The 57,671-nt window shown below is 41.2% G+C and carries 61 protein-coding genes and 3 pseudogenes (2 of these 64 only partly in view); 48 read left to right on the top strand and 16 right to left on the bottom strand.

What is annotated here, in order from left to right; all coding sequences use genetic code 11:
• Window positions 1-269: the 5' end (the start) of a T7SS effector LXG polymorphic toxin gene (locus NST56_RS14340; RefSeq protein WP_339177331.1), read on the bottom strand. Its footprint begins 1,504 nt before the window's first position; only the first 269 of its 1,773 coding nucleotides appear in the window; it begins with the start codon at window positions 267-269; the stop codon falls past the left edge of the window.
• Between the two features lie 185 nt (window positions 270-454).
• Between NST56_RS14340 and NST56_RS14335 the strand changes: the two genes are divergently transcribed.
• Window positions 455-1,582: a tetratricopeptide repeat protein gene (locus tag NST56_RS14335; RefSeq protein WP_010335040.1), complete on the top strand. Its 1,128-nt coding sequence runs from the start codon at window positions 455-457 to the stop codon at window positions 1,580-1,582.
• Between the two features lie 702 nt (window positions 1,583-2,284).
• On the opposite strand, the gene NST56_RS14330 is transcribed toward NST56_RS14335, so the two are convergent.
• Complete coding sequence (locus NST56_RS14330) at window positions 2,285-2,680, bottom strand: VOC family protein (protein WP_286058284.1); 396 nt, start codon at window positions 2,678-2,680, stop codon at window positions 2,285-2,287.
• A gap of 681 nt (window positions 2,681-3,361) precedes the next feature.
• Here NST56_RS14330 and NST56_RS14325 point away from each other — a divergent pair.
• A complete protein-coding gene (locus tag NST56_RS14325; RefSeq protein WP_010335038.1) occupies window positions 3,362-3,787 on the top strand; it encodes a MarR family winged helix-turn-helix transcriptional regulator in 426 nt (141 codons plus the stop codon).
• Window positions 3,788-3,958: 171 nt separating this feature from the next.
• Window positions 3,959-4,918: a nitronate monooxygenase gene (locus NST56_RS14320; protein ID WP_339177322.1), complete on the top strand. Its 960-nt coding sequence runs from the start codon at window positions 3,959-3,961 to the stop codon at window positions 4,916-4,918.
• Between the two features lie 765 nt (window positions 4,919-5,683).
• Here the strand turns inward: NST56_RS14320 and NST56_RS14315 are convergent.
• Window positions 5,684-6,574, bottom strand: coding sequence for a LysR family transcriptional regulator (locus NST56_RS14315; RefSeq protein ID WP_268506349.1), 891 nt, complete (start codon window positions 6,572-6,574; stop codon window positions 5,684-5,686).
• A 166-nt stretch (window positions 6,575-6,740) separates the two neighbouring features.
• Between NST56_RS14315 and fumC the strand changes: the two genes are divergently transcribed.
• The gene (gene fumC, locus NST56_RS14310; protein ID WP_268506347.1) at window positions 6,741-8,129 is read left to right on the top strand and encodes a class II fumarate hydratase; all 1,389 of its coding nucleotides are present in this window, start codon (window positions 6,741-6,743) and stop codon (window positions 8,127-8,129) included.
• A gap of 24 nt (window positions 8,130-8,153) precedes the next feature.
• Here the strand turns inward: fumC and NST56_RS14305 are convergent.
• Window positions 8,154-8,662: pseudogene (locus NST56_RS14305) on the bottom strand (ImmA/IrrE family metallo-endopeptidase).
• Window positions 8,663-8,828: 166 nt separating this feature from the next.
• Between NST56_RS14305 and NST56_RS14300 the strand changes: the two are divergent.
• The 3 genes and pseudogenes from NST56_RS14300 to NST56_RS14290 all read left to right on the top strand — a co-directional run bounded on the left by NST56_RS14300 (window position 8,829) and on the right by NST56_RS14290 (window position 11,242).
• On the top strand, window positions 8,829-9,320 hold the full coding sequence (locus NST56_RS14300) for a GNAT family N-acetyltransferase (RefSeq protein WP_339177314.1): 492 nt from the start codon (window positions 8,829-8,831) through the stop codon (window positions 9,318-9,320).
• Window positions 9,321-9,847: 527 nt separating this feature from the next.
• Window positions 9,848-10,035: pseudogene (locus NST56_RS14295) on the top strand (peptidoglycan-binding domain-containing protein); the annotation flags it as partial.
• A gap of 322 nt (window positions 10,036-10,357) precedes the next feature.
• The gene (locus NST56_RS14290; protein WP_172850651.1) at window positions 10,358-11,242 is read left to right on the top strand and encodes an EamA family transporter; all 885 of its coding nucleotides are present in this window, start codon (window positions 10,358-10,360) and stop codon (window positions 11,240-11,242) included.
• A gap of 111 nt (window positions 11,243-11,353) precedes the next feature.
• Here NST56_RS14290 and NST56_RS14285 read toward each other — a convergent pair whose 3' ends face one another.
• The 4 genes from NST56_RS14285 to NST56_RS14270 all read right to left on the bottom strand — a co-directional run bounded on the left by NST56_RS14285 (window position 11,354) and on the right by NST56_RS14270 (window position 14,282).
• Window positions 11,354-11,641 carry a hypothetical protein gene (locus NST56_RS14285; RefSeq protein ID WP_010335031.1) on the bottom strand — a complete coding sequence of 96 codons (288 nt, stop codon included), beginning with the start codon at window positions 11,639-11,641 and terminating at the stop codon, window positions 11,354-11,356.
• A 256-nt stretch (window positions 11,642-11,897) separates the two neighbouring features.
• A complete protein-coding gene (locus NST56_RS14280) occupies window positions 11,898-12,035 on the bottom strand; it encodes a bifunctional hydroxymethylpyrimidine kinase/phosphomethylpyrimidine kinase (RefSeq protein ID WP_256203221.1) in 138 nt (45 codons plus the stop codon).
• Window positions 12,036-12,072: 37 nt separating this feature from the next.
• Entirely contained in the window at window positions 12,073-12,501 is a 429-nt protein-coding gene (locus tag NST56_RS14275; RefSeq protein ID WP_339177305.1) for a PfkB family carbohydrate kinase, read from the bottom strand.
• Window positions 12,502-12,806: 305 nt separating this feature from the next.
• Window positions 12,807-14,282 carry a PLP-dependent aminotransferase family protein gene (locus NST56_RS14270; RefSeq protein WP_339182239.1) on the bottom strand — a complete coding sequence of 492 codons (1,476 nt, stop codon included), beginning with the start codon at window positions 14,280-14,282 and terminating at the stop codon, window positions 12,807-12,809.
• Window positions 14,283-14,551: 269 nt separating this feature from the next.
• On the opposite strand from NST56_RS14270, the gene NST56_RS14265 reads away from it, so the two are divergent.
• Entirely contained in the window at window positions 14,552-15,490 is a 939-nt protein-coding gene (locus tag NST56_RS14265) for a DMT family transporter (protein WP_010335028.1), read from the top strand.
• 536 nt (window positions 15,491-16,026) lie between these two features.
• Window positions 16,027-16,304 (top strand): annotated as a pseudogene (locus NST56_RS14260) (recombinase family protein); the annotation flags it as partial.
• Between the two features lie 128 nt (window positions 16,305-16,432).
• Here the strand turns inward: NST56_RS14260 and sigK are convergent.
• Complete coding sequence (gene sigK, locus NST56_RS14255; protein WP_174754429.1) at window positions 16,433-17,161, bottom strand: RNA polymerase sporulation sigma factor SigK; 729 nt, start codon at window positions 17,159-17,161, stop codon at window positions 16,433-16,435.
• A gap of 175 nt (window positions 17,162-17,336) precedes the next feature.
• Here sigK and NST56_RS14250 point away from each other — a divergent pair, with 175 nt between their 5' ends.
• A complete protein-coding gene (locus NST56_RS14250) occupies window positions 17,337-17,762 on the top strand; it encodes a NucA/NucB deoxyribonuclease domain-containing protein (protein ID WP_010335025.1) in 426 nt (141 codons plus the stop codon).
• 33 nt (window positions 17,763-17,795) lie between these two features.
• Here NST56_RS14250 and NST56_RS14245 read toward each other — a convergent pair whose 3' ends face one another.
• Window positions 17,796-18,524 (bottom strand): DUF308 domain-containing protein, encoded by a 729-nt coding sequence (locus NST56_RS14245; RefSeq protein ID WP_339177299.1) that lies wholly within the window; start codon window positions 18,522-18,524, stop codon window positions 17,796-17,798.
• Window positions 18,525-18,825: 301 nt separating this feature from the next.
• On the opposite strand from NST56_RS14245, the gene gnd reads away from it, so the two are divergent.
• Entirely contained in the window at window positions 18,826-19,719 is an 894-nt protein-coding gene (gnd, locus tag NST56_RS14240; protein WP_339177295.1) for a phosphogluconate dehydrogenase (NAD(+)-dependent, decarboxylating), read from the top strand.
• 20 nt (window positions 19,720-19,739) lie between these two features.
• Here gnd and NST56_RS14235 read toward each other — a convergent pair whose 3' ends face one another.
• Window positions 19,740-20,366 carry a TVP38/TMEM64 family protein gene (locus tag NST56_RS14235; RefSeq protein WP_229146777.1) on the bottom strand — a complete coding sequence of 209 codons (627 nt, stop codon included), beginning with the start codon at window positions 20,364-20,366 and terminating at the stop codon, window positions 19,740-19,742.
• Between the two features lie 194 nt (window positions 20,367-20,560).
• Here NST56_RS14235 and NST56_RS14230 point away from each other — a divergent pair, with 194 nt between their 5' ends.
• The 3 genes from NST56_RS14230 (at window position 20,561) to NST56_RS14220 (ending at window position 22,500) form a co-directional block, all read left to right on the top strand.
• Window positions 20,561-21,313: an N-acetylmuramoyl-L-alanine amidase gene (locus NST56_RS14230; protein ID WP_339177292.1), complete on the top strand. Its 753-nt coding sequence runs from the start codon at window positions 20,561-20,563 to the stop codon at window positions 21,311-21,313.
• A 246-nt stretch (window positions 21,314-21,559) separates the two neighbouring features.
• The gene (locus NST56_RS14225) at window positions 21,560-22,288 is read left to right on the top strand and encodes an SGNH/GDSL hydrolase family protein (protein ID WP_010335020.1); all 729 of its coding nucleotides are present in this window, start codon (window positions 21,560-21,562) and stop codon (window positions 22,286-22,288) included.
• 77 nt (window positions 22,289-22,365) lie between these two features.
• Window positions 22,366-22,500 carry a hypothetical protein gene (locus NST56_RS14220; protein WP_268449338.1) on the top strand — a complete coding sequence of 45 codons (135 nt, stop codon included), beginning with the start codon at window positions 22,366-22,368 and terminating at the stop codon, window positions 22,498-22,500.
• 137 nt (window positions 22,501-22,637) lie between these two features.
• On the opposite strand, the gene NST56_RS14215 is transcribed toward NST56_RS14220, so the two are convergent.
• A complete protein-coding gene (locus tag NST56_RS14215) occupies window positions 22,638-22,778 on the bottom strand; it encodes a sporulation histidine kinase inhibitor Sda (protein ID WP_003226124.1) in 141 nt (46 codons plus the stop codon).
• 361 nt (window positions 22,779-23,139) lie between these two features.
• Between NST56_RS14215 and NST56_RS14210 the strand changes: the two genes are divergently transcribed.
• From NST56_RS14210 to NST56_RS14175, 8 genes are read left to right on the top strand one after another with little or no spacing between them, the layout of a single operon-like run.
• A complete protein-coding gene (locus NST56_RS14210; RefSeq protein ID WP_003226126.1) occupies window positions 23,140-23,658 on the top strand; it encodes a YqeG family HAD IIIA-type phosphatase in 519 nt (172 codons plus the stop codon).
• A gap of 2 nt (window positions 23,659-23,660) precedes the next feature.
• Window positions 23,661-24,761, top strand: coding sequence for a ribosome biogenesis GTPase YqeH (yqeH, locus tag NST56_RS14205; RefSeq protein ID WP_339177289.1), 1,101 nt, complete (start codon window positions 23,661-23,663; stop codon window positions 24,759-24,761).
• 18 nt (window positions 24,762-24,779) lie between these two features.
• On the top strand, window positions 24,780-25,616 hold the full coding sequence (gene aroE / locus NST56_RS14200; protein ID WP_339177286.1) for a shikimate dehydrogenase: 837 nt from the start codon (window positions 24,780-24,782) through the stop codon (window positions 25,614-25,616).
• Window positions 25,616-25,906 (top strand): ribosome assembly RNA-binding protein YhbY, encoded by a 291-nt coding sequence (gene yhbY, locus NST56_RS14195; protein WP_326195918.1) that lies wholly within the window; start codon window positions 25,616-25,618, stop codon window positions 25,904-25,906. The genes aroE and yhbY overlap by 1 nt, the downstream gene beginning before the upstream one ends.
• A 10-nt stretch (window positions 25,907-25,916) precedes the next feature.
• On the top strand, window positions 25,917-26,486 hold the full coding sequence (locus NST56_RS14190) for a nicotinate-nucleotide adenylyltransferase (protein WP_339177278.1): 570 nt from the start codon (window positions 25,917-25,919) through the stop codon (window positions 26,484-26,486).
• On the top strand, window positions 26,476-27,036 hold the full coding sequence (gene yqeK / locus NST56_RS14185) for a bis(5'-nucleosyl)-tetraphosphatase (symmetrical) YqeK (RefSeq protein WP_339177275.1): 561 nt from the start codon (window positions 26,476-26,478) through the stop codon (window positions 27,034-27,036). Before NST56_RS14190 ends, yqeK begins: the two co-directional genes overlap by 11 nt.
• 17 nt (window positions 27,037-27,053) lie before the next feature.
• Window positions 27,054-27,410, top strand: a complete 357-nt coding sequence (gene rsfS, locus NST56_RS14180) for a ribosome silencing factor (protein ID WP_010335011.1) — start codon at window positions 27,054-27,056, stop codon at window positions 27,408-27,410.
• Window positions 27,407-28,150, top strand: coding sequence for a class I SAM-dependent methyltransferase (locus tag NST56_RS14175; RefSeq protein WP_229146794.1), 744 nt, complete (start codon window positions 27,407-27,409; stop codon window positions 28,148-28,150). The genes rsfS and NST56_RS14175 overlap by 4 nt, the downstream gene beginning before the upstream one ends.
• A 64-nt stretch (window positions 28,151-28,214) precedes the next feature.
• Here NST56_RS14175 and comER read toward each other — a convergent pair whose 3' ends face one another.
• A complete protein-coding gene (comER, locus tag NST56_RS14170; RefSeq protein WP_339177269.1) occupies window positions 28,215-29,036 on the bottom strand; it encodes a late competence protein ComER in 822 nt (273 codons plus the stop codon).
• Between the two features lie 83 nt (window positions 29,037-29,119).
• On the opposite strand from comER, the gene NST56_RS14165 reads away from it, so the two are divergent.
• From NST56_RS14165 to NST56_RS14155, 3 genes are all read left to right on the top strand, one after another.
• Window positions 29,120-29,737: a helix-hairpin-helix domain-containing protein gene (locus NST56_RS14165; protein WP_326203057.1), complete on the top strand. Its 618-nt coding sequence runs from the start codon at window positions 29,120-29,122 to the stop codon at window positions 29,735-29,737.
• A 66-nt stretch (window positions 29,738-29,803) separates the two neighbouring features.
• Window positions 29,804-30,373 (top strand): ComE operon protein 2, encoded by a 570-nt coding sequence (locus tag NST56_RS14160; protein WP_010335007.1) that lies wholly within the window; start codon window positions 29,804-29,806, stop codon window positions 30,371-30,373.
• A 3-nt stretch (window positions 30,374-30,376) separates the two neighbouring features.
• Window positions 30,377-32,707, top strand: a complete 2,331-nt coding sequence (locus tag NST56_RS14155; RefSeq protein WP_339182235.1) for a DNA internalization-related competence protein ComEC/Rec2 — start codon at window positions 30,377-30,379, stop codon at window positions 32,705-32,707.
• 38 nt (window positions 32,708-32,745) lie between these two features.
• Here the strand turns inward: NST56_RS14155 and NST56_RS14150 are convergent, their stop codons facing one another.
• Window positions 32,746-32,880: a YqzM family protein gene (locus NST56_RS14150; protein WP_010335005.1), complete on the bottom strand. Its 135-nt coding sequence runs from the start codon at window positions 32,878-32,880 to the stop codon at window positions 32,746-32,748.
• Between the two features lie 40 nt (window positions 32,881-32,920).
• On the opposite strand from NST56_RS14150, the gene NST56_RS14145 reads away from it, so the two are divergent.
• Window positions 32,921-33,070, top strand: coding sequence for a hypothetical protein (locus NST56_RS14145; protein WP_003229985.1), 150 nt, complete (start codon window positions 32,921-32,923; stop codon window positions 33,068-33,070).
• 39 nt (window positions 33,071-33,109) lie between these two features.
• Complete coding sequence (holA, locus tag NST56_RS14140; protein ID WP_010335004.1) at window positions 33,110-34,150, top strand: DNA polymerase III subunit delta; 1,041 nt, start codon at window positions 33,110-33,112, stop codon at window positions 34,148-34,150.
• Between the two features lie 17 nt (window positions 34,151-34,167).
• Here holA and rpsT read toward each other — a convergent pair whose 3' ends face one another.
• On the bottom strand, window positions 34,168-34,434 hold the full coding sequence (gene rpsT, locus NST56_RS14135; RefSeq protein WP_010335003.1) for a 30S ribosomal protein S20: 267 nt from the start codon (window positions 34,432-34,434) through the stop codon (window positions 34,168-34,170).
• A 204-nt stretch (window positions 34,435-34,638) separates the two neighbouring features.
• Here rpsT and gpr point away from each other — a divergent pair, with 204 nt between their 5' ends.
• The 12 genes from gpr to mtaB all read left to right on the top strand — a co-directional run bounded on the left by gpr (window position 34,639) and on the right by mtaB (window position 48,572).
• Window positions 34,639-35,745, top strand: a complete 1,107-nt coding sequence (gene gpr / locus NST56_RS14130) for a GPR endopeptidase (protein ID WP_010335002.1) — start codon at window positions 34,639-34,641, stop codon at window positions 35,743-35,745.
• A 62-nt stretch (window positions 35,746-35,807) separates the two neighbouring features.
• Entirely contained in the window at window positions 35,808-37,013 is a 1,206-nt protein-coding gene (gene spoIIP, locus NST56_RS14125) for a spore autolysin SpoIIP (RefSeq protein ID WP_339177261.1), read from the top strand.
• 16 nt (window positions 37,014-37,029) lie between these two features.
• Window positions 37,030-37,368: a YqxA family protein gene (locus NST56_RS14120; RefSeq protein WP_029441371.1), complete on the top strand. Its 339-nt coding sequence runs from the start codon at window positions 37,030-37,032 to the stop codon at window positions 37,366-37,368.
• A gap of 133 nt (window positions 37,369-37,501) precedes the next feature.
• Window positions 37,502-39,337: a translation elongation factor 4 gene (lepA, locus tag NST56_RS14115; protein WP_010334999.1), complete on the top strand. Its 1,836-nt coding sequence runs from the start codon at window positions 37,502-37,504 to the stop codon at window positions 39,335-39,337.
• Window positions 39,338-39,392: 55 nt separating this feature from the next.
• Complete coding sequence (gene hemW, locus NST56_RS14110; RefSeq protein ID WP_168748271.1) at window positions 39,393-40,532, top strand: radical SAM family heme chaperone HemW; 1,140 nt, start codon at window positions 39,393-39,395, stop codon at window positions 40,530-40,532.
• A gap of 80 nt (window positions 40,533-40,612) precedes the next feature.
• Window positions 40,613-41,644, top strand: a complete 1,032-nt coding sequence (hrcA, locus tag NST56_RS14105; RefSeq protein WP_010334997.1) for a heat-inducible transcriptional repressor HrcA — start codon at window positions 40,613-40,615, stop codon at window positions 41,642-41,644.
• Window positions 41,645-41,716: 72 nt separating this feature from the next.
• Window positions 41,717-42,280, top strand: a complete 564-nt coding sequence (gene grpE, locus NST56_RS14100; protein ID WP_010334996.1) for a nucleotide exchange factor GrpE — start codon at window positions 41,717-41,719, stop codon at window positions 42,278-42,280.
• 23 nt (window positions 42,281-42,303) lie between these two features.
• Window positions 42,304-44,139 (top strand): molecular chaperone DnaK, encoded by a 1,836-nt coding sequence (gene dnaK, locus NST56_RS14095; RefSeq protein ID WP_010334995.1) that lies wholly within the window; start codon window positions 42,304-42,306, stop codon window positions 44,137-44,139.
• 197 nt (window positions 44,140-44,336) lie between these two features.
• Window positions 44,337-45,464, top strand: a complete 1,128-nt coding sequence (gene dnaJ / locus NST56_RS14090; RefSeq protein ID WP_010334994.1) for a molecular chaperone DnaJ — start codon at window positions 44,337-44,339, stop codon at window positions 45,462-45,464.
• 24 nt (window positions 45,465-45,488) lie between these two features.
• The gene (gene prmA, locus NST56_RS14085) at window positions 45,489-46,424 is read left to right on the top strand and encodes a 50S ribosomal protein L11 methyltransferase (protein WP_326331604.1); all 936 of its coding nucleotides are present in this window, start codon (window positions 45,489-45,491) and stop codon (window positions 46,422-46,424) included.
• A 22-nt stretch (window positions 46,425-46,446) separates the two neighbouring features.
• Window positions 46,447-47,217 carry a 16S rRNA (uracil(1498)-N(3))-methyltransferase gene (locus NST56_RS14080; protein WP_339177250.1) on the top strand — a complete coding sequence of 257 codons (771 nt, stop codon included), beginning with the start codon at window positions 46,447-46,449 and terminating at the stop codon, window positions 47,215-47,217.
• Window positions 47,217-48,572, top strand: coding sequence for a tRNA (N(6)-L-threonylcarbamoyladenosine(37)-C(2))-methylthiotransferase MtaB (mtaB, locus tag NST56_RS14075; RefSeq protein ID WP_010334991.1), 1,356 nt, complete (start codon window positions 47,217-47,219; stop codon window positions 48,570-48,572). Before NST56_RS14080 ends, mtaB begins: the two co-directional genes overlap by 1 nt.
• A gap of 42 nt (window positions 48,573-48,614) precedes the next feature.
• Here the strand turns inward: mtaB and NST56_RS14070 are convergent, their stop codons facing one another.
• Complete coding sequence (locus NST56_RS14070) at window positions 48,615-49,541, bottom strand: Na/Pi symporter (RefSeq protein ID WP_010334990.1); 927 nt, start codon at window positions 49,539-49,541, stop codon at window positions 48,615-48,617.
• A gap of 172 nt (window positions 49,542-49,713) precedes the next feature.
• Here NST56_RS14070 and rpsU point away from each other — a divergent pair, with 172 nt between their 5' ends.
• The 9 genes from rpsU to pgpH form a co-directional block, all read left to right on the top strand.
• A complete protein-coding gene (rpsU, locus tag NST56_RS14065) occupies window positions 49,714-49,887 on the top strand; it encodes a 30S ribosomal protein S21 (RefSeq protein ID WP_003152957.1) in 174 nt (57 codons plus the stop codon).
• Window positions 49,888-49,901: 14 nt separating this feature from the next.
• A complete protein-coding gene (locus tag NST56_RS14060) occupies window positions 49,902-50,348 on the top strand; it encodes a GatB/YqeY domain-containing protein (RefSeq protein ID WP_010334989.1) in 447 nt (148 codons plus the stop codon).
• A gap of 130 nt (window positions 50,349-50,478) precedes the next feature.
• Window positions 50,479-51,792, top strand: coding sequence for a nodulation protein NfeD (locus NST56_RS14055; RefSeq protein ID WP_268445836.1), 1,314 nt, complete (start codon window positions 50,479-50,481; stop codon window positions 51,790-51,792).
• Window positions 51,793-51,813: 21 nt separating this feature from the next.
• Window positions 51,814-52,809 (top strand): flotillin-like protein FloA, encoded by a 996-nt coding sequence (gene floA, locus NST56_RS14050; RefSeq protein ID WP_268445838.1) that lies wholly within the window; start codon window positions 51,814-51,816, stop codon window positions 52,807-52,809.
• A gap of 27 nt (window positions 52,810-52,836) precedes the next feature.
• On the top strand, window positions 52,837-53,262 hold the full coding sequence (locus NST56_RS14045) for a hypothetical protein (RefSeq protein ID WP_268451090.1): 426 nt from the start codon (window positions 52,837-52,839) through the stop codon (window positions 53,260-53,262).
• A gap of 55 nt (window positions 53,263-53,317) precedes the next feature.
• Window positions 53,318-53,599 carry a sporulation protein YqfC gene (gene yqfC / locus NST56_RS14040; protein ID WP_010334985.1) on the top strand — a complete coding sequence of 94 codons (282 nt, stop codon included), beginning with the start codon at window positions 53,318-53,320 and terminating at the stop codon, window positions 53,597-53,599.
• An 18-nt stretch (window positions 53,600-53,617) separates the two neighbouring features.
• A complete protein-coding gene (gene yqfD, locus NST56_RS14035; protein WP_029441370.1) occupies window positions 53,618-54,814 on the top strand; it encodes a sporulation protein YqfD in 1,197 nt (398 codons plus the stop codon).
• On the top strand, window positions 54,811-55,770 hold the full coding sequence (locus NST56_RS14030; RefSeq protein ID WP_268445842.1) for a PhoH family protein: 960 nt from the start codon (window positions 54,811-54,813) through the stop codon (window positions 55,768-55,770). The genes yqfD and NST56_RS14030 overlap by 4 nt, the downstream gene beginning before the upstream one ends.
• Before the next feature lie 71 nt (window positions 55,771-55,841).
• Window positions 55,842-57,671, top strand: partial view of a cyclic-di-AMP phosphodiesterase PgpH gene (gene pgpH / locus NST56_RS14025; RefSeq protein WP_081720840.1) — the 5' portion only. 306 nt of this gene lie beyond the right edge of the window; 1,830 of the gene's 2,136 nt are visible here — the first part of the coding sequence; it begins with the start codon at window positions 55,842-55,844; its stop codon lies off the right edge, out of view.

The raw sequence follows: 57,671 nt of genomic DNA, 5'->3' as shown, positions 1-57,671 counted from the left end.
AGACCTTTGTCCTCGACAGCGCCAGCAATGCTGTTAAAGAATGCGATTTTCATGTCAATGTAGTCGATCCATTGATCAGTGACACCAACATGATCGTGATAGAATGCTTTAATATTATTAGCGCCTTTACCAGAGAATTCGCTGTCATCCAGTTCAGCGACGCTTTGTAAAGCTTTTCTCAAGTTGACCATTTGCATCCTTAAATCTTTATATTCTTTGGCGCGGTCTGTAGCTTCAGACATAAGGGTTTTAGCTTCAAAGACTTTCATAATCATACCCTCTCATTTAATTGTATAACAAAATATTACCATGGAAAAAAGAAGAAGCGGACTTAAAATTATCTTGATTGACCATATCAAAGATACCGAATAAAAAGTTTGCGGTTTTTTTGCGGTCTAAACACTTTTTGGAAATGTTAGAATATTACATAAAAAGACATAAAAGGAGGGGTCCTGTGAATCCGGTTTTATCATCGTCAGAAGTTGGCGTAAAGATCAATGAATGGTATAAAATGATACGTCAATTTAGTGTCCCGGATGCAGAGATTTTAAAGGCAGAGGTGGAGCAAGAAATCCAACGGATGGAGGAAGATGAGTATTTACTCATTTACTTCTCCCTAATGAAATTCCGTCATCAGCTCATGTTAGATTATTTGGAACCCGTAACAACACGTATAAGACCAACTATTGACGAACTTCTTGAAAAAATTGAGACTTCAAATAAAGGCATATCTGGCCTGTTGTCGTATTATTCTCTGTTTTTCAGAGGGATGTACGAGTTTGATAAGAAGCAATACATGAAAGCTATCTACTATTATAGAGAAGCTGAAAAGCAGCTTATACATGTCCCTGATGAGATCGAAAGGGCAGAGTTTCATTTTAAGTTAGCTGAAGCATATTATGGTATGAAGCAAAGTCATGTGTCTATGCATCACGTTAAACAAGCATTGGATATTTATAATCAATATGAACTTTATAAGGTGCGAAAAGTTCAATGTATGTTTGTTATCTCAGGGAATTATACTGATTTTAAACATTACGAAAAAAGTCAGCCGCATCTTGAAAAGGCATTAGCGTTATCTAGGGAATTGAATAACAAAAGGTTGATTAGTTCTGCACTATATAATTTAGGCACTAATTTTGCTGACAGTGGTGATTACGAGCAGGCGGAAGTATACATAAAGCAATCAGTGGAGATTACAGAAAAAGAAAAACTCACAAACTTGCCACATTCTTTATTTTCTTATGCAAAAATCCTTTTTAAACAAGGAAAAATGAATGAGGCTATCCAAGTAAGTAAGAAAGGTTTGTCAGCAGCTCTTTATCAAGGTGATGAGCTTTTCGCAAAATTACAGGGATATTTAAATGCTCTTTATGTCGATGCAGTGGATCAACAAGGTGTTAATAAAACCATAGAATACTTAGAAAGGAATAAGAACTATTCATATATTGAAGACATTGCCTGTGAGACCGCAGCTGCTTACGCAAACTCAAAAGAATTTGAAACATCCTATGTATATCATCAGAAAATGCTTGAGACTCAAACACAAATTCAAAGGGGAGAATGCCTGTATGATTTTTAAAAAGAAGGTATGCCTAATCCTGGGTTTGTCACTTGTTTTAGTGTGTGGTTTCGGATCTTTAACAGAAAATCAAACTCAAAACACATTTCATATTGCCTCTGATCGTTTTCAAACTTGATAATACTACCCTAAACCTCCTTCATAAATGGAGGTTTTTTTATTTGATATTAACAGAAACAATGGAATCAAATGCGATATAATTAGTCCCCCCTTTAAATCCTTGAGGCATAACCTTACTTTTGGGGAGAGAAAAAGGCAATAGGGCACGCAATAACTTTTTGGTTCTCCAGGAAATCTCTCAGATGGGAATTAAGTGGTTTCAGGATCCCAATCATGCAAAAAGACGCCATCTTATAAAAGAATAACGCCCGATTGTTGAATATCTTATCTTTCTAACTCAATGAAATACATTTAAAGTAATTTTGAGGCATGGCTGACCAATAACACTAGCTGCCCGGAATTAAACGAATCCCCTTCACGGAGCTTCAGTGTTTTTCTTTCCGATAGACCATCGAATATGTCTTCAGGAAGTTCCAGTTGTAAAGCGAACAGCATTTGTCGATGTCGTGATGACAGCAGCATATTTTATGTTATTCGAAAAATCCGTTATATCCTTATGGACGTCTTACATAAATTTGTAGAGAGTTTCTTTGCCATGGTTCTTTTAACGCTTCAATAAAATCCTGATTCATTTTGCATAGTTTACGGTTTAGTAATCATCCATGTAACACCAAATTTATCTATCACTTCTCCATAGTGTGCGCCCCATGGCTGCAAAGCAAAGGGATATTTGTTTTCTCCTCCCTCACCAAGCTTGGTGTATGCCTCTCTTGCTTCGCTCTCATTATCATAGGTTAAAGCAAGACTGATGCTACGATTACCGACCACTTGTTCAAAGGAATCAGAAAGCATTAAGATATTGTTTCCAGCTATCATCAAAGACAGATGCATAACTTTCTCCTTCATATCTTCTGGAGTTCCTGGTACCTCACCGAATGATTTAAGTGATACAATTTCTCCACCGAGTGATTCTAAGTAAAAATCCGCCTGGCTTCTTGCGTCCTCTGACATTAGATAAGAGTTTAATTGTGCTCCCATGATTTCAACAACCTTTCCATTTTTATTTGTCTTTCTACGAATACAAGAAATACGACTTAATGAAATCGGAAAAGGAAAAAACTTTTTTGTAATCTTTTTAACATGTGGAGTTGCTCCATTAAATTGGTTTCCATCATCAGAACATTTGAGTCCCTTAAGAACCCCCCTATCCTCCTAGATTACTTTTCGACAATTACTTTCGACGGCAAGTAGAAAATTCCTGCCGCTGTCATAAAAGGGTAGTACGGACGTTTATTGTTTGTGCTCACCACTTTTTAACCCTAATTCATATAAACGTATGGAAATAAGGGCAAATGAATATAAGGAATGTAATGAATTACTATGTTGAGGGACTCGGTTTAATGAAGGTACAAAACCATATTGAAATCTTTTAATTTTTGCCTTATCATTATTCGTCTCTTTGTTTATCAAGACCTAAATTGTAAAAAGTCATATAAAATAAGGAGTGAAACATGTTATACATGAATAATATGTTTCACTCCTTATATTTTTTGTTCAACAATTGCATTGTTTTAATTCTAAAAGAAAGATATACCGTTTTATGTCACAAACGGAGCAGGTCAGCTGAAGAAGAGCAATCAATGTAGAAACGTTGACAACTAAAACACAACCATGATATATTTAGCCCGCTAAATATTTTTCGGCAGAGGAGGTTCATCTTTGAAGGTTAGTGTGGACTGTGATATTCGTATGTCCTTGGATAAGGTTTCTTCCCAAATGCGTCGGAATTATAGTGAAAGCCTTAGAGAACTCAATCTTTATGTCGGCCAAGATAATTTACTCTCGCGTTTGTGGTTGGGTGATGGAATAACACAAATGCAGCTATGTGAACATTTAAAATGCGAACCGCCTACAGTAACAAATATGGTTAAATCGCTAGAGCAGAATGGTTTCATATACCGTAAACGTGATAAAGAAGATGCAAGGGTTATGCGAATTTATCTAACGGACAAAGGCAAAGATTTAGAAGAACCTGTTAGAATGAAATGGAATGAACATCAAGAAAAATTACTACAGTCAATTTCAGCCGAAGAACGCTTAATATTAAGGGATTTAATAAAGCGTATGGAGAAAAACTTATCCTAAGTTTTCTCTCAAATATATATTTAGCACCCTAAACAAATATTCAGTAACCTGGAAGATACTCTACCCAAAATATTGTACTAATAAGTAAGCCAAACTGAAATTATTTAGCAGACTAAGTATTTCTTTAAACCAAATGAAGGTTGAAAATAATCTGAGCAGGAGGATTCCATAATGAATAATAGAATATGCAAAATATTAAATATAGAAAAGCCGATTATACAGGGCCCGATGTCTTGGGTTACTAATGCCGAATTTGTTGCGGCGGTAAGCAATGCTGGTGGATTAGGATTTCTAGGTCCAAATGCCGGTCAGGTTGAGATAACTCGTTCACCCGAAATAAGTGCGGAAAGAATGAGAACTGAAATACAAAAAACAAAATCATTAACGAATAAGCCATTTGGAGTACCTGTAATCGTAAATCGTGATTTAGCTTACACATGGCCAATTTTAGAAACGATTATTGACGAGAAAGTTCCTGTGGTTCTTGTGAACGATATACTGGATGAAAGAATCTTTAAACCATTAAAAGAAAACGATATTAAAATTGTTTATAGACCACTTACTCCTACTATTGAAAATGCAAAAGCTGCAGAAGAGTTTGGAATAGATGTTTATGTAGCGACTGGATTTGATGAAGGTGGTACGGTTCCTGAACGAGTTATTGGAACATTTTCGATTGTTCCAATGATTGTAGATGCTATAAATACCCCTGTAATGGCAGCTGGTGGTATTGGAGATGTTAGAGGAGTGCGTGCTGCATTTGCTTTAGGCGCTGAAGGTGTGTTTGCTGGTAGTGTCTTTATTCCAACAAAAGAAAATCCAGCAGCAGAAAACGTGAAACAAATGATTGTAGATGCTACAGCAGAAGATTTACTAATGTTCCGTACTTTACCAGCATACTATCGTTCTTTACCTACTAAATTTACGAATAAACTAGTAGAAATGGATAAACAAGGTGTTAGTCGTGAAGAAATAGCAAAAATGATGCGTGGATCAATTGGAATGCGTATCGGCATGCTAGAAGGCAATACAGACGATGGCTATATTTCTATAGGTACTGGAATTACGCCAATTAAAGAAATCAGAACTGCAAAAGAAGTGGTTGATACGTTAATGCAAGACTTTAATTAAATATTAGGGTCTTCGGAATATTTAGTGTAATTCACTTTTCAATAGTTGAAACATTTACTTATAACTAGGACTATTTGGCGAGTTCAAACACTAGAGGGTGTTTTTTGCTCACCATTTTTTAACCATAATTGATATAAACGTATAGAATTAATGGCAAATGAGCATAAAGAGTGTAATGAAAACAAGCTTTCATAACTAATGATATGGATTTACTATGTTGAGGGCCTACTGGTTATATAAAATTCATGGTTTTTAAACTATCGGTTTTTTCATACTCCCGGAAAATCTCCTCATTAGGATAATCAGTTATTACATAGCATTACCTACGGGATGATGCTGCTTGAACGTCTGGCTAAATCTTAATGGTGGGTGAAAACAAATAAGTAAATAAACTGCAATGACTGAACTTTTCATTGGCAGTATGGATTAAATAGCATCTTAAATATTTACTCACTTTGTAGATACAGACAGAGCTTCAAATGTTGGTTTCATAATAGTTGGAGATCAAGTTAGGGACTAAAGGAAGGAAAAAATCGTGCCCATTTTGTGCCCAAAATAGATATAAAATAATGCAATGAGTGTGTATTGGATAACTTCAGATGCTTGAAAGCTTCTGTAACTGACAATATACTTCCACTTTATTGAGGGCCTCGAACTAATAAAGAGATACCAAAAAGCCATTTTGGTATCTTCTTTGTGTTTTTTTAGAGCTATTAAATCCATCTAGGAGCATCATGACTTGGCATCAGCAACAGTAACTTAATACTATATCGAATCTATTTGAGGAAACTGATTGATGATATATTGCTTGAAGTTTTCAGCGACAGGTGATAGATACTTCCCTTCAATCCAGGAAAGACCAACTGTGCGCTCGAACCTTGGCCAACTAATGCGAACCTTTGCGATATTTGTTTGGTCTAAGCCTTTAAAATCAGGAAGAATTGAAACGCCCAGACCTGCTGCAACAAAACCTGCGATTGTAGCAGCTTCTTCGCCTTCAAATACGATGTTTGGGGTAATATTAACCTGTTCAAATATATGATCTATGGTTACTCGAAGAGCAAAACCTTCTTTCATTAAAACAAAAGGCTCATGAGCAATGTCGTTTAAGGTAATCTCCTGACGAGTAGCTAACACATGATGTTTGGGCAAGAATAAAAAGAGCTCCTCCTTCCATAAGGGTTTCCACATTATATTTGATTCGACTGGAAAAGAAGCAAGCAGGCAGAGATCTAGTTCACCTGATTTTAGTTTATCTAAAAGCTGATTAGAGTGAGACTGGTTTAGTTGGAAATGAACATTTGGGTATTGATCTTTAAATGCTCCAATTAAATTTGGAACGATGGTTGTACCCAGTGTGTGTAAAAAGCCTAAAGACACTTCACCTTGATCTGGTTGTAAAAGGGATTGAATTTCTTCCCTTCCTTCAGTAAATTCTTTCATGATGGAATCGACCCTCTTGAGGAATCTTTCCCCATATTTATTTAATGTAATGGACCGGCCTTGTCTATCAAAAAGCGGAACCCCTAAGTAATTTTCTAATCTAACAATAGACCGAGAAAGTGCTGGCTGTGTTATTGATAACGTTTCAGCAGCTTTAGTTACATGCTGTATACGAGCAAGAGTTTGAAAGTACTCTAATTGTTCCCATTCCATTAAAACATCCACCTTTTTATAAATCATTACATAAATGAATTAAAATCATATTTATTATGCATTATACATCATAATTTATTAGTGTTATGATCAATTTATCGAAAAAATATATGAATTTTTATATGAATTATAAACTAATTGTGTATTCAGAAGGAGGATTATTTTAATGAACTATCGAATTGAAAAAGATACTTTTGGAGAAATAAAGGTGCCTGCTGATAAGTTTTGGGGAGCGCAAACACAACGTAGTAAAGAGAACTTCAAGATAGGTTCTGAAAAAATGCCTATCTGTATTGTTAAAGCTTTTGCTATATTGAAGCGCAGTACAGCTATTGCTAATAATCGTCTAGGTAATTTGGATAGTGAAAAAACAAAGGTTATTACAGCAGTTTGTGATGAGATTCTTGAAGGCAAATATGATGACAATTTTCCACTCGTTGTTTGGCAGACGGGAAGCGGTACACAAAGCAATATGAATGTTAACGAAGTGATAGCAAACCTTGCAACAGCTTTATTAAAAGAGAAAGGCTCTATACAAACCATACATCCAAATGATGATGTCAACCGCAGTCAAAGTTCGAATGACACTTTCCCAACAGCGATGCATGTTGCAGGTGTATTAGCTATCTATGAACAATTAGTTCCTGCACTTGATCAACTTCGGAACACATTAGATGAAAAAGCAAAAAAATTCAATGACATTGTAAAAATAGGTCGTACACATCTTCAAGATGCTACACCTTTAACCCTTGGACAAGAAATTAGCGGTTGGGTGTATATGATTGATCGTTCGAAAGAAATGATTTTGGAAGCAACTGAAAAAATGCGTGAGCTTGCTATCGGGGGTACGGCTGTAGGGACAGGCATTAATGCACATCCACAGTTTGGAGAAGTTGTCTCAGAGGAAATCTCGAAGTTTACAGGCCAACAGTTTAAAAGTTCACCGAATAAGTTTCATGCCTTAACCAGTCATGATGAAATAACGTATGTACATGGTGCTATGAAGGCATTAGCTGCTGACTTAATGAAAATTGCGAACGATGTTAGATGGCTTGCAAGCGGTCCTCGCTGTGGTATCGGGGAAATTTCAATCCCGGAAAATGAGCCTGGCAGCTCCATTATGCCCGGCAAAGTTAACCCTACTCAATGTGAAGCCCTTACCATGATTGCGGCTCAAATTATGGGGAATGACGCAACTATTGGTTTTGCTTCAAGTCAGGGCAACTTTGAACTAAATGTATTTAAGCCAGTTATTATCTATAACTTCCTTCAATCCGTGCAGTTACTGGGTGATGGAATAAAATCCTTTCATGATCATTGCGCGGTTGGTATTGAACCTAATACGAAAACCATTAAAGAAAATCTTTCCGGATCTTTGATGCTTGTCACAGCATTGAATCCTTATATCGGATATGAAAAAGCTGCGAAAATTGCTAAGTTTGCTCATAAAGAAGGCTTAACGTTAAAAGAGGCTGCGGTCCAACTCGAACTATTAACGGAAGAACAATTTGATGAAATGGTTAAGCCAGAAGATATGGTGAAACCAAACATTTAAATCTTTTAAGATAAAAACTAGTTACTAATCAGTAACTAGTTTTTCCTTATTCAAAAGGGGGGTGCACAGATTTTTCGTCACTGGTTGATTAAATAAATGTTGGGTCAGCTTCCTGTAATATATGTTCAAACTAAAAAGCCAAGCCCATTTTCAATTGCATGTGATTGTATGTACGAAAGATAAATATTACGCAACATGAAAGTTGGAATGCAAAAGTAATATGTAAAATAATTGGACTGCCACTCTAAATAATCAGTCCAAGTTGCAGGCATTGTTTTTTTATCGCCTTCATGTCTATATATATGGCAAAATTCATGAGCGAAATCATACCATTGTTCAACTCGGCTTTTTCGGCTGTCCAAGCATGTATTATAAATTCCACTGTGTTTAAGCGCGAAGCTTGTAACAGGTTTAAAGCCTGATATCTAAAGCCTCGGCAATCCGTTCAAAATTAATTTGTTCAGGCTCTGTCATATCAATCTTCCTGTATAAGTTTTCAATCCATCCTCTAAATGACTGTTTGTATACCTCAAGATGAAAACCTCCTTAAAGACGACAATCCAAAAATTGGATTTATTAAATATTATAGGGGAAACTAAGACTTTTTTCATAGGAAAATGCATCTAAATAGAATTGACTTCACAAGGAAAAAGGAATGTTTATGAACGAGATTGTATTTAGTACTTGTAAGGAGGGCTTATGATGATACATATTTGCAAGGCGAATTTAACCCATGTGCAAGGGATCTCAAAAGTTTGCTCGGATGCCAATTGGGCAACATATCGAGATATCTATCCAAAAGATTACTTAGAATCGATTATAAGAGAGTTTTATAATCCAGATAGAATATTAAAAGAAGTGTCGAGTTCAACCAAAGGATGGGGCGGTTATTTTGTTGCTTTGGAAAATGACACAGTTATTGGAGCAGGAGCGGGTGGAATGATTAGTGGTACATCCGGAGAAATATATGTTTTATATTTAAGTCCCGACAGGAGGAATGAGGGAATTGGCAGTCTATTGCTCGATGCGATAACCAAACAGCAAAAAGAATTTCATGCTACTGAACAATGGATTTCTGTACAGAAAGGAAATCAAAAAGGGATACCTTTTTATGAAGCAAAAGGTTTCACGTTACAATATGAGGAGAATACAGATGGTTATATCTCTTTAAGGTATAAAAGGCAAATATAAACGAAGTCAATTGAAGCTTCATAAAGTTATAAAAAGAAGAGTCTCTTAGAAGGCTCTTCTTGAATTTATTTTATCTTTTCTAATGAACACCATGATTCCAGGAATGATCATAAGTATTGCTGGTATTAAGTAGAACCAATCAACACATATAAGTCCTCCAATCCCTGAGACAAAAGTAGAATACTGCTCAACTTTGGTTTGAATAAGACAAAAATTGAAGCAGTAAATCCAATACATGAAAAGATCAAAGACCCCCATGCTCCAACAAGAAGGTCGCTTGTCATATCAAAGTATCTGATCAAATGAAAAAATAAATCTAAATAGGCGATACCTAGAGCTAGAATAGATGCTACAACACCCAGTAGGCTCCCTGTCAAACTTAAAAAAATTCAATGGTTCTCTTCACAATAAACGCTCCTTATGTAATCAGGCACTTCTTTTTATATATGAAAATGTAAAAGAAACATAAATGAAAATATAAATGAGAAAAACAACAAAAACCCTTGCCACGTAAGGGTTTGTAAGGGATTCAAAAATCACTTGCTGCTCTTTATTTCTACCCGGACAAAGGTGCGAAGAATAACGGTATCGACGGCGTATATGGACCGAAAACAGCAGATGCAGTTAGACGATTTCAGTTCATGGACTATCTGCTGATGGAATTTATAGACCTAAGACTAAAGCCAAACTTGAAGCTCTATCAAAGAGGAACTGAACAAGCTCTAAGAATAATAAAACAGCTCTTTATCCTTTTAAATAGCACAATTTTGGTTGAGTGACTTTTGCCATTAGCCACTACAACCTTTATATCCAAAAATTCTTAATATACATCCAAATATTTTTATTATATACTTATCTAACCAAAAAAAAACTGGAGGTTGGTTTATTTATGCCATTATCAAATTCAATGACAAATCCGAGTGTTAGACTTGCTACTTCTCCACCACCACCGTTTCTGCTCATAAACACGCTTATATTTAAAACAGATTAAGAATCTGCGAAATATAAGCTGTTTCGCAGATTCGAAGGAGTAGAAAATGAAATCTAGCATACAGTTTATATTATCAATGATTATTTTTGGTACAATTGGTTTAATTGTGAGATACATTGACTTATCTTCGAGTGAAACAGCATTTTTAAGTAGCTCAATTGGTTTTCTCTTTTTAACACTTGTGTTTATTAATAAGAGAAAAAGCTTCTCCTGGCAAAAAATAAAAAGTTGTGGGATATTTCTTTTTTTATCGGGCATTGCTTTGGGAGGAAATTGGATATTTCTTTATCAATCCTATGAGTATACAACTCTAACGAATGCCACGTTAGGTTATTATTTTGCGCCTGTTTTTGTGATGTTACTTTCACCTATTTTTTTAAAGGAAAAACTCTCATTTAAAAAAGTAATATGTATCTTCGTAGCAGTATTAGGGATGATGTTCATTGTCGGAAATGGTGTTAGTGCATCCGGAAGAGAGGATTTAATTGGGATTATTTTGGGGTTAATTGCAGCTGCATTTTATGCTGCGTTAATGTTGTTAAATAAGTTTATTAAAGAGATGAATCGGCTGGAAGTAACCATTATCCAACTGTTGGTCACAGCTTTAATTCTTCTACCATACGTCCTTATTACAGAAGGACTTAACATGCTAAGTGTATCATCATCATCAATTCCTTTTATAATCTTTCTGGGGATTGTAAACACAGGAATAGGGTTCTGGTTGTTTTTCTCTGGCATGGAAAAATTAAAAGGTCAGAGCATAGCTGTGTTGAGTTATGTTGACCCATTTGTGGCTATTCTCATTTCTGGTCTAATATTACAAGAGCAATTCACGCTATTACAAATTATAGGTGGAGTTCTTTTACTAGGGTCTACTTTTGCTAGTGAAATAAGGTTTCGCAGAACACAAGAGTGCGTCAAACGATTTTAGTCTATGTGTGGGTTACTTAGGACGACATTTATGGACCTAAGACTAAAGAGAAAATTGAACCGTCATTGAAATTAAAAAGGCCCTCTTGAAAAGAGGGCCTTTTTTATAATATTAATCCTCAAAATTTTGTATTACCTGTCTAACCATCTCATGTATTTGGTCAAATTGCCATTCTATATCACCTATTACTAAATGTAACTGTACTAATTCAGAAGTTAGTTTTTCTTTATCTTCAATTTGACTTAAGTTAGCTAAAACTTTATTCATTCTTTCATGTATTTGCGGAAGTTCTTTAATATTTTCCTCTTCTTCTAAAAGTTCTTCTTTTGAAATTAATGTATGATTATATTTTTCATTTAATTCTTTTAAAGCACTAAAAATTTTATCAATATTTGTCATCTATTATAACCACCTATTTTAATTTTCTTCCAATGGCATTCTTAGTCTTAACTTCGTTCAATGTTCCATCCAAATTCAACACTACTCTTAAATTTCCTCTTTTATCGAAAACTTCTAAATGATCCTTGTGCAAATTATCTAAATAAAATCTATCGCCTTTTTTCAGATACGGATTATCCAATTTTTTATGGTTGTTTTTGGGTTCAATATAGCAGTGATAAATCCTTGTCTGAAACTTTTAACGGCACTAGTTACCTTAACTTTTGCGTCCTCTCGGTATACTGTGCTGCTTTGCTAGCTCTGCAGTTATAACGGCAGAAAAAGTACAGCCTGTTCCATGGGTATGTTTTGTATCAAAGCGAGGAGAAACAAATTCCTCGAAGGGCCTCGTCAAAGTACATAATATCGCGAGCTTCTCCGTTCAAATGCCCTCATTTTACGACAGCACTCTTTGCCGCATATACTTCCACAATTTCTTTAGCAGCATCACGCATCTGCTGTATAGTTTTTATTGATTTGCCGATTATTACTTCCGCTTCTGGAATATTTGGTGTAATAACAGTTGTTTGAGGTATTAATAATTTTTTCAAATGATTAACGGCATCCTTAGGAAGCAGATGGTGCCCGCTTTTAGCAACCATAACCGGGTCCATCACATACGATTGGATATTAGCCGCTTTTAATTTTTCAGCTATCAGTTCTATAATTTCCACGCTTGCAAGCATACCAGTTTTTACAGCATCCGGTTTTATATCTCCGATGACACAGTCTATTTGCTGAGATATATTATTCAGAGATACCTCCTCAAAACTTTTCACACCAAGTGTGTTTTGAGCAACAACTGATGTAATAACAGCCATTCCAAATACTTGCTGCTCCTGGAAGGTTGTTAAGTCTGCATGAATTTCCTAATATATATGCTCTCTTTATTTTAGCCTTAACAAGGTAATCAGCTGTTGTGGAATATATTGAAGAAAAGCGGCTAAGATACCCATGATCCAAAACGAAGATTATTTCAATAACCGACAGACATTTGAATATTATTGAGGACTTGTGATCACTTATATTAAATACGATTAAGAATCTTCGAAATATAAGCTGTTTTGAAGATTCTTAGGAGTTGACGATGAAAACTAAAAATCAGTCTATATTATCAATGATTACTTTAAAAATTCGGCCTATTTTCACTTGTTTTTTGGGATGAAATCGCAGCATGAAAGATATTACATAAAGTTGTAATTCCATGTGTTAATAGTTCCTCATTTATATATGAGTAACTAATACGCAAATGATTATTTTCTTGCCCTGCTGGATAACATGCTGATCCTGGTAAAAATGTTATCTGTTGTTTTTTTGCTTCTGATAAAAGAAGATGACTATTAATCCAAGAAGGCAAACTGATCCATAAATTTAATCCTCCTTCTGGTATCGTCCAAGATACACCCTCAGGAGAAAGACTTGTAAGTAAATCAAGAACTAAATCTCTTCGGATTTTTAGAGCCGTCCTCAACTTCTTTGAGTGATCTATCATTCTTTTAGAGTTAATCAAGGGAAGAATAGCCTTCTGTGTAAGTAAAGGACTTCCTAAATCAGCATTTGCTTTTGCAGCTAATAAACGATTGAAAATAGAGCCAGAAGCCGTTAATATTCCTATTCTGCAACTCGGAGCAATCGTTTTGCTCAATCCTCTTAAATAAATTACATTACCAAACTGATCCATGCTTGTAAGGGTTACAGGTGGTTTTTTTTCAAAATAAATCTCACTGCATGGATCATCCTCCACGATAATACAATGGATACTCCCGGCTATATCAAGTAACTGCTTACGTCGTTTTAGAGACATAACAACACCTGTTGGATTATGAAATGTAGGAATTGTAAAGATAACTTTTGGTTTATGTTTTTCACACACGTTTTGGAGTATATCTATTCGCATTCCATCTTTATCAACAGGCACCGTAAGTATGGTAGCACCTCTTCCCCGAAAGATATCAATTGCCCCCGGGTATGTCGGTGCTTCCATTACTACCACATCCCCAGGTCCAATAAATGTACGAGCAACAAGATCTATACTTTGTTGAAGACCACTTGTAACTAAGATATTTTCTGGTGTAGAAGTAACCCCTGACCTTTTTAAATAGGCAGACATTTCACTCCTTAGTTGGTTATCACCTTGAACATTCCCGTATATAGACAATAACTCTGGATTCTCCGAAAGAACCTGTTGTACCTCATGCTCAAAATATCTGTTTGGAAGTAGTTTAGGATCTATCATGGACGATGAAAGATGAACTTTTTGAGGAGCAATATGATAACGAGAAAACTGGGATCTTGGTAGATAATCTTGAAGTGATAATTGCCAATCATATGAAGGCATTGCTTCTACTTTCTTTTTCTCGCTTATTTTTGCTTTTACAAAAGTACCTTTTCCTTGGATAGAAGTAGCAAATCCATCTTGTTCTAATTGTTTGTACGCCTTGACAGCTGTAACCAAACTTACTTCCAGTTGTTTGGAAAGACTACGTACAGAAGGCAATTTCGATCCCTCTTCCAAAAGTCCTGAACGGATTCGGTCAACAATAGATTGATATATTTGTTTAGATAGTGATTCCCCTTTATTTCTTTGAATATCAATTTGCACCATAAATCCTCCTAAGTGTTATACATTTGGTTAGTGTTATAGACTTATTTCCTATAGCAGATTTTAATATATTTATTTTAACCCTTGAATGAAAGTTATTCACACATAAGAATAAAACATTATTAAGTAAGTCTTCATACAGTAGTTCCACAGATGAAAACACAAAGGTTAAGTGTTATAGAAATGTGTTGAGTGTTATACAAACGTTAAAGTAATATGGCACTTATAGTTGAACATAGCATTACACTTGGAAAATGGAGGAGTAACTTGTGAATCAAAAACGCTTATTACTAACTTACGGTTTAGTGTTTTTTGTTACAGCTATTTGGGGACTTAATCTTGTTATAATTAAAGTATTGGTGGAAGATTTACCCCCTCAAACAATGACAGCTTTTCGAATTATGATGGCTGGGATTACAGCATTAATCATGATCGTTCTGGGGAAATCATTTCGTCGTTTATCGAAAAAGGAATGGATTTATACATTACTTGGAATGTTATTCGGTGTCATCTTACACCATTCGCTAATAGCAGTAGGCTTAACAATGATTGATGCTTCGAATGCTTCTTTAATTCTTGCATTAGTTCCACTCACAACTGCAATACTTGCTGTTCTCTTTTTAGGTGAACAATTAACAAAATTACGAGTGCTTGGTTTTATTCTAGCATTAACCGGCGTCTTCTTTATTCAGGGTGGATCATTCAGTAACATGCAATTATCTCAGGGAGAATTAATTTTAATGATTGCCATGTTTGTCCAAGCCATTAGTTTTATTTTCGTAAAAAAGGCAACAGAAACACTTGATTCAAAACAGGTAACAACAATCATGTACCTAGCTGGCTCAATTGGATTGTTGATTATTAGTTTTATAACCGAACCTGGAGGGGTCAGTGAAATGACTTCTGCATCTTTATTTACTTACTTTTTATTTATCGTATCAGGGTTAGTGGCAACGGGAATTGGATATATTGTTTTTAATGCAGCTATTCAGCAGATAGGTGCAGGTCAAACAGCCATATTTAACAACTTTGTTCCATTTTTTGGACTTGTATTTTCCGCTATTTTTTTAAATGAAACAATTACAACTTCACAATTAATCGGATTTGTATTTATTGTGGCTGGTGTACTATTTGGTACTGGTTATATTGGTAGACTATGGGCGAAAAAACATAGACGGATTAACAATACTAAAAAGAGTGTGGGATAAACTATCTCTCGCCAGCTTTTTTAAATTGGATGGAAACTTTTGAATGTGGAAAGTGATATAGTGGTTATTGGCATTAGTGACACGTGCAATACCATAAAAATATTCAGTGGTTTAATAACCTAAAAACAGAGCCCATTTTATTGTGGTACTTAAAGAATGAGGATACCAAATGAACAGGTTGATATCTTTATCGTTTTAGCTCACCATTTTTTAACCATATTTCATATAACGATAGAAATGATCAAAGTGAATATAAAGAAGGTAATAAAAATTAAGTTTTCATAACCAATGATATAGATTTACCATGTGAGGGCCTAATTAGTGTAGTGAAAAACCGGTGGTTTTACCATCGGTTTTTTTACTGCTTTTTTATACTCATTGAAAATCTCCTCATTTGGACAAACAGCTCCTACATAGCATTACCCAAGGGGTGATGCATTTTATGAAGGTGATAATCATCGAGGGACCGCAAGCTGACAAATGCATTAACAATTACTATCATTATTTAATAAAACGTTATAGGAAGGAGATCCAGGGTGACAGCAATATATGTAAGGGTATCCGACCGAGGAACAAGCGATCAAGGGATCGAGCATCGACAGCCAAATCGAGGCATGCATAAAGAAAGCGGGGACTAAGGATGTGCTGAAGTATGCCGATGAAGGGTTTTCCGGGGAGCTTTTAGAACGTCGGGCTTTGAATCGCTTGAGAGAGGATGCAAGCGAAGGACTTATAAGTCAAGTCATCTGCTACGATCCTGATCGTCTTTACGGAAATGATCATTGAGCTTATCAGTGCTGACGAGTTGAGAGAGTGAGACAAGTGGTTAGCTGGAAGCATTTTCATGCCTCTATCGTATATTCTGTCTCCATTAGTTTCGAAAGTTTTAAAAGAAGCATTGAATGAGAGAAAGCCGGCATATTAGATCCGGCTTCTTCTGCATTATTTCCCCTTCGCTTTCTTCCGCTTTTCCTTCTCCGCCCGATAGAACTCATGAAACATCTTCATCAGCGCCCGTTTCTCAATCCTTGATACATAGCTGCGCGAAATACCAAGTTCTTTGGCAATTTCACGCTGCGTTTTTTCCTTCTTTAAATCAAGCCCAAACCGTCCGACAATTACTTCCTTTTCACGGTCATCTAAAATGTCAATGTATTGCTTCACTTTTTCAAGCTCCATATTGAGCTGGATTGTATCAATCACGTCTTCATTTTCTGATTTCAGGACATCGATCAGGCTTATTTCATTCCCTTCTTTATCCTGCCCGATCGGATCATGAAGGGACACGTCTTTTTTTGTTTTTTTCAATGCTCGCAAATGCATGAGGATTTCATTCTCAATACATCGCGCAGCATACGTCGCCAGTTTTGTCCCTTTTCCGGCGGAATAGCTTTCAATTCCTTTGATCAGCCCGATTGTTCCGATGGAGATTAAGTCCTCTGCGTCTTCACCTGTATTTTCAAACTTTTTTACAATATGGGCGACCAAGCGAAGATTATGCTCAATCAGCATGTTTCTGGCATGTTCATCCCCTTTAGCCATGAGCTCTAAGTATTTTTTTTCGTCGCTGCTTGAGAGCGGTTGTGGAAAGGCATTGTTTTTCACGTAAGATACTAAAAAGACAAGCTCTTTAACTACAAAACCGAGCGCTGCGAAAACACCTGTCACCATCGTCACCTCCACATGATTATGTAGGCAAAAGCCTATATGTCAATGTATGTGATCGGAAGGCTGTCTGTGTCTGTACCGGGAAATTTCTCAATGAGAGCTTAGGTTTTGTTTTTTAAAATAATCTTTACGCTGCCCCCATACATTTAAATGAACGTAACTGTATGGGGGGATGAGGATGAAAAGATGGATGGCAATGCTTCTTCTGGCGGCAGCAGCTTTTCTTTGTTTATTGGGAAAGGATATGACGGCTCCGCAACAGGTCAAGGGGGCTGCTTTATATGACAAAGTTTTATATTTTCCGTTGTCTCGTTATCCGGAAACCGGGGATCATATAAGAGATGCGATTGCCGAAGGACATTCTGATATATGTACAATTGATCGTGATGGAGCGGACAAAAGGCGGGAGGAATCATTAAAAGGAATTCCGACGAAGCCTGGCTACGATCGGGATGAATGGCCGATGGCAGTTTGTGAAGAAGGAGGCGCCGGAGCCGATGTCCGCTATGTAACGCCTTCTGATAATCGCGGCGCCGGTTCATGGGTAGGAAATCAAATGAGCGGTTATCCAGATGGCACCAAAGTGTTGTTTATTGTTCAGTAATAAAAGAAGAGGCTCAATTCTGAGCCTCTTTTGCTATGATCCTATGTTGCCGCTAGGCTGATTTTCCTGAGGAGGGTACGTTTCTGCTTCTCGCCAATACTGGCGTGGGCCTTCTTCACGTACAACGATCCCGATCTTTGCAAGTTCAAGACGAAAATCTTCAATGTCGACTGTTTCCTCTTTTTTCAGTGCTTTCTGACGAGCCTTCAATATAGCATGAGCGCTTGGAGAGAGATCGGGTGATTCAGGTACCCATCGTCGAAATTTATCTTTAAACGGGTCACCTTCTGCCGACCATATGTAATGGTGTTTTTTAAAGGCCTGCTCAATGATTTTAGGTTTTTCATCTATTTCTTCACGTGCCAGTTCATATCCGTCTGTTCCTAAGAGGACAAGCCGTTTATGATCAATAAATACCAGAGCAATGTCTTCCGAGTTGATCGTTTGAACATGCTTGCCTTTCATTAATTTCACGGAGTCATCTGTAATGTGTACAGTTAATAGCAATTTGATGATTGAATGAGCGAACCATATACCGGCAATCAGGCCAAGCAGCGCGGTGATAAACTTCACCGGTGATCCGTGAAAAGAGGCAACAAGCCGAAGAGGGCCTTCTAATGGAATCCACGGCAGGGATAATGCCCATTTCGCAAGCTGATGAAAGAAATAACCAATGAGAAGACCGATGATTGCAAGTGTAACGTATAATATACATTTCGCGGTTTTCTTAATTCCAATGATTGTTTGTGTTTGATCCTGCAAGTTGTCACCTTCTTAGCTAGAAATAAATTGAATCTCTCCCCATATTTTAACTTAAATAGAGAGGGAAACAAGGATGTTTCCACGATTTCTGCTGTAATACATGAAGGCGCCAAATGATTATCACACCCTCTTTCTGATAAAGATCATACAGAAACGATATGACACGGGAAAAGAAATCACTCTGGCTGATCACGGACCGCTTTTGTTTTTTTGTTTGAGAAAACAGGATGTATCACAATACAGTTCACAGGGAACATAAAGAGTAAGGGCTTTAGAGTTTAGACAACCAGGAGGAACTCACATGAAAATAGGATTGATCGGCTTAGGGAAAATGGGCATCAACATAGGAAAGCAATTGATCGACCGCAATCATCAAGCAATCGGTTATGACGTGAACCAAGCTGCTGTTGATGAACTGATATCTTATGGGGCTGAGGGGACAACGAGTATAAAAGAGTTGATTTCTTCATTAGACATGCCACGAATACTATGGGTTATGGTGCCCCATGGTGTGGTCGATACTGTTTTGGGTGATGTGACACCTTTATTAAGCACAGGTGATATTATCATCGAAGCCGGAAATTCTCATTATAAAGAATCGATTCGCCGCTATAATCATATGAAAGAAGCGGGTATCTATTATCTCGATGCGGGGACGTCGGGCGGAATGGAAGGTGCACGGCACGGAGCCTGTTTTATGGTGGGGGGAGACCCGGAAGCATGGGAAATTGCCGAGCCGCTATTTCGGGATACTGCTGTTGAAAATGGATATTTATATGCCGGAGAAGCGGGCACCGGGCACTTTTTGAAAATGATTCATAATGGCATTGAGTACGGAATGATGGCTGCTATTGGCGAAGGATTTGAAGTGCTGGAAAAAAGCCCGTTTGAGTTTGACTACGAGAAAGTTGCAAGGGTATGGAATCATGGATCTGTCATAAGGTCGTGGCTTATGGGGCTGACTGAGCGAGCTTTTTCTAAAGACGCGAAGCTGGAACAGATCAAAGGCGTCATGCATTCCTCAGGGGAAGGGAAATGGACAGTGGAAACGGCACTAGATTTGCAGACAGCCACCCCGGTGATCGCGATGTCGCTCTTGATGAGATACCGTTCGTTAACAGACGATACGTTTACAGGAAAGGTCGTTGCTGCGCTCCGTAATGAATTTGGAGGACATGCAACAGAAAAAAAGTAAGGGGGCAAAGCGGGCCGCCCTTATTTTTTTGACACTTTCACAAGATGAGGAAACTTTTTATATATGATCAGCATCAGGATCAGAACGTAGGCCCCGTAAATACTGAAGGATAGTAATTTGTTGCTGGAGAAATTGGCGCCGGCAATGGTAACAACTAAAATATTTGGGATTTTTCCTATTAAAGAGGCGACGAAAAAAACATGCCACCGAACACTGCTTAGTCCGCATACAACATTCATGACAAGAGAAGGAATAACAGGGATAAGTCTTCCCAATAAAACAGCGGTAAACGCATTTTTATCGAAGGAAGCCTCGTATCCTTTTATAGCAGGGTAAGCTTTTATTTTTTTCCTAGCCCAATCACGAAAGCTGTACCTCGCGAGAAAAAATAGCAATATTGTACCGAGCATTGAACCGGCCAGTGTAATCCAAACGCCATTTGCAATTCCGAACACAGCGCCATTTAAAGCTGCAATAATTGCAAACGGCACAATCGGGAAAAAGACGTCGGCTGCAATCAGAAGCATACTACATAAAACGGAGATCAAGCCGCCTGCTTTTATAGCATCAAGCCAAGCTTCTTTCTGATAAAACCCGACTGCAATAACGGCGATGATCAAGATTATACCTAAAGTCTTTTTTAACATATCAATTATCCACTCCCAACACTTGTGGTGATGTCAGGAGGCAGAATCTCCGGCATCTACGTTAGTATAACTTGTACCATTTCGGAGGTTCAACTGTCATACGAGTGGGGGGAAATACAATTCTTTTTTAGCTAGTAAAATAGGCTGTCCATTTCACTCGTTGCTGCATTCTTTAATAGTAGGGAGGGATAGAAATGGTAGCGATAAAAAAGGATTTTATACCAAAATCAAACGATAACCGTCCCGGCTATGCGATGACACCTGCCTACATTACGGTGCACAATACAGCAAATACCGCCAAAGGTGCCGATGCAAAAATGCACGCTGATTATGTAAAAAACCCAAGTACATCTGTCAGCTGGCATTTTACAGTAGACGATTCAGACATCTATCAGCATCTGCCTCTTACTGAAAACGGGTGGCATGCTGGCGACGGCACCGATGGAACAGGGAATCGCAAATCAATCGGGATTGAAATCTGTGAAAATGCAGACGGCGATTTTGACAAAGCAGTAACTAATGCGCAGTGGCTGATCAAAAAATTGATGAAGGATCACAATATTTCGCTGGATCGTGTTGTTCCCCACAAAAAATGGTCCGGAAAAGAATGTCCCCGCAAACTCTTAAATCAATGGAGTGCATTCAAAAACGGAATTTCTTCCTCTGATACGCCATCTAAAGAATCACCCAAATCTTATCCTCTGCCTTCAGGAGTAATAAAACTTACTGCGCCTTATAGAAAAGGCACAAAAGTTCTTCAGCTGCAAAAGGCTTTAGCAGCACTTCATTTTTACCCCGATAAAGGTGCGAAGAATAACGGTATTGACGGCATTTATGGACCGAAAACAGCAAATGCCGTGAAACGTTTTCAGCTGATGAATGGATTAAAAGCTGATGGTATCTACGGACCGAAAACAAAGGCCAAGCTTAAAGCGAAATTAAAATAAATGCAGAGGTAATCAGTAGCCTGTTTCCTCTGGCGGAAGCAGGTTATTGCAATCAACTCTCTGAAGTGTTTTTTCGCAGGAAAAGACGGGAACTGAAATAGATATATCACCCCTTAATGGAAACAGAATGATTTTAGTCGAGAGGGACACGTTAACAATAGAGAGAACGCTATAACGAAAAAACTCTGCGTTGAATGAAACAGAGCAGAGGTATAACATAAAGGTGAAGCTTTTGGGGGTGTAAAGATGAAGTATATGTTCATCCTTTTCCTAGTGCTGTTCGTTACAGCAGGATGCGGAAGGGGATACGAAGACGTGGTAGCATTTGGTGACAGCAATACACGCGGCTCTAATTGGGATTATCGTGACTATCCAAAAGCGCAGCAGTGGGTCAATATATTAAAAACGGCTGAACGCGGGAATCTTGATATCCTCAATGCAGGAATTGGAGGACAAACGACAGAAGATGCCCGTTTACGGTTTCAAACAGATGTACTCGATCAAAAACCTAAGCATCTTTTTATTATGTTTGGCACTAATGACGCCGCGATTCTGGCTGAAGGAAAGCCGAGAGTGTCAAAGCTGCGTTTCAGAGAGAATCTGGTTTACTTTATAAAAGAAAGCAGAAAACACGGCATCAAGCCTGTTTTAATGACGTGTATTCCTATTATTGAAGGAAACGGAAAGCATCACCTCTTTTACTATTCCAGGTATAAAGCGGCTGCTTTTGAATCAAAAGGCGGGGCGAGAAAGTGGCATAACTCATACAATGATATTACAAGAGATGTCGCGAAACATATGAATGTGCCTCTCGTAGACAACTGGAAGCACTTTATAGAAGCAGACGGTGGAGAAGCTACTGATGAAGCGCTTATCCAATCCGGCTTGATAGATCCTTCAGGCAATCATATGACACCAAAAGGGGCAAGGGTTGTTTATGAAGGGATACAAGATGGGCAGGTCCTGAAGCGCTGATCCGGACAAAGGCCTAAGCCGTTTTATTTCTCCTACATAGGCTGTTATAGAAACATTTTTAAGGAGGCGCGCTTCACATGTACAGCGGGTATTTATACACGTATCCATTCGGCGGCTGGCCATATGGAGCAAGCAGATCATACGGATACGCTTTTATCGTTGTTTTGATTGTTGTTCTCCTGATTGTGGGCGGAGTGTATTGGTTCACATAAAATCCAGCCCTGAAAACACCTCTTTTTAGGGGTGTTTTTTGCTGAAAACAGTAGTAAAGCGCGTAACTGAAGTGATATAATATCAGTCATCTGAGTAAAAAAAGGAAATACGCCCGGAAAATATAGACAAATTCCTATTAAGAAGATACGGAAATAATATGTCCGAGCGATCTTCTTTTTATTTCGTTTTCGATTAACTCGATAAAGTCGCGGTTTAAATTCATTTCGGTGGCTTTGAAATAGGATTCTATTAATAGTTCATCAGACAATTTTCTCATGCTAGGAACCCAATTAATGGGAGAGACACCTCCTTCATAGTTGGAATCATTCATGACTTTGTGACATACATTTATAGGTTGCGTTCATCTGAAGCTGAAGATTATCTTTAATCTACCATGAATTGCATATAAGAACAATCGTTCTGTTATCCACACCAAAAAGTGGATAACTTGTGAGTATCATGTTTATAATTTGTCTAAAGAGTGATGTAATAAGAGTGGATAGTGTGTGTAAATTTATCCACACCTGGTGAAGAAACCCAATTTTTGTCGAAATTTTTTTGCTCAGTTTTTCTTTAAGCGCAAGTTCGATTTTTTTCGACATTAATTTTAAGAGAAAGAAAAGGGAAGGGTGCGGGTTTTGTTAAAAAAGTTTTTTTTACCTGACGAGTTTGTAAAAAATATTTTTCATATTACACCTGAAAAATTAAAAGAACGAAATGTAAAAGGAATTATCACTGATCTGGACAATACGCTTGTTGAATGGGACAGACCAAACGCGACGCCGCGATTGATCGAGTGGTTTGAAGAAATGAAAGAGCACGGCATTAAAGTGACGATTGTCTCTAATAATAATGAGCGAAGAGTAAAACTTTTCTCGGAACCGCTCGGTATACCATTCATCTATAAAGCAAGAAAACCGATGGGCAAAGCCTTTAATAGAGCAGTGCGCAATATGGAGCTGAAAAAAGAGGACTGTGTTGTCATCGGAGATCAGCTGCTGACTGATGTACTCGGCGGGAACCGTAACGGCTACCATACGATCCTGGTCGTGCCTGTCGCTTCCTCAGACGGCTTTATTACGCGTTTTAACCGCCAGGTCGAACGCAGAATACTGAGTGCTCTCAAACGAAAAGGGCACATTCAGTGGGAGGAATAAGAATGGAAAAGGTTGTTTGTATCGGCTGCGGAGTTTCAATCCAAACCGAGGACAAAAACGGTCTGGGATACGCGCCGCCGGCTTCGCTTTCTAAAGAAAGTGTGATTTGCCAGCGCTGCTTCAGACTGAAAAACTACAATGAAATACAAGACGTTTCCTTAACGGATGATGACTTTTTAAACATCCTTCATGGAATTGGAGAAACCGATTCTCTCGTCGTTAAAATTGTTGATATATTCGATTTTAACGGCAGCTGGATTAATGGATTGCAGCGCTTAGTCGGAGGAAATCCTATATTATTAGTCGGAAACAAGGCGGATATTCTGCCTAAATCGCTCAAAAGAGAACGGCTGATCCAGTGGATGAAGCGCGAAGCGAAAGAGCTTGGCTTAAAACCGATTGACGTATTTTTGGTCAGTGCGGGACGCGGCCAGGGGATCAGAGAAGTCATTGATGCGATTGAACATTACCGTAACGGCAAGGATGTTTACGTTGTCGGCTGTACCAATGTAGGGAAATCAACGTTCATTAACCGGATTATCAAAGAAGTGTCCGGTGAAGACAACATCATCACAACATCGCAATTCCCGGGCACAACTCTTGATGCGATTGAAATTCCGTTAGATGACGGCTCAGCGCTTTATGATACACCTGGAATTATCAATCACCATCAAATGGCGCACTATGTAAACAAAAAGGATTTAAAAGTGCTTTCGCCCAAAAAGGAACTGAAGCCGCGCACATTTCAGCTAAACGATCAGCAAACGCTGTATTTCGGCGGACTGGCAAGGTTTGATTATGTTTCAGGTGAAAGAGCTGCCTTTGTCTGCTATATGCCGAATGAATTAATGATTCACAGAACGAAACTGGAAAATGCTGACGCGCTTTATGAAAAGCACGCAGGAGAATTGCTCACACCGCCGGAAAAAGATGATATGGATGAGTTTCCAGAACTGGTTGCCCATACGTTTACGATGAAAGAGCAAAAGACAGATATCGTTTTTTCTGGGTTAGGCTGGGTAACGGTGCATGACGCGGATAAAAAGATAACGGCTTATGCGCCAAAAGGCGTTCACGTATTTGTTCGGCGCTCATTAATTTAACAAAAAGGGGAGAGGGGTATGAAGAAGCTGTACGGGGTTATCGGAAATCCGATTGCGCATTCCATGTCGCCGGATATCCATAACGCGGCTTTGAAGGATCTTGGCTTGGACGGACACTACCATGCATTTAAGGTGGAAGAGGATAGTCTTGAAGATGCGGTAAAAGGAATAAGAGCTCTTGGCCTACAAGGCATCAATGTGACTGTTCCGCACAAGGTTTCCATCATGGATCATCTCGATCATATTGATGAGAGCGCAAAAGTGCTTGGTGCCGTTAACACTGTCAGAAGAGAAGGAGACAAACTTGTCGGATATAATACAGACGGAGAAGGCTTTGTGAAATCTTTAATGAGAATTTTGGACAAACCAATCTCCGAGCTGTCTTTCTTAATGATCGGCGCGGGCGGGGCAGCGAGAGCGATTTTTACGACGATCGTCCGCGACAATCCGGAAAAGTTTGATATTTGCAATCGAACGATAGAAAAAGCCAAACAGCTCACAGAATCTGCTCCCTCGTTCCGCAATGTAGAAGTGTTAAGCATAAAAGAAGCAGAAGAACGGCTTGAGCAGTATGATGTAATTATCCATACAACATCTGTAGGCATGTATCCAAACGTGGAAGATATTCCGCTTTCGCTGCAGCGTGCTGCAAGCAGTGCGGTTGTTTGCGATATCGTGTATAATCCGATTCAGACTTCACTATTAAAAGAAGCAAAGCAAAAAGGTCTGAAAACACTGGATGGAGTCGGCATGTTTGTTGAGCAGGCGGCATTGTCTTTCCGCTTGTGGACGGGACATGAACCTGATGTTGAAAAAATGAGATCTATTGTAGTAGGGAAATTAGGAGGAAAATAATGCTAACAGGAAAACAAAAACGTTTCTTGCGTTCAAAAGCGCACCATTTAAGCCCGATTTTTCAAGTAGGAAAGGGCGGAGTCAATGACAACATGATTAAACAAATTTCTGAAGCGCTTGAAGCGAGAGAGCTGATTAAAATCAGCGTTCTTCAAAACTGTGAAGACGATAAAAACGATGTTGCGGAAGCTCTTGTAAAAGGAAGCCACGCAGAGTTGGTTCAGACGATCGGCAATACGATTGTTTTATATAAGGAATCAAAGGAAAATAAACAAATCGAGCTTCCTTAAGGTGGTTGAAATGAAGAAAATCGGAATTTTCGGAGGCACGTTTGATCCTCCGCATAACGGTCACCTTTTAATGGCGAATGAGGTGCTGTATCAGGCGGAGCTCGACGAAATTTGGTTTATGCCCAATCAAATTCCTCCCCATAAACAGGATGAAGACTATACAGACAGCACTCATCGGGTGGAAATGCTGAAGCTTGCTATTCAGTCTAATCCATCCTTTAAGCTGCAGCTGGCTGAAATGGAAAGAGAAGGCCCGTCATATACCTTTGATACCGTTTCTCTACTAAAGAAGCGATATCCGAATGATCAGCTATTCTTTATCATCGGTGCTGACATGATTGAATACCTGCCGAAATGGTATAAGCTGGATGAGCTGCTGAACCTTATTCAATTTATCGGAGTAAAGCGCCCCGGTTTTCATGTTGAAACCCCTTATCCGCTTCTCTTTGCAGACGTTCCGGAGTTTGAGGTATCATCGACTATGATAAGGGAACGGTTTAAAAGCAAGAAGCCCACTGACTACTTAATCCCTGATAAAGTGAAGAAGTATGTAGAGGAGAATGGTTTATATGAATCGTGAGGAGGCACTTGCCTGCGTCAAGCAGCAATTGACCGAGCATCGATATATCCATACAATTGGCGTAATGAACACGGCGATTGAACTTGCGGAGCGCTTTGGCGCCGACTCCAAAAAAGCGGAAACGGCGGCTATCTTTCATGATTACGCCAAATTCCGTCCAAAAGAAGAAATGAAACAAATTATTGCCAGAGAAAAAATGCCCGCGCATCTGTTAGATCACAACCCGGAGCTGTGGCATGCTCCGGTCGGCGCTTACCTAGTCCAGAGGGAAGCGGGAATTCATGACGAAAATGTTCTTGACGCGATCAGATACCATACCTCTGGGCGTCCGGGCATGACGCTTTTGGAAAAAGTCATTTACGTTGCCGATTATATTGAACCAGGCCGTAAATTTCCCGGTGTCGATGAGGTGCGCGAATTAGCAGAAACAGATTTGAATCGTGCGTTGATTCAGTCGATCAAAAATACAATGATTTTTCTAATGAAAAAAAATCAACAGGTTTTCCCAGATACATGTTTAACTTATAACTGGCTTGTGTCTGGCAAATGAACAGGAGGAATATGTGAATGAATCAAAAGTCCATTTTAAAGATTGCAGCTGCGGCTTGCGACGATAAGCGGGCAGAGGATATTTTAGCACTGGATATGGAAGGAATTTCTCTGGTTGCTGATTATTTTCTGATCTGCCACGGTAATTCAGACAAACAAGTTCAGGCCATTGCGCGTGAAATCAAGGACCAGGCAGAAGAAAACGGCATTGAAGTCAAAAAGATGGAAGGCTTCGATGAGGCAAGATGGGTATTAGTTGACCTTGGGGATGTGATTGCCCATGTGTTTCACAAGGACGAAAGAAGCTATTACAACCTAGAAAAACTGTGGGGAGATGCTCCGCTCGCAGACCTGGAACTTGGAATGAACCAATGATTTACCAAGGCTTTGCAAGCGTGTATGACGAGTTAATGTCTCACGCACCTTACGACAAATGGACAGAGTGGATTGAAGCATCTCTGCCGGAAAAAGGCCGTATTCTCGATTTGGCATGCGGCACCGGAGAAATTTCAATCCGGCTTGCCGAAAAAGGCTTTGAAGTCACTGGGATTGATCTCAGTGAGGAAATGCTCTCATACGCCCAGCAAAAAGTACCAGCTAAACAGCCGATTCTTTTCCTTCAGCAGGATATGAGAGAGATTACCGGCTTTGAAGGCCAGTTTGATGCGGTTGCGATCTGCTGTGACTCCTTGAATTATTTAAAAACGAAAAATGACGTGATGAATACCTTTAAAAGTGTATTTCAGGTGCTGAAGCCGGACGGCATATTGCTGTTTGATGTTCATTCACCGTATAAAATAACCGAGGTTTTTCCTGGCAGCACGTTTGCTGATCAAGACGAAGATATCAGCTATATTTGGCAAAGCTTTGCCGGTAGTGAAGAGCTTTCCGCCATTCATGATATGACGTTTTTTGTTTGGAACGGAGAGGCGTACGACCGCTTCGACGAGACACATGAGCAAAGAACGTTCCGAGTGGATGAATACGAAGAAATGCTGGCAGGCTGCGGTTTTCAGTTTCATAAGGTCACCGCTGATTTTACCGATTCAGCCCCGTCACCACACTCTGAACGCCTGTTCTTTAAAGCACAGAAATCAAAAACCATCGTTTACTAAGACGATGGTTTTTAAAATGCTTTTTTACCATTTTGCATACAACAAAAGACTATGGCATATTCGTTTACACATGAAACTGCTTCTTCACCGCGGAAATATCCTCTTCATACTTCAAATGCGTATTTTGAAACACCCGATGAAACATATCCTGTACACCGCTTTCGAGGGCTTTTATGCCTTCTCCTGTCACACCGCCTTTTACGCAAACCTTTTCCTGTAATGCAGGAAGAGTATACAATTCGGTTTCTAACAGTTTTCCCAGCCCGACAAGCATCTCTTTACACATGTGAATAGCGTCCTGTTTAGACACTGACGTTTCCGTAACGGCTGCATCTATAAACCGCTGTACCAGATAGCTCATAAAAGCGGGTCCGCAGCTTACGATATCTGACGCTACTCTTGTGATGTCACTTTCAATTTGCAGCGGATTCGAAATGTGCTTCATCAGCTCGTTTATTTTTGTTTTTGCTACCTCCCCGCAGCTTTTGCCAAAGGTGACGAGAGAAACGCCAGCAAGCGCCCGGTTTGTAATACTCGGGATTACTCGTGCCACCTGACATGGCACATACTGTTCCAGCTGATCAGTCTGAAGCGGGCTTGTAATTGAAATGAGAATGTGATTCTTTCTTAGATAAGGAACTGCCCTTGACAATAATGGATATATATCAAGCGGCTTTACACAGATGAAAATCATCTCATTTTCTGCAACAAGATTTTCAAGGCTCTCTGTTACGTTTAAGCTGTTGTAGCGGTTTTTTATCTTCAACGCTTTTTCAATTGTGCGGTTTGTGATTGTGATGTTTGAGGGATCGGCTGCTTGTGATTCAATAAATGATTCTATAAGGATCGTACCCATATTTCCAGTGCCGATAAAGCCAATCTTCAATGATTTCCCCTCCTTTGAGCTATTATCCTCTAAACCATATGTGATAAAGAAACAAAATATGACGAAAGCGGGGCGCATGCCAGTTGAATTGGTTGAATCAACATAAAATGATCATCATGTCAGCGGCCTTTGCTGCTGTTCTCATTGCGGTTCTTTGCCTCTTTTTTTTCATCGGGCATAACAAAGAGCCTGTAAAACAAGTGATATCTAGTGAAAAGGATAATGCTGAGGTCAAGCAGGAAGTGACAAAAGACAAAGCGGAAGAAAATATTGTAATTGACATAAAAGGTGCTGTTAAGCATCCCGGCGTTTATGAAATGCATGCAGGGGACAGAGTGTCACAGGCTATTGAGAAAGCAGGCGGCATCGGCGAAAAAGCAGATGAAACGCAGGTGAATTTGGCGGAACTTTTGCAGGACGGTACAGTGGTGTATATACCGAGTGAGGGAGAAGAGGAGCCGCAGCAAGCAGCCGGAGGCGCTGTACAAAGCAGTACGGGGAAAGAGGCCTTGGTCAATATCAATACAGCAACATTAGAGGATTTACAAAACATTTCAGGAGTAGGGCCTTCAAAAGCCGAAGCGATTATTGCATATCGGGAAGAGAACGGGCGTTTTCAGGCAATTGAAGATATCACAAAGGTTTCGGGAATTGGCGAAAAATCATTTGAAAAAATTAAGTCTTCCATTACAGTAAAGTGAATTGACGGTCATGTATGATGATAGGTAAACTAAAGAACAGGCAACACAACATTTGGAGGGAACAACGTGGAACGAATTTCATGGAATCAATATTTTATGGCGCAAAGCCATTTACTGGCACTGCGCAGCACCTGCCCGAGATTGTCTGTCGGCGCTACCATTGTCAGAGATAAACGTATGATTGCAGGAGGATATAACGGATCAATCGCAGGCGGCGTACATTGCGCGGACGAAGGATGCTTAATGATAGACGATCATTGCGCGAGAACGATTCACGCGGAAATGAATGCGATTCTTCAATGCTCTAAATTTGGAGTGCCGACAGATGGAGCGGAGATATATGTTACGCACTATCCGTGTATTCAGTGCTGTAAGTCTATCATTCAAGCCGGTATCAAAACAGTATATTACGCTGAGGATTATAAAACACATCCGTATGCCCAGGAGCTATTTGAGCAGTCTGGCGTTACGGTTGAACAGGTTGAACTTGATGAGATGATCGTTGATCTGAAAAACAGAGAAAAGCTTTCATTTGTAGCGGGGCTTTTAGAAAAATTAGCGGATGCCGGTCTCGCAGAGGAAGATTTGAAGAAAATACATGAACAGGCTAATAAACTTTTTACGAGTTATGTGTGATTGATGCGACATTCGCGTCTATTATTGCCTTTGGCGGCAGCTTCAGCAACGGCTGGAATTGCTGCCGCCTCTTATTTCTCCGCTGTCTTTCTCTTCTTCCTCTTTCTTCTTATTGTGTCAGTCAAAACAAGACACGCTCCACTCATTTTTGTATGTTTATTCTCTTTTGTGCTCAATTTTGCCCTGTTTAAGATTACAGATTTTCAAAATACTTCTTCGTACAAGCAGGGCAGCTATCACTTCAAGGCGGTCGTTCATAGTATTCCTAAAATTGACGGAGATCGGATGTCTTTGCTGATCAAGACGCCTGATGGCGAAAAATGGGCTGCCTCTTATCGGATTCAGTCTTTAGCTGAGAAAGACAAACTGTTACATCTAGAGCCGGGTATGGCATGCGAATTGACTGGTACTTTGGAGAAGCCCAAACAAGCAACAGTGCCGGGAACATTTGATTATCACCAGTATCTTTACCGGCAGCATATTCATTGGAGCTACTCTGTCACATCTATTAGAAATTGCAGTCAGTCTTCAGGTGTCCGGTATAAGCTTCTCAGTTTGAGAAAATACATCGTATCATTCACGAACACCAAGCTTCCGTCAGATTCAGCAGGAATCGTACAGGCGCTTACAGTAGGTGAGAGGTCTTATTTGGATGACGATGTGCTTAACGCTTACCAAAATCTAGGTGTTGTCCATCTATTAGCCATCTCAGGCCTCCATGTCGGAATTTTGACAGCTGGCCTATTTTACGCAATGATCCGTCTGGGTATAACAAGAGAAAATGCGTCAATCCTACTCCTTTTGTTTCTGCCGATCTATGTTATTTTGACAGGCGCAGCGCCTTCTGTTCTCCGAGCCGCTCTGATGTCGGGCATTTACTTAGCGGGAAGCCTTTTTCAGCAGCGAGTGAATTCTGCAGGGGTAATCTGTCTTTCGTATATCCTCCTCTTGCTTTTTAATCCCTACTACCTTTTTGAAGCTGGATTTCAGCTTTCATTTGCGGTCAGTTTTTCTTTAATTCTCTCATCATCTATTTTTCAGCATAGCAAAACGGGTCTGGGACAGCTGACGATGGTATCTGTTATTGCCCAGCTAGGCTCACTACCCATTCTTCTGTATCATTTTCAGCAGTTTTCTATTATGAGCATTCCGATGAATATGGTGTTGGTGCCTTTTTATACATTCTGTATTTTACCGGCTGCTGTTATAGGAGTGATTCTATTATTTTTTTCAGCATCCGTCGGTCAATTTCTGTTCTATTGGTTTGATGTAATGATGACCTGGACCAACAGACTGATCACTAAAATCGCAGATATAGAAATATTCACAATCATCATCTCACGTCCTGCACCCGCTCTTCTTCTCTTATTCACGCTCACTGTCATCATATTGCTTATGAGTATCGAGAAACGCTCATATCTCCGGCTGACCGTATCCGCAGGCCTTTTTTGTGCAACGCTTACCCTGCTCTTTATTTTCCCTTATGTTAGTTCCGATGGAGAAGTAGATATGATTGATATCGGACAAGGTGACAGTATGTTTGTCAGTGCACCCTATCAGAAAGGCCGTGTTTTAATTGATACAGGAGGCACTTTGTCTTATTCGTCAGAGCCTTGGCGGGAAAAACAGCATCCTTTTTCACTGGGGGAAAAGGTGCTGATCCCTTTTTTAACGGCAAAGGGCATCAAGCAGCTTGATGCGCTGATACTGACGCACGCAGATCAAGATCATATCGGAGAGGCAGAGGTTTTGCTAAAGCATCATAAAGTAAAGCGTCTCGTCATTCCGAAAGGGTTTGTTTCTGAACCTCATGATGAGAAAGTGCTGCGGACTGCCAGACAGGAGGGTGTGGCAATTGAAGAGGTGAAACGGGGTGATGTATTGCAAATAAAGGACTTGCAGTTTCATGTGCTGTCACCGGAAACGCCTGATCCGGCAAGTAAAAATAATTCTTCTCTCGTTCTATGGATGAAAACAGGCAGTATCAGCTGGCTCCTGACGGGTGATCTGGAAAAAGAGGGGGAACAGGAGATTATTAGTGTCTTCCCAAATATAAGAGCGGATGTGTTAAAGGTGGGGCATCATGGAAGCAAGGGCTCTACCGGTGAAGAGTTCATCAAACAGCTTCAGCCGAAAACGGCGATCATCTCAGCGGGAGAAAACAATAGGTACCATCATCCGCATCAAGAAGTTCTTCAATTGTTAAAGAGCCGATCCATCCGTGTGCTGCGCACTGATCAAAGCGGCACGATCCAATACACGTACAAAAACGGATCAGGAACCTTTTCTGTCTATCCTCCATATGATACATCAGATATGACAAAGGAGAATTAAAAAAGACTGCCGAGAAATCAGCAGCCCGGGCAGTCGTGTTATGAACCAACCAGGTGAATAACCGTTGCCATGACAAACAATAAGGCGAAAAATCCGAAGGACACAACAAAACCAACCGCTGAATCTACAGCATCATTTCGTTTGCTTTGAACGTTTTTTTCAAAATCATTCAATTTCATCCCCCCTGACTGATTTAAGTATAATGGAATCGATTTGAAAAATCTAGAAGCTAAGGTAACGTTTTCTGTTCTGGTAATTATCGCCTTTTTACAAGCTGTCCCGGGGGCTTGCGAACAGGCGTTTAATATAAATGGGGAAGCCGCTGTCAGGCTTCCTCTTTACTATTTTGCAAACTCAATTTAGGATAGAAGAGGATGATGAAAGAGAGGAAGTCGTACAACAATGGTATTTGATGTGTGGAAAAGCCTGAAAAAAGGTGATGTCCATCCGGTTTATTGTTTATACGGAAAAGAGACGTATCTGCTCCAAGAAACCGTCAGCAGGATCAGACAGACGGTGATTGATCAAGAGACGAAAGATTTCAACCTGTCTGTTTTTGATTTGGAGGAAGACCCGCTGGATCAGGCGATTGCCGACGCTGAAACGTTCCCGTTTATGGGGGAGCGGCGCCTTGTCATTGTGAAAAATCCATATTTTTTAACGGGTGAAAAAAAGAAAGAAAAAGTTGAGCACAACATCAGCGCGCTTGAATCGTATATACAATCACCGGCGCCATACACGGTCTTTGTTCTGCTTGCGCCTTATGAAAAACTGGATGAGCGGAAAAAACTGACCAAAGCGCTAAAAAAACAGGCGTTCATGATGGAGGCAAAGGAATTAAACGCGAAGGAAACGACAGACTTTACGATCAATCTGGCGAGAACCGAGCAGAAAACAATCAGCACCGAGGCGGCAGAGCATTTGGTTTTGCTTGTAAACGGGCATCTGTCATCTCTTTTTCAGGAGATTCAGAAACTCTGCACGTTTATTGGAGACCGTGAAGAAATCACGCTGGATGATGTAAAGACGCTTGTGGCGAGAAGTCTGGAACAAAATATCTTTGAACTGATTAATAAAATCGTCAACCGAAAACGGACTGAGAGTCTGCAAATTTTTTATGATTTGCTCAAACAAAATGAAGAGCCGATTAAAATTATGGCTCTCATATCGAACCAGTTCCGGCTGATCCTGCAGACGAAATATTTCGCGGAACAAGGGTACGGCCAAAAACAGATTGCTTCTAACTTAAAGGTGCATCCATTCCGGGTAAAGCTGGCGATGGATCAAGCGAGGCTTTTTTCAGAAGCTGAGCTCCGGTCTATTATTGAACAGCTTGCCGTGATGGACTATGAGATGAAAACCGGGAAAAAGGACAAGCAGCTTTTACTAGAGCTTTTTCTCTTGCAGCTGTTAAAAAGAAATGAAAAAAACGATCCTCAATGATGAGGATCGTTTTTGTTTTATGCAGAAAGTCCGTTCACTTTTTTCGCTAGTCTTGATTTGTATCGAGCTGCGGCATTTTTGTGTACAAGACCTGTTTTCACTGCTTTATCAATACGTTTAGCTGCTTCAGTAAGAGCAGTTTTCGCTTTGTCAGCTTCGTTGTTTGCAACAGAAGCTTCAACTTGTTTGATTGCAGTACGCATAGCAGATTTGATTGTCGCGTTATGAGCGCGGCGTTCGTTATTAGTTTTTGTACGTTTAATCGCTGATTTAATGTTTGGCATGTGTTTCACCTCCTAAGATACAACCTGTAGCACAGTGTCTTAAGGTTAAATCTTCTTCACAATAGAACAAATTGTATTCTATCAAACACACCTTTAGATTGCAATATAAATGTAAAGTATTTTTCATTGAAGGAATGCTTTTAAGCATGATTCATTTTATAAATGGAAACAATATGGATAGTGAATATTCGAAGGAGGCCCTGTATGAAAAAGAGTGAGCTGGATGTAAATCAGTATTTGATACGTACGGATTTAGCGGTTGAAACGAAGGAAGCCATGGCTAATCGTCAGGCTGTGCCTGCAAAAGAGATAAAAGGTTTTATTGAAAAAGAACGCGATCATGGCGGAATAAAAATCCGCACTGTTGATATCACGAAGGAAGGCGCAGAGCTTTCCGGAAAAAAAGAAGGACGTTATTTAACGATTGAGGCCCAGGGGATCAGAGAAAATGATTCGGAAATGCAAGAGAAAGTTTCTGCTGTATTTGCGGAAGAATTCTCAGCCTTTCTGGAAAGCCTTAAGATCTCAAAGGATGCGAGCTGTTTAATTGTCGGCCTCGGCAACTGGAACGTGACACCTGATGCGCTCGGTCCGATGGCTGTAGAAAATCTATTAGTGACAAGACATTTATTTAAACTCCAGCCTGAAAATGTGCAGGAGGGCTACAGGCCTGTCAGCGCATTTGCTCCTGGTGTCATGGGAATTACAGGCATCGAAACAAGCGATATTATTAAAGGGGTCATCGAGCAGTCGAAACCCGATTTCGTGATTGCCATTGATGCACTTGCGGCGCGGGCGGTAGAAAGGGTCAACACAACCATTCAAATATCAGATACAGGAATACACCCGGGATCAGGCGTCGGAAATAAACGTAAAGACTTGAGCAAGGACACCCTAGGCGTACCTGTCATTGCAATTGGTGTACCGACGGTCGTTGACGCGGTAACAATTGCCAGCGACACGGTTGACTACATATTAAAGCATTTTGGCAGAGAAATGAGAGATAACAGTCCGTCGAGATCGCTTGTTCCGGCGGGGATGACGTTTGGGAAAAAGAAAGTGCTTACTGAAGAGGACCTTCCCGACCCAAAACAGCGTCAATCGTTTCTCGGCATAGTGGGGACTCTTGAAGACAACGAAAAGCGGCAGCTCATTCATGAGGTGCTGGCACCTCTGGGCCATAATTTGATGGTCACGCCGAAGGAAGTCGATTCATTTATTGACGATATGGCAAATGTGCTGGCAAACGGATTAAATACAGCGCTTCATGAAAAGGTGTCTCAGGAAAACAAAGGCTCCTATAATCACTAAACGGTTCTACTTCCTCTAGCTTGTTCATAGAGTAATTACTAGACAAGCGCTGGAGGGATTCAATGAGAAATAAACGCAGAAACAGACAAATTGTTGTTGCGGTGAATGGCGGGAAAGCGATAAAGGCGATCTTTCTATTTATCGCAAGCCTATTAGTGATTTTTGTTTTATCCGGTGTGCTGACGTCTCTCCGGCCGGAACTCAGGCCATCGTCTGACTCTTTTTACGGGATTGCCGACGAACTGCCGGGTGACGTATTTGCACACTTGCTGCGGATGGAAAACCATTATTTCGCTTCTGACCTTTCTCAAACCGACAGCTCATTTCATCTATCACGTCTTTCTTTAAAGCTGGCGACAAGTATTAATCTCGAGGATCCGCGAAGTTTTCTTGGACGTGAGCTGCCTGGGTTTGCGCAATTTGACACAGAGATCCTTTTAGCGGGACAAGGCACCGATTATACAAACATGCCGTCGGAATCCCCGCCGCCTTCAAAGGTGATGCAGGAAGAAAGAGAAGCGAATTTGGCAGAGATTGAAAAACAGCAGACGCAAACAGACAATACGCAAAAAGACCCGCCAAAACAAACAACCGGCGACAAGAAGGTTGTCTTTATCTATCACACGCATAATACGGAATCTTATCTCCCGCTATTAAAAGGTGAGACCGATCCCGATATGGCGCGTCATTCTAAAGCAAACGTCACCCTCGTGGGAGACATGTTCGGGAAAGCGCTGGAATATCAAGGTATCGGAGCCACAGTTAATAAAACGGATATACAGGCAAAACTGAGCAAAAAAGGGTTGAATTATGCCAGATCCTACGATGAATCAAGGCCGGTCGTACAAGAAGCCCTTGCTTCAAACAAAAATCTGCAATACATCATTGACATCCATAGAGACTCCAGGCGCAAGAAAAATACGACGGCAACCATTAAAGGGAAAAGCTATGCCCGGGTGGCATTTGTGGTCGGCAAAAAAAGCAAGAATTTCGAAGAAAACTACAAAATTGCAAGCGAGCTTCACAAGCTGATGGAGAAAAAATACCCGGGACTCAGCACAGGGGTCTTTTCTAAAGGTTCACCAGGAGATAACGGCGTTTACAACCAAGACTTAAACGACAGAGCGCTTTTGCTTGAATTCGGCGGAGTGGATAACAATCTCGAAGAGCTGCAGCGGGCGGCTAACGCAACTGCTGACGTATTCAGCGAAATGTACTGGGATGCAGAAAAAGTTAACGCTGAAAGCGGCGAGACGAAAAAACAATAAGAAATAGGTGGTCGAGTTGATTGCATATCTTGGCAAATGCTTGCTTCTTGTGACGATGATGTTTATAGGCGTCCTGTTCGGCATGCAGCAGGCAAATAACGGCATGCTGAGCATGAAAGGCTATCATGATCCTTCACTGAAAGGCGCGTTTACGCTCACAGACGGAGAAAATAATGAAAAAGAAGCGACCGTTTTAGGGGAAACAGTAACCTCGAAAGATTTAGAAGAGAAACAAAAAGAGCTTGAACAGGTGGAAACGTTTAACCTTTTCTCTAAAGCAGGAAAAACGCTATCTGACACAGTGACCAACTCAGCTCAATCGATGTATGAATGGATACGGGATATGAGAAAATAAGTGCTTGAAAGAGAAAAGCAGCCCCAGTATGAGAGGGAACTTTTCTCTTTCTTGTTTTACATTGAATCTTTACAATCCTATTGATATAATCTAAGCTAGTGTATTTTGCGTTTAATAGTAGGAGTGATAGATTGTGACAGATAAAGAAAAGCGTTTAGAGAGGCAGTCGAGAATTCGGAATTTCTCCATCATCGCCCATATTGACCACGGAAAATCGACCTTAGCGGATCGTATTTTAGAAAAAACGTCGGCAATCACTCAACGAGAAATGAAAGAACAATTGCTTGATTCTATGGATCTTGAACGCGAACGGGGCATTACCATTAAATTAAACTCTGTTCAGCTTAAATACAAAGCAAAAGACGGTGAGGAATATATTTTCCACCTGATTGACACACCGGGACACGTCGATTTCACATATGAAGTATCCCGAAGCCTTGCTGCCTGCGAAGGAGCCATACTTGTCGTGGACGCGGCGCAAGGAATTGAAGCGCAGACGCTTGCGAACGTTTACCTGGCGCTTGATAATGACCTTGAAATTCTTCCAGTCATTAATAAAATCGATCTGCCAAGCGCAGAGCCGGAACGTGTTCGCCAAGAGGTGGAGGACGTCATCGGCCTTGACGCATCGGAAGCCGTGCTCGCTTCAGCAAAAGCCGGGATCGGGATTGAGGAGATTTTAGAGCAGATCGTGGAAAAGGTGCCTGCTCCGACCGGAGATCCAGAGGCGCCGCTTAAAGCGCTGATTTTTGACTCGCTTTATGACGCTTACCGCGGTGTCGTGGCTTATATCAGAGTCGTTGAAGGAACGGTAAAGCCGGGGCAAAAAATCAAAATGATGGCAACCGGCAAAGAGTTTGAAGTGACAGAAGTCGGTGTGTTCACGCCGAAAGCAACTCCGACAGATGAACTGACGGTCGGCGATGTAGGCTTTTTAACTGCTGCGATCAAAAATGTCGGTGACACACGCGTCGGTGACACGATCACAAGCGCGGCCAATCAAGCTGCCGAAGCGTTGCCTGGATATCGCAAGCTGAACCCGATGGTATACTGCGGCTTATATCCGATCGATACGGCCAAATACAACGATTTAAGGGAAGCTCTTGAAAAGCTTGAGCTGAATGACTCATCGCTTCAATATGAAGCAGAGACATCCCAAGCGCTCGGATTCGGTTTCCGCTGCGGATTTTTAGGTATGCTTCACATGGAAATCATTCAGGAGCGGATTGAGCGGGAGTTTAAAATCGACCTGATTACTACAGCGCCGAGTGTTATATATGATGTGTATATGACAGACGGGGAAAAGGTTGTTGTCGACAACCCGTCCAACATGCCTGACCCACAAAAGATCGAAAGGATCGAGGAGCCGTATGTTAAAGCGACAATGATGGTGCCGAACGATTATGTCGGTGCGGTGATGGAGCTTTGCCAAGGGAAACGCGGCAATTTTATCGACATGCAATATTTAGATGCAAATCGCGTCAGCATTGTCTATGACATGCCGTTAGCGGAAATCGTCTATGAGTTTTTTGATCAGCTGAAATCAAGCACAAAAGGCTACGCTTCCTTTGATTACGAACTGATCGGCTACAAACCGTCTAAACTTGTCAAGATGGACATTATGTTGAACGGAGAAAAAATCGACGCCCTTTCATTTATCGTGCATCGCGATTACGCGTACGAACGCGGAAAAGTAATTGTAGAAAAACTGAAAGAGCTCATTCCGCGCCAGCACTTTGAAGTACCGATTCAAGCGGCGATCGGCCAGAAAATCGTGGCCCGCTCTACCATTAAAGCGATGCGTAAAAACGTATTGGCGAAATGTTACGGCGGAGACATCTCGCGGAAACGGAAGCTTCTTGAAAAACAAAAAGAAGGAAAACGCCGAATGAAGCAGGTCGGCTCAGTTGAAGTGCCGCAAGAAGCATTTATGGCGGTCCTGAAAATGGACGACAATCCGAAAAAATAATAGAAGCCGCCGCAGTCTTGTACTGCGGCTTCTTTCTTTAAAGAAGGTGAATACATTGAAATCAGCTTATATCCATATTCCATTTTGTGAGCATATTTGCCACTACTGCGATTTCAATAAATATTTTATTCAAAGCCAGCCTGTCGGCGAGTATTTAAACGCACTCGAGAAGGAAATGATAAATACGATAGAAAAAACGGGGCAGCCTGATCTGCATACGATTTTTATCGGAGGAGGCACGCCGACATCCCTCTCTGAAGACCAGCTCGAAAAATTAATGGACATGGTCAGCCGTGTGCTGAAGCCTTCAGGCGCCTTAATAGAGTTCGCTGTTGAAGCGAACCCGGACGACCTATCGGCAGAAAAACTGAAAATACTTAAGGAAGCGGGCGTTAATCGTTTAAGCTTCGGTGTGCAAACATTCGAAGACGACCTTCTAGAAAAAATCGGACGGGTCCATAAACAAAAAGACGTATTTGCCTCTTTTGAACGTGCACGGGAAATTGGTTTTGAAAATATCAGTCTCGATTTGATGTTCGGTCTCCCCGGACAAACGCTTAAACACCTTGACCACTCTTTAAAAACTGCTTTATCCCTGAACGCAGAGCATTATTCCGTTTACTCTCTCATTGTAGAACCGAAAACGGTATTTTATAATTTGATGCAAAAAGGGCGGCTTCATCTGCCGGCGCAGGAACAGGAAGCCGAAATGTACGAAACGGTGATGAGCCGGATGGAAAAGGCCGGTATTCACCAATATGAAATCAGCAATTTTGCGAAACAAGGCATGGAATCTAAGCATAACCTCACGTACTGGAGCAACGAGGAATATTTCGGCTTCGGAGCAGGAGCCCACGGGTATATCGGCGGAATTCGAACAGTAAACGTCGGACCTGTTAAACATTACATTGATCTGATAGCTGAAAAAGGTTTTCCTTATCGGGATACACATGAAGTGACGATGGAAGAACAAATTGAAGAAGAGATGTTTTTAGGGTTAAGAAAAACATCCGGAGTCAGCAAAAAACGGTTTGCGGAGAAATACGGCCGTTCTCTTGATAAACTTTTTCCCGGCATTTTAAAAGAGCTTTCTGAAAAGGGACTGATTATCAATACGGAGTCTGCCGTTTGTTTGACTCATCAGGGAAAATTATTGGGTAATGAAGTTTTTGGCGCTTTTTTGGGTGAGTTATAATTGACATTTTTCTTGTGGTTTGATACTTTTGTTATAGATTTAGCACTCGCTTGTTGAGAGTGCTAACAGAGGTGATGATGATGTTAACCAATCGTCAGCTGCTGATCCTTCAGGTCATAATCAACGATTTTATTAAATCGGCGCAGCCCGTCGGATCAAGAACTCTTTCGAAAAAAGATGAAATCACATTTAGCTCTGCAACAATAAGAAACGAGATGGCTGACTTGGAAGAACTGGGATTCATTGAGAAAACCCACTCTTCCTCAGGACGTGTTCCGTCGGAAAAAGGGTACCGGTACTATGTTGATCATTTGCTGTCGCCCGTCAAACTGACAAAAACCGACCTAGACCAAATCCACTCGATCTTCAAAGAAAAAATATTCGAGCTGGAAAAGACAGTTCAAAAATCAGCACAAATTTTGTCCGATCTTACGAATTATACGTCTATCGTGCTCGGGCCGACCCTGAGCGAGAATTATCTTAAACAGATTCAAATCATACCGATTCAGCCCGATAAAGCGGTAGCCATTCTCGTTACCAATACGGGGCATGTGGAAAACAAAACGATTAATTTTCCAACCAAAATGGATCTGTCTGATATTGAAAAGCTGGTAAATATACTGAACGACCGTTTAACCGGTGTTCCGATGGATGAACTGAATGAACGCATTTTTAAAGAAGTTGTCATGTACTTAAGGCAGCACATTAAGAACTATGACAACATACTTGAAGCGCTGCGTTCAACATTTCATTCGACAAGTCACGTTGAAAAATTGTTTTTCGGCGGGAAAATTAATATGCTGAACCAGCCGGAGTTCCATGATATCGGGAGAGTGCGGTCGTTGCTTTCTCTGATTGAAAAGGAGCAGGACGTGTTGAAGCTTGTCCAATCTTCAGATACGGGCATTTCAATTAAGATCGGAAAAGAAAACGACTATGAAGAGATGGAAAACTGCAGCCTGATTACTGCCTCATATTCAGTAGATAAGAAGCAAATAGGCTCAATTGCGATCATTGGACCAACCCGCATGAATTATTCAAGGGTCGTCAGTCTGCTTCAGCATGTGACTTCAGACTTGTCAAAAGCATTAACAAGTTTGTATGATGAATAAGGGAAAATTGGCAAATTTTATCGAAGGGCATCACCCGCCCTTCTCCTTACACTTTTGAGGGAGGTGAACACAATGTCAGAAGAAAAACAAACCGCGGAACAAAACGAAACAGAAGAACAAGAAGTAATCGAAGAACAAGCTGCCGCTGAAGAACAGCAGGAAGAAACAAACGAAAGCGAACTTCTTCAAAATCAAATTAACGAATTGCAAGGTTTGCTTGAGGAAAAGGAAAACAAACTTTTGCGTGTTCAAGCAGACTTTGAAAACTATAAACGACGCAGCCGTTTAGAAATGGAAGCGTCCCAGAAATACCGTTCTCAAAACATCGTTACTGAATTGCTGCCGGCTCTTGACAGCTTTGAAAGAGCGCTTCATGTTGAAGCCGACAATGAACAGACGAAAAGTTTGCTTCAAGGAATGGAAATGGTCCACCGCCAGCTCGTAGAAGCCTTGAAAAAAGAAGGTGTAGAAGCAATCGAAGCTGTAGGACAGGAATTTGATCCGAACCTTCACCAAGCCGTTATGCAGGCTGAGGATGAAAACTATGGCTCCAACATTGTTGTTGAGGAAATGCAAAAAGGCTACAAGCTGAAGGATCGCGTCATTCGCCCTTCCATGGTAAAAGTGAATCAATAATTACATAGCAGGAGGTTATTCAAGTGAGTAAAGTTATCGGAATCGACTTAGGTACAACAAACTCATGTGTGGCAGTGCTTGAAGGCGGCGAGCCTAAAGTCATTGCTAACGCTGAAGGGAACCGCACAACTCCATCTGTTGTTGCGTTCAAAAACGGCGAACGCCAAGTAGGGGAAGTGGCTAAACGCCAATCTATTACAAACCCTAACACAATTATGTCTGTTAAACGCCATATGGGTACAGATTATAAAGTTGAAATTGAAGGAAAAGATTACACTCCTCAAGAAGTGTCTGCTATCATCCTTCAACACCTTAAATCATACGCTGAAAGCTATCTTGGCGAAACAGTATCAAAAGCAGTTATCACAGTTCCTGCATACTTTAACGATGCTGAGCGTCAAGCGACAAAAGACGCTGGTAAAATCGCAGGTCTTGAAGTAGAACGTATCATCAACGAGCCGACTGCAGCAGCGCTTGCATACGGACTTGATAAAACAGATGAAGATCAAACAATCCTAGTATACGACCTTGGCGGCGGTACATTCGACGTTTCCATCCTTGAGCTGGGCGACGGTGTATTTGAAGTTCGTTCAACTGCCGGCGACAATCGTCTAGGCGGGGACGATTTTGACCAAGTCATCATCGATCACCTTGTATCTGAATTCAAAAAAGAAAACGGCATTGATCTGTCTAAAGATAAAATGGCGCTACAGCGTTTGAAAGACGCAGCTGAAAAAGCGAAAAAAGATCTTTCCGGCGTATCTTCTACGCAAATTTCTTTACCGTTTATCACAGCTGGAGAAGCAGGACCGCTTCACCTTGAACTGACATTAACTCGCGCTAAATTCGAAGAGCTTTCTTCTCATTTAGTAGAGCGCACAATGGGCCCTGTCCGTCAAGCGCTTCAAGATGCAGGACTTTCTGCAAGCGAAATCGACAAAGTCATCCTTGTCGGAGGATCAACTCGTATCCCTGCCGTACAAGAAGCAATCAAAAAAGAAACTGGAAAAGAAGCACATAAAGGCGTAAACCCGGATGAAGTTGTAGCGCTTGGTGCTGCAATTCAGGGCGGCGTTATCACTGGTGATGTAAAAGACGTAGTTCTTCTTGACGTTACACCGCTTTCTCTCGGTATTGAAACAATGGGCGGCGTATTCACAAAACTGATCGACCGCAACACAACAATTCCGACAAGCAAATCACAAGTGTTCTCAACTGCTGCTGATAACCAAACAGCTGTTGATATCCATGTTCTTCAAGGTGAGCGCCCAATGTCTGCCGACAACAAAACACTCGGCCGCTTCCAGCTTACTGATATCCCGCCAGCACCGCGCGGCGTGCCTCAAATCGAAGTTTCCTTCGATATTGACAAAAACGGTATCGTAAACGTAAGAGCAAAAGACTTAGGCACAGGAAAAGAACAAAATATCACAATCAAATCTTCTTCAGGTCTTTCTGATGATGAGATCGAACGCATGGTAAAAGAGGCGGAAGAAAATGCTGACGCTGATGCGAAGAAAAAAGAAGAAATCGAAGTCCGCAACGAAGCAGATCAGCTTGTTTTCCAAACTGAGAAAACATTAAAAGATCTAGAAGGCAAAGTGGACGAAGAACAAGTGAAAAAAGCCAACGATGCCAAAGACGCTTTAAAAGCAGCAATTGAGAAAAACGAATTTGAAGAGATCAAAGCGAAAAAAGATGAGCTTCAAACAATCGTTCAAGAGCTTTCTATGAAGCTTTATGAAGAAGCTGCTAAGGCACAGCAAGCTCAAGGCGGAGAAAACGCTGAAGGCAAAGCGGATGACAACGTTGTCGACGCTGAATACGAAGAAGTAAACGACGATCAAAACAAAAAATAAGTTCTTTTTAGAGTCAGTCCCGCTTCTGGGACTGACAAAAAGAACACATTTCATAATCTGATTCAATGGTTAGAAAGTCAAAGTCAGGCATCTCTTGGCTTTGACTTTTTTTCTTGCCCGGGATAAAAGGAATTGAAAAATCATAATTCAAAATGATACAATCTAATTTATGTGAGAAATTCGGGAGAGTGAAGTAGATGAGTAAGCGTGATTACTATGAAGTGCTGGGTGTAAGTAAGAGCGCTTCAAAGGATGAAATAAAAAAGGCTTATCGAAAGCTGTCGAAAAAATATCATCCTGACATTAACAAAGAAGCCGGATCAGATGAAAAGTTTAAAGAAGTCAAAGAAGCATACGAAACGCTGTCTGATGATCAAAAACGGTCTCATTACGACCAATTTGGCCATACTGATCCTAACCAAGGCTTCGGCGGCGGCGGTTTTGGCGGCGGCGACTTCGGCGGTTTTGGTTTCGATGATATTTTCTCAAGTATTTTCGGCGGCGGCACTAGACGAAGAGATCCAAATGCACCGCGTCAAGGGGCGGATTTGCAATATACGATGACTCTGTCATTTGAGGACGCCGTTTTCGGAAAAGAAACGACAATCGAGATTCCGCGTGAGGAAACGTGCGATACATGTAAAGGCTCAGGGGCAAAACCTGGTACAAAACCGGAAACGTGCTCGCACTGTGGAGGCTCCGGCCAGCTAAATGTGGAGCAAAACACGCCGTTTGGAAAAGTTGTCAACAGACGAGTGTGCCACCACTGCGAAGGTACGGGTAAAATCATTAAAAACAAATGTGCGGATTGCGGCGGCAAAGGAAAAATCAAAAAACGCAAAAAAATCAACGTCACAATTCCTGCCGGTGTAGATGACGGGCAGCAGCTGCGTCTCTCAGGACAGGGTGAACCAGGCGTAAACGGCGGCCCTGCAGGGGATTTATTTGTCGTATTCCACGTGCGCGCCCACGAATTCTTTGAGCGCGACGGAGATGATATTTACTGTGAAATGCCGTTAACGTTTGCTCAAGCCGCTCTTGGAGATGAAGTGGAAGTTCCGACGCTTCACGGGAAAGTGAAATTGAAAATTCCTGCCGGTACACAAACAGGAACAAAGTTCAGATTAAGAGGCAAAGGCGTTCAAAATGTCAGAGGCTATGGACAGGGTGACCAGCATATCGTCGTCCGCGTTGTCACGCCGACAAACTTGACAGATAAACAAAAAGATATTATCCGTGAATTTGCCGAAGTCAGCGGAAACCTGCCTGATGAACAGGAAATGAGTTTCTTTGATAAGGTAAAACGCGCGTTTAAAGGCGATTAATTATTGGATGAGGAGTTGGTAGTTTTGAAATGGTCCGAATTAAGCATTCACACAACACATGAAGCGGTCGAACCTATCTCAAATATTTTGCATGAAGCTGGTGCGAGTGGGGTTGTGATAGAGGACCCGCTTGATTTAATTAAAGAACGTGAGAATGTATACGGGGAAATCTACCAGCTCGACCCCAATGATTATCCGAACGAGGGTGTCATTGTTAAAGCGTATCTGCCGGTCAACAGCTTTCTTGGAGAAACGGTAGATGGCATTAAAGAAACAATTAATAATCTGCTTCTTTATGATATTGATTTGGGCAAAAACCATATCACCATTTCCGAAGTGAACGAAGAGGAATGGGCGACTGCCTGGAAAAAGTATTACCATCCTGTGAAAATTTCTGAAAAGTTTACGATTGTACCAACGTGGGAGGAATATACGCCGGTACACACGGATGAGCTGATTATTGAAATGGACCCGGGAATGGCCTTCGGAACAGGCACACACCCGACAACCGTACTTTGTATTCAGGCGCTTGAACGCTTTGTGCAAAAGGGTGATAAGGTGATTGATGTAGGCACAGGCTCCGGAATTTTAAGTATTGCGGCTGCAATGCTTGAGGCTGAATCGGTTCATGCCTATGATCTTGATCCCGTTGCTGTAGAAAGCGCACGTCTCAATTTGAAGTTAAACAAGGTTAGCGATATAGCTCAAGTCAAACAAAATAATTTGTTAGACGGGATTTCAGGAGAACATGATGTGATCGTTGCCAACATTTTGGCTGAAGTTATCCTTCGTTTTACTTCACAGGCCTATCATCTGCTGAAAGACGGCGGGCACTTTATTACTTCAGGAATTATCGGCCAAAAAAAGCAAGAGGTAAAAGAAGCATTGGAACAGGCTGGTTTTACCATTGTGGAAATCCTCTCAATGGAAGATTGGGTCAGCATTATTGCGAAAAAATAACAGTTAGTAGGTGTCACAGCGTATGCAACGATATTTTATCGAGCTCACGAAGCAGCAAATGGAGGAAGCGCCGGCTATTTCAATTACCGGAGAAGATGTTCATCATATTGTCAATGTCATGAGAATGAACGAGGGAGACCAAATTATCTGCTGCTCTCAGGACGGCTTCGAAGCAAAATGTGAACTTCAATCTGTTTCCAAAGAAAAAGTGTCCTGTCTTATGATAGAATGGACGAATGAAAACAGAGAGCTTCCGATAAAGGTTTATATTGCAAGCGGCCTCCCGAAAGGGGACAAACTGGAATGGATTATCCAAAAGGGGACTGAGCTGGGAGCTCATGCCTTTATTCCTCTGCAAGCCGCACGTTCTGTTGTCAAGCTGGATGACAAGAAAGCGAAGAAAAAGCGGGAAAGATGGACAAAAATTGCGAAGGAAGCGGCGGAGCAATCGTACCGAAACGAAATGCCGCAAGTGCTGGATATCCATTCCTTTCAACTGCTTCTTGACAAGGTGCAGAATTTCGATAAATGTGTCGTTGCATACGAAGAGTCATCGAAGCAAGGAGAAACAAGCTCGTTCAGCGCAGTTGTAAGCAGCCTTCCGAAAGGATCATCCCTTTTGATCGTATTCGGTCCCGAAGGCGGTTTAACAGAAGCGGAGGTTGAGCGGCTCACGGCGAAAAACGCTGTTCCGTGCGGCCTCGGACCGAGAATTTTAAGAACAGAAACCGCTCCGCTATACGCGCTGAGCGCGATTTCTTATCATACAGAGTTATTAAGAGGTGATCAATAATGGCAACTGTTGCGTTCCATACGCTTGGCTGCAAAGTCAATCATTATGAAACAGAAGCAATCTGGCAGCTTTTCAAAGATGCGGGCTATGAAAGAAGAGACTTTGAACAAACAGCTGACGTATATGTCATTAATACATGTACAGTAACAAATACGGGAGATAAAAAAAGCCGCCAAGTGATCAGACGCGCCATTCGTCAAAATCCTGACGGCGTCATCTGCGTCACAGGCTGTTATGCGCAAACCTCGCCAGCGGAGATTATGGCAATCCCGGGCGTTGACATTGTAGTCGGAACTCAGGATCGTGAAAAAATGCTCGGCTACATCGATCAATATCGTGAAGAGCGTCAGCCGATCAATGGCGTCAGCAACATTATGAAAGCTAGAGTATATGAAGAGCTTGATGTACCTGCTTTCACAGACCGGACAAGAGCGTCATTAAAAATACAGGAAGGCTGCAATAACTTCTGCACGTTCTGTATCATTCCGTGGGCGCGCGGACTTCTCCGTTCACGTGACCCGGAGGAAGTCATTAAACAAGCACAGCAGCTTGTTGATGCGGGTTATAAAGAAATCGTACTTACTGGTATTCATACAGGCGGCTACGGTGAAGATATGAAAGATTACAACTTTGCCAAGCTTTTGAGAGAACTTGACGCCCGTGTTCAAGGCGTGAAACGGATCAGAATTTCGTCCATCGAGGCAAGCCAGATCACAGACGAAGTGATTGAAGTTTTAGACCGTTCAGATAAGATTGTGCGCCATTTGCACATTCCGATTCAATCCGGGTCAAACACAGTGCTTAAACGGATGAGACGCAAATACACGATGGAATTTTTCGCTGACCGTTTAAATAAACTGAAAAAAGCACTTCCGGGCTTAGCCGTAACCTCCGATGTCATTGTTGGCTTCCCTGGCGAAACAGAAGAAGAGTTTATGGAAACCTATAACTTTATTAAAGAAAACAGATTCTCTGAACTTCATGTGTTTCCTTACAGCAAACGTACGGGAACGCCAGCTGCGCGGATGGAAGACCAGGTGGATGAAAACGTCAAAAATGAACGTGTACACCGCTTGATTGCACTTTCTGACCAGCTTGCGAAGGAATATGCCTCTGATTATGAAAATGAAGTCCTCGAAATTATCCCTGAGGAAGCATTTAAAGAATCAGATGAAGAAAACATGTATGTCGGCTACACAGACAACTACATGAAAGTTGTTTTCAAGGGCACGGAAGACATGATCGGCAAAATCGTGAAAGTAAAAATACTTAAAGCAGGCTATCCATACAACGAAGGACAGTTTGTCCGTGTTGTTGAGGATGACATAACAGAACAAATGCGTATGTCTTCTTAACCTGAAAAAACCGGTGCATCTAAATGTGCCGGTTTTTTATGTTCAGTTTTTAACTGGGATAAGCCATTTGATAAGGCTGTAAAACAAGTTGGTAAGCGGCAAAAATAAGAGAGCTGATACAACATTAAATAGCAGACTGAAATGGGCAATTCTTTGGGCAGGGTCAGCCGAGAGCTGTTCAACAAAGCCGGTCGCTGCCGCCAAAAACGGGAATACAATTGCTACGCCGATCACGTTAAACAAAACATGGGCGCACGCTGTCTGTTTTGCCGCATATCCGCCGGATACAGCAGCCATGACAGCTGTAATGCATGTCCCGATGTTTGAGCCAAGCACAACGCTCATTGCCTGTGTCAGTCCGATAACGCCTTCATTCATAAAGCTCATCAAAATGCCGATGCAGACAGAACTTGAGTGGATGATAGCAGTTAACACCATGCCGATAAACAAAGCAGACCAGTTTGAGTCGTTCACATGATGAAGAATGCCTGCTCCTGTTTTCAGCTGAGTAAGCGGTTCTGCAAGGCGGCTGAAGCCTGTGATGCAAAAAAAGATAATCCCCAGTCCGAGGAAGCTTGTCCCCAGCTGTTTGAACGGATACCTGCCAGTCAGAAAAAACAGCAAACCGACAATCAAAAGAATCCAAATCAACACATCCATTTTGATTGCAAGAAATTCGGTTGTAAAGGTAGACCCGATATTTGTTCCAAGAATCATCGGTATTGTCCGTTTGAAAGAAAGGGCGCCCGCACTCACAAATCCGATGACAATTACCATAAAGGCGGAGCTGCTTTGGAGAAATCCTGTAAAAACAATACTGATAAGAAATGCCTTTAACGGATGATCCGTAAAAATCAGCAGCTGCTCTTCAATTTTTGAATACGTCAGCGAAATTAAACCTTTCCGAAGCATGTTCATCCCTGCGAGAAAGAATAAGATAAGAGCAGTAAAACTAATCAGAAGCAACATTTTATTCACCAACCCCTTTCTATCATTATATAGACAGGCAGTCCCGCTCATGACGGAAAAGTGAACGCACTTAGTTGACCTGACTGAAGGCTTATATTATAATGTCAAAGTACATGTTTATATGTGTAACTTAAAGGTAGTCGATTGGTGTATTCGGAGGGAGGGAAAGAGAATGTCAAAAACGGTCGTTAGAAAAAACGAATCGCTTGAAGATGCTCTTCGTCGCTTCAAACGCAGTGTATCAAAGACAGGTACTTTGCAAGAAGCAAGAAAGCGTGAATTTTATGAAAAACCTAGCGTAAAGCGCAAGAAAAAGTCTGAAGCTGCTAGAAAACGCAAATTCTAAAAGAGGGTGGATTTATGAGTCTTCTTGAGCGACTTAACCAAGATATGAAGCTATATATGAAAAGCCGTGAGAAAGACAAACTGACTGTCGTTCGAATGGTTAAGGCTTCACTTCAAAACGAAGCAATTAAGCTTAAGAAAGACAGTTTGACCGAGGATGAGGAACTCACTGTCCTTTCTCGTGAACTTAAGCAACGTAAAGACTCCCTCCAGGAATTTTCAAACGCTAATCGTTTAGATTTAGTAGATAAAGTTCAAAAAGAGCTGGACATTTTAGAAGTTTATTTACCACAGCAGCTATCAGAAGAAGAGCTGCGTACAATCGTAAATGAAACCATCGCTGAGGTCGGTGCGAGCTCAAAAGCGGACATGGGCAAAGTGATGGGGGCAATTATGCCTAAAGTAAAAGGTAAAGCTGACGGAAGTTTAATTAATAAACTTGTTAGCAGTCAACTGTCTTAAATGGCGAAGAAAAGGACATCTTTCTAAGAGAGATGTCTTTTTTTATACATAAAAAAATGAAACCTTTGATACATTTGTTACGTATGAAGAGAAGGCACTTACTATACGAGGAAGGAGGGATACATCGCCCTTGCTTCAAACAAAAGGATTCCGAGCGGCTCTTTTGAGCATATTTCTACTATCATTATTAGGAGTTCAGCTGCACACAAAAGCAGAAAAACAAACCGTCTACGTCATTCCCGTTGAAAAAAATGTCGAACAAGGTCTCGCCTCCTTTTTGTCGCGTTCGCTACAAGATGCAGAGGCTGCGCATGCAAACCATATTATTCTTGATATTAACACGCCGGGAGGACTGGTGAAATCAGCTATTGATATTGCGGACACGATCAACGAAACGGATATTCCGATAACTGCTTATGTAAACAAACGGGCATTGTCTGCTGGTGCATATATCGCGTTACAGGCTGACGCCATTTATATGGCACCAGGAGGAAAAATGGGAGCCGCGGCGATCATTGACGGTAAAGGTAATGCTGCTGACAAAAAAGCTGAATCATTTTGGCTTGCGGAGCTGGAAGATGCCGCAGCAAAAAACAACCGTGATCCAAAATATGCGCGTGCCATGGCAGACCCTGATGTAGATGCAAAAGAAGCGGGCGCGCCGAAGGGAGATCTGCTTACGCTGAATGCAGAAAAAGCTGTTGACGTAGGCTATTCGGAAGGAACCGTTAACAATCTTTCCGCGCTTGTGAAGAAGCTTGGATACGAAAATGCACATATCAGCTATGCCGAGGAAAGCTTTGCAGAGAAGGCAGCGAGGTGGCTGACCAGTCCGATTGTTGTTCCTATTTTATTGACAATTGCCTTCTTAGGCCTTACTGTTGAGCTTTTTTCTCCAGGTGTCGGTCTGCCTGGAACAGCCGGATTTATTGCTTTGATCCTGTTTTTTTACGGACATCTTGCAGCGGGTCTTGCCGGATATGAAACGGTTCTCCTCTTTATAGCAGGGGTGATTCTGATCCTGATGGAGATATTCCTCCCCGGAGGAATTATTGGTTTACTTGGCTTGGGAGCAATTGTTGCGAGCTTATTTTTGGCCGCGGGAAGCTTCACAGTCATGGCGGTTTCTCTCTTGATCGCCTCAGCTGTTTCCATTACAGCTTTCATTTTACTGACAAGGGTGTTGGGAAAGCGTATGAAATTCTTTAAGAAACTTATATTAAATGATTCTACAAATACAGAGAGCGGTTATGTATCAAATCAAACGCGCACGGACTTAATCGGCAAGGAGGGCGTGACCTTTACACCGTTGCGTCCCGCGGGAACCGTCATTATTGATGACGAACGTCTTGATGTGGTATCAGAAGGATCATTTACAGCGAAAGATAAAAAAGTAAAAGTAATCAAAGTGGAAGGCTCGCGCATTGTCGTGAGAGAAATTTAAACAGAAACGAGGAGAAGTAGCATGGACCCATCAACATTAATGATACTGGCTATTGTTGTAGTAGGGATCATTGTTTTAGCTGTATTTTTTACATTTGTACCAGTTATGCTCTGGATTTCAGCTTTAGCAGCCGGAGTTAAAATCAGCATTTTCACTTTAGTAGGGATGAGGCTTCGCCGCGTCATACCGAACCGGGTGGTTAATCCGTTAATTAAAGCGCATAAAGCGGGACTCGACGTTGGAACAAACCAGCTTGAAAGCCACTATCTTGCCGGAGGGAATGTAGATAGAGTCGTTAACGCACTTATTGCAGCTCAGCGCGCCAATATTGAGCTTACATTTGCACGCTGTGCTGCCATCGACCTTGCCGGCCGTGATGTATTGGAAGCCGTGCAAATGAGCGTTAATCCGAAGGTCATTGAAACACCATTTATTGCGGGTGTTGCCATGGACGGAATTGAAGTGAAGGCGAAAGCGAGAATTACAGTAAGAGCCAATATTGACCGCCTCGTCGGGGGTGCGGGTGAGGAAACGATTGTAGCCCGTGTAGGCGAAGGGATCGTCTCTACAATCGGTTCATCCGAAAACCACAAAAAAGTGCTGGAGAACCCTGATATGATTTCTCAAACGGTTCTCGGTAAAGGCCTGGATTCAGGAACAGCCTTTGAAATTCTTTCGATTGATATTGCTGATGTTGACATTGGTAAAAACATCGGGGCGATCTTGCAGACGGATCAGGCAGAGGCCGATAAAAATATTGCGCAGGCCAAAGCCGAAGAACGCCGTGCAATGGCTGTTGCTCAAGAACAGGAAATGCGCGCACGTGTAGAAGAAATGCGAGCTAAAGTGGTTGAAGCCGAAGCGGAAGTGCCGCTTGCGATGGCCGAAGCGCTTCGCGAAGGAAATATCGGCGTCATGGACTACATGAATATTAAAAACATTGATGCAGACACAGATATGCGTGATTCATTCGGTAAATTAACGAAAGACCAATCGGATGAAGACCGCAAATCATAATCTCTCTATGCAGAAGGGAGAATATTGATGGAAGATATACTGACGAATCCGCTTGTTATTGCAGTGATTATCGGAATTATTTCCACGATTTTCGGCAAAGTGAAAAAAGAAGAAGAAAAAAACAATCAAAATCAAAAAAGAGAAAAGCCTCAGACCATGAAACCTGCTTCTGTTCAGAATAAACAATCAGCTAAAGAAACGCCTGCTCCTATTCCAAACCGCTTGGAACAGATGAGACAAGAAGCTGAAGAAAGACGAAAGGAAACAGAAAGAAACCTGAAAGGGCTTGAGCGGGATCTTACTGCCGCCAAAAATAAAGCGGTGTACACCAAGCAAAAACTGCTACAGGTCAATAAAGACACTGTGGTGCAAGGCATTGTCTTAGGCGAAGTATTCGGTCCGCCAAGGGCAAAAAAACCTCATCACACAATGCGTGCAGCCCGCAAAAATTAAGTGTTAGAACCCTCTTTCAAATCATACATATGAGATGAAAGGGGGTTCTTTTTGTATGGGGCATAGAAAGAATCGTTTAAAAGCTTGGCTGACAAGAGCATTGGAAATTCCCCCGGACGTTATGATGGATCTGCCGCGGATAACAATGGTCGGCAGACTTCATATCTACATAGAAAACCACAGAGGCCTTCTGCTGTTCAGTGAGAATGAAGTGAGGCTGATGCTGAAGCAGGGCCAGTGCATCATATCAGGAGAAAACTTTGTGATCAAAGCGATTCTTCCGGAAGAAATACTTTTGGAGGGTACGATTGATGTCGTTCGATATGTTGAGTCATAAAGCCGAGGGGGAAATGTTGTGAAAAATAAATGGCTGTCTTTTTTTGAGGGTAAGGTCCAGCTTGAAGTGACGGGACGAGGCATTGAACGGCTCCTTAATGAATGCACAAGAAGAGGGATTCCGATCTTTCATCTGAAAAAAAAGAAAGAAGCCGTCTTGTTATATATACAGCTTCAGGATGTACATGCCTTTCGGCGTGTTAGGAGAGAATTTGACTGTAAAGCCCGTTTTATCAATCGAAAAGGATTCCCGTTCTTATTGCTGAAATCCAAGCTGAATTTAGGATTTACCATTGGTTTTGCGCTTTTTTTTATCCTTTTATTTTTGCTCTCCAATATGGTGTGGAAAATTGAAGTGACTGGCGCAAAGCCTGAAACGGAGCACCAAATGATGCAGCATCTGAAGGGAATAGGCGTCCAAAAAGGGCGATTGCAGTTTTTAATGCAGTCTCCCGAAAAAATACAAAAATCGTTAACCAACGGAATAGACAATATCACTTGGGTCGGAGTCGATTTGAAAGGCACGACCATCCGTATGAAAGTTGTGGAGAAAAATGAGCCGGAAAAAGAAAAGTATGCCAGTCCGCGCCACATTGTCGCCAAAAAGAAAGCAACCATTACAAGAATGTTTGTGCAGAAAGGACAGCCCATGGCCGCAATTCATGATCATGTGGAAAAGGGACAAATGCTTGTCTCCGGCTTAATTGGAAGCGAAGATGAGCAGCAGGAAGTCGCCTCTAAAGCTGAAATTTACGGTGAGACCTGGTACAGATCTGAAGTAACAGTGCCACTTGAAACATTATTTAACGTCTATACGGGCAAAGTAAGGACAAAGCACAAGCTTTCTTTTGGCTCATGGGCTTTCCCGATCTGGGGAATGACGTTTAAAAAAGAGGAATTAAAACATCCAAAAACAGAACAAGAGAAGCATTCGCTTCATTTTCTCGGTTTGGAGCTCCCTGTTTCTTATATCAAAGAGCAAACGAGAGAAAGTGAAGAGGCTTTGCGAAAATATACCGAAGAAGAAGCAGTTCAAGAAGGAATCAAAATGGGTAAACGGGATGTAGAGAATAAAATAGGCGAGGACGGCGAGGTGAAAAGTGAAAAAGTTTTGCACCAGACAGTCGAGAATGGTAAAGTAAAGTTGATTATTCTCTACCAAGTTATAGAAGATATCGTTCAAACCACACCTATTGTCAGGGAGACTGAAGAATGACAGAACATTTACTTGCGATTAATCAAAAACTGAAAAGCCCGGACGAGGCGCTTTCACTGTTCGGGAATCAAGATTCTTTTTTGACACTGATGGAGAAAGATCTGGATGTAAATATCATTACGCGAGGCGAAACGATTTATATTTCAGGCGGTGAAGAATCGTTTCAGATTGCCGACAGGCTGCTGGGATCACTTCTCGCATTAATTCGCAAGGGGATAGAGATCTCTGAACGTGATGTGATTTACGCCATCAAGATGGCAAAAAAGAATGAGCTTGAATATTTTGAAAGCATGTATGAAGAAGAAATTACAAAAAACGCAAAAGGCAAATCGATCCGTGTGAAAACCATGGGACAGCGGGAATACGTAGCAGCCATGAAACGAAATGATCTTGTATTCGGTATTGGCCCGGCTGGAACCGGAAAAACGTATCTTGCTGTCGTAAAAGCAGTCCACGCATTGAAAAACGGACACATTAAAAAAATCATTTTAACAAGACCTGCCGTAGAAGCCGGTGAAAGCCTCGGTTTTTTACCAGGTGACCTGAAAGAGAAAGTAGATCCTTATTTGCGCCCGCTGTATGACGCTCTTCATGATGTGCTTGGAACAGATCATACAGAACGTCTGCTGGAAAGAGGAGTTATTGAAATCGCTCCGCTCGCTTATATGAGAGGCCGGACGCTTGATGATGCCTATGTTATACTTGATGAAGCACAGAACACTACGCCTGCCCAAATGAAAATGTTTTTGACGAGACTGGGTTTTGGCTCTAAAATGATCATTACAGGTGACGTTAGCCAAATTGATCTGCCGAAAGGCGTCAAATCGGGACTTGCAGTAGCGAGAGAGATGCTGAAAGAAATCGACGGCATTTCTGTGATTGAACTGGACCAGACAGACGTGGTCAGACATCCGCTTGTTGCGAAAATTATTGAAGCATACGATAAGCAAAATTAATCCTGAATGACCCGATCGCGCGTTATCGGGTCATTTTTGCTTATCAGCTTGATTTTCTAGAGGAGGTTCTTGTGTTGAAAAAGAAGGGGAAGACCAAAAGCGGCTCAACAAAGTGGCGCGGCTTTAAAAATGCACGCTCCATGCATGTACTGCTGTATCTTCTGCTGGCTGCGATTATGTTCGCATTGCTTTTTGTACATGTGAAGCCGGAATCGCTTGATTTAGACCTGTTTTCAGTCAGCGACAAGACCATTTATGCTCCGGCAACCGTGGAAGATCAAAAAGCGACAGAGGAAAAAAAGCAAGCTGCTGAGGATGCGGTCGAAGATCAATATACCTTAAAGAAGGATTATACAGACAATCGAATTGATCTTGTTTCATCGATATTTGACAGTATTAGTGAAGTGAAAAACTCAGCAGAAGAAGACAGCAGTTCACCATCAGAAAAATCAATGATTAAGTCGGTGAAGAATAAGCTGACGTCAGATGTGAATGATTCTATATCAGAGGAAGCCATCAAGACTTTGCTGAAGGCGGACCATGAAGATTTTTCATTTGTCAGAGATACTGTCATTACAGCAGTAAACTCAGTGATGAGCAGTGAAATCCCGTCGGATAAATTATCTGAAGCAAAAGATAAAGTGGAAAAAGAACTGAAGAGTAATTCTATTCCGTCCAAATATTTGGGAGCCGCCACGGAAATCGGGCGTTACGCCATCATTCCGAATTACGTCTTTGATCCGAAAGCAACAGAGGCAAAGCGCCAGGAAGCGTCAGACAATGTTCAGCAGGTTCAGATCAAACAGGGGCAGGTGCTCGTGGAAGAAAATGACCTCATTGATCGGGAAGTATATAGAAAACTCGAGCTGACCGGATTATTAAATAACTCCAATTTGTTCAAGCCGATCAGCGGTCTATTGATTATGATTGGGCTTTTCATAGCTACACTTGTTTACTATTTCGAAAAACAGAATCAAAATCTGAAATTCAAACAAAAGTCGATCTTATTATTCTCCATTATTACAACGCTTTTACTTGTTATTATGGAGGTTGTCAGTTTATTTCAAAAGATGGAATATAACAATATTGGCTATCTTGTCCCCATTGCGGCCGGCGCGATCTTAATCAAGCTGCTGATGAATGAGCGAATCGCCATTTTAGGAAGTATCATTCTTGCGATTTGCGGAAGTATGATGTTTAATCAAGGTGTGACAGGAACATTTAATTATGTCATTGGTATTTATTATTTGATTAGCGGTATTTCTGGTGTCCTGTTTTTAGGAAAACACAATGGCAGATCAAAAATATTGCAGACTGGACTTTTTGTGGCGTTTATCAATATGATTGTGGTTCTATCTCTATTATTGATTCAAAACACCGCGCTGTCAGGTCTGGAAATCGGGACGCTCATGCTGATGGGAGTTGTGTCGGGCTTTGCTTCCTCTGTATTAATTATCGGGCTTATGCCGTTTTTTGAGACAGGTTTCGGCATTTTGTCCACAATGAGGCTGATTGAGCTATCCAACCCTAACCATCCGCTGCTTCGAAAAATACTGACAGAAACACCAGGTACATATCACCACAGCGTCATGGTCGCTAATTTGTCAGAGGCCGCCTGCGAGGCGGTAGGGGCAAATGGTTTGCTTGCAAGAGTCGGTGCGTATTACCACGACCTTGGGAAAACAAAGCGGCCGCAGTATTTTATTGAAAATCAAATGAATATTGACAATCCGCATGATAAGCTTTCTCCGCAGCTCAGTAAAAATATCATTATTTCGCATACCACTGACGGGGCGAATATGCTGAGGAGCTATAAATTTCCAAAGGAGCTTGTGGATATTGCTGAGCAGCACCACGGGACTTCTCTTTTGAAATTCTTTTATTATAAAGCGAAGGAAAAA

This window comes from Bacillus sp. FSL R5-0560 (assembly GCF_037966305.1).
GTDB lineage: Bacteria > Bacillota > Bacilli > Bacillales > Bacillaceae > Bacillus > Bacillus mojavensis.
Note: the sequence above shows the minus strand (reverse complement) of the source record. Positions and strands in the feature narration are given on the sequence as shown.

Coding starts and splice junctions, on each gene's coding strand:
- NST56_RS14290 (WP_172850651.1), top strand. CDS start 10,358: ATGAAATCTAGCATACAGTTTATATTATCAATGATTATTTTTGGTACA.
- NST56_RS14330 (WP_286058284.1), bottom strand. CDS start 2,680: ATGGGAGCACAATTAAACTCTTATCTAATGTCAGAGGACGCAAGAAGC.
- sigK (WP_174754429.1), bottom strand. CDS start 17,161: ATGGTGACAGGTGTTTTCGCAGCGCTCGGTTTTGTAGTTAAAGAGCTT.
- hrcA (WP_010334997.1), top strand. CDS start 40,613: ATGTTAACCAATCGTCAGCTGCTGATCCTTCAGGTCATAATCAACGAT.
- NST56_RS14250 (WP_010335025.1), top strand. CDS start 17,337: ATGAAAAGATGGATGGCAATGCTTCTTCTGGCGGCAGCAGCTTTTCTT.
- mtaB (WP_010334991.1), top strand. CDS start 47,217: ATGGCAACTGTTGCGTTCCATACGCTTGGCTGCAAAGTCAATCATTAT.
- grpE (WP_010334996.1), top strand. CDS start 41,717: ATGTCAGAAGAAAAACAAACCGCGGAACAAAACGAAACAGAAGAACAA.
- rsfS (WP_010335011.1), top strand. CDS start 27,054: ATGAATCAAAAGTCCATTTTAAAGATTGCAGCTGCGGCTTGCGACGAT.
- NST56_RS14300 (WP_339177314.1), top strand. CDS start 8,829: ATGATGATACATATTTGCAAGGCGAATTTAACCCATGTGCAAGGGATC.
- gnd (WP_339177295.1), top strand. CDS start 18,826: ATGAAAATAGGATTGATCGGCTTAGGGAAAATGGGCATCAACATAGGA.
- fumC (WP_268506347.1), top strand. CDS start 6,741: ATGAACTATCGAATTGAAAAAGATACTTTTGGAGAAATAAAGGTGCCT.
- NST56_RS14235 (WP_229146777.1), bottom strand. CDS start 20,366: ATGTTAAAAAAGACTTTAGGTATAATCTTGATCATCGCCGTTATTGCA.
- aroE (WP_339177286.1), top strand. CDS start 24,780: ATGAAGAAGCTGTACGGGGTTATCGGAAATCCGATTGCGCATTCCATG.
- NST56_RS14285 (WP_010335031.1), bottom strand. CDS start 11,641: ATGACAAATATTGATAAAATTTTTAGTGCTTTAAAAGAATTAAATGAA.
- NST56_RS14190 (WP_339177278.1), top strand. CDS start 25,917: ATGAAGAAAATCGGAATTTTCGGAGGCACGTTTGATCCTCCGCATAAC.
- yqeH (WP_339177289.1), top strand. CDS start 23,661: ATGGAAAAGGTTGTTTGTATCGGCTGCGGAGTTTCAATCCAAACCGAG.
- NST56_RS14220 (WP_268449338.1), top strand. CDS start 22,366: ATGTACAGCGGGTATTTATACACGTATCCATTCGGCGGCTGGCCATAT.
- NST56_RS14060 (WP_010334989.1), top strand. CDS start 49,902: ATGAGTCTTCTTGAGCGACTTAACCAAGATATGAAGCTATATATGAAA.
- yqfC (WP_010334985.1), top strand. CDS start 53,318: ATGGGGCATAGAAAGAATCGTTTAAAAGCTTGGCTGACAAGAGCATTG.
- NST56_RS14070 (WP_010334990.1), bottom strand. CDS start 49,541: ATGTTGCTTCTGATTAGTTTTACTGCTCTTATCTTATTCTTTCTCGCA.
- yhbY (WP_326195918.1), top strand. CDS start 25,616: ATGCTAACAGGAAAACAAAAACGTTTCTTGCGTTCAAAAGCGCACCAT.
- NST56_RS14215 (WP_003226124.1), bottom strand. CDS start 22,778: ATGAGAAAATTGTCTGATGAACTATTAATAGAATCCTATTTCAAAGCC.
- holA (WP_010335004.1), top strand. CDS start 33,110: ATGGTATTTGATGTGTGGAAAAGCCTGAAAAAAGGTGATGTCCATCCG.
- dnaJ (WP_010334994.1), top strand. CDS start 44,337: ATGAGTAAGCGTGATTACTATGAAGTGCTGGGTGTAAGTAAGAGCGCT.
- NST56_RS14030 (WP_268445842.1), top strand. CDS start 54,811: ATGACAGAACATTTACTTGCGATTAATCAAAAACTGAAAAGCCCGGAC.
- NST56_RS14230 (WP_339177292.1), top strand. CDS start 20,561: ATGGTAGCGATAAAAAAGGATTTTATACCAAAATCAAACGATAACCGT.
- NST56_RS14275 (WP_339177305.1), bottom strand. CDS start 12,501: ATGGCTGTTATTACATCAGTTGTTGCTCAAAACACACTTGGTGTGAAA.
- yqeK (WP_339177275.1), top strand. CDS start 26,476: ATGAATCGTGAGGAGGCACTTGCCTGCGTCAAGCAGCAATTGACCGAG.
- NST56_RS14155 (WP_339182235.1), top strand. CDS start 30,377: ATGCGACATTCGCGTCTATTATTGCCTTTGGCGGCAGCTTCAGCAACG.
- NST56_RS14080 (WP_339177250.1), top strand. CDS start 46,447: ATGCAACGATATTTTATCGAGCTCACGAAGCAGCAAATGGAGGAAGCG.
- rpsT (WP_010335003.1), bottom strand. CDS start 34,434: ATGCCAAACATTAAATCAGCGATTAAACGTACAAAAACTAATAACGAA.
- NST56_RS14175 (WP_229146794.1), top strand. CDS start 27,407: ATGATTTACCAAGGCTTTGCAAGCGTGTATGACGAGTTAATGTCTCAC.
- rpsU (WP_003152957.1), top strand. CDS start 49,714: ATGTCAAAAACGGTCGTTAGAAAAAACGAATCGCTTGAAGATGCTCTT.
- spoIIP (WP_339177261.1), top strand. CDS start 35,808: ATGAGAAATAAACGCAGAAACAGACAAATTGTTGTTGCGGTGAATGGC.
- floA (WP_268445838.1), top strand. CDS start 51,814: ATGGACCCATCAACATTAATGATACTGGCTATTGTTGTAGTAGGGATC.
- NST56_RS14315 (WP_268506349.1), bottom strand. CDS start 6,574: ATGGAATGGGAACAATTAGAGTACTTTCAAACTCTTGCTCGTATACAG.
- NST56_RS14225 (WP_010335020.1), top strand. CDS start 21,560: ATGAAGTATATGTTCATCCTTTTCCTAGTGCTGTTCGTTACAGCAGGA.
- NST56_RS14045 (WP_268451090.1), top strand. CDS start 52,837: ATGGAAGATATACTGACGAATCCGCTTGTTATTGCAGTGATTATCGGA.
- gpr (WP_010335002.1), top strand. CDS start 34,639: ATGAAAAAGAGTGAGCTGGATGTAAATCAGTATTTGATACGTACGGAT.
- NST56_RS14320 (WP_339177322.1), top strand. CDS start 3,959: ATGAATAATAGAATATGCAAAATATTAAATATAGAAAAGCCGATTATA.